This window comes from Tatumella sp. JGM94 (assembly GCF_018257595.1).
Classification (GTDB): domain Bacteria; phylum Pseudomonadota; class Gammaproteobacteria; order Enterobacterales; family Enterobacteriaceae; genus Tatumella; species Tatumella punctata.
Genome location: NZ_JAERJN010000013.1, coordinates 115,344 through 172,368 on the forward strand (window position 1 = coordinate 115,344; position 57,025 = coordinate 172,368).

The following is a 57,025-nucleotide window of genomic DNA, read 5'->3' on the forward strand; positions in this document are numbered from 1 at the left end:
CCAGGAACGATCAGGCGGGCCCGGGAGAAATCCTGGTTGCTGGGACGCGAATACTTGCACGTATCCCCGGAAGGAGCGCCGCTTGAAACAAGCGAGTGTATGTATAACACGGAGGCAATTGAAAAATGGATTGAGTCCCAGATAAGGAAGCAACCAAACGGATTTGGAACAAAAGTGAAATCAGCCTTTAAGGCTTAAGAGAGGAAATATGTCAGAGAGGAAATATCCGCCGGGAGTAGAAAGCCATGGCGGATATCTGCGTATCAGTTTTATGTACAAGGGAGTCAGAGTTCGGGAAAAGCTATCCGTTCCTGACAACGCCAAAAACAGAAATCAGGCAGCAAAGCTACGTGAAACAGTAATCTATGGAATAAAAACGGGGACGTTTGACTATGCCAGTATGTTCCCGGCATCGGTTAACCTGCATAAGTTCTTTTCTGTTCAGGCTCCGATCACCCTCAATGAAGCTCTGTCTAAGTGGCTGGCAATAAAAGAAACAGAAGTGGCCGCATCAACCCACTCTGTTTACCAGAACATTTGCAGAACCATTCTCAGTTATCTTTCCGGCTCAAGAATGCTTGATTCAGTCACAGTAGAGGACATTCTTACCCTTCGCTCACGACTGCTTAAAGGTAAATTCTTTTCCGGGAGATACTTAAACCACGAAAGAAACGGAAGGTCAGTACCCTTCGTGAACGGATGCATAACACTCCTGTCGTCAGTTATGAAGTTCGCACACGAAAGCGGGTACATATCCCGGAACGTTACATTGTCTGTATCCCCCCTGAAGAAAGACAAGGTAAAACCAGACCCGCTAACGAGGGATGAATTTTACCGAATGATAGATTCATTGCGCACCAGACAAATGAAAAACCTGTGGTCACTGGCCGTTTTCACAGGAATGCGTCATGGGGAGTTATGCGCACTTTCATGGGGGGATATCGATACAAAGAACAGGACTATCTCAGTAAGAAGGAATCTTACATCAAAGGGCTACTTTACGGTCCCGAAAACCAACGCCGGTATCAGGAAAATATTTCTGATAGATGCCGCGTGGGAATCTCTGCGTGACCAGATGGAGTTAACCCGAATGATGCCAGAAAGTACCGTTTCAGTAATAAAGAGAGAGTACGGGAAAAAGGAAACTGAAGTGCTGGCATTCGTTTTTAGCCCAAAGATTAATGCAACAAAATCAGAGTCTGCAAATCACTACAGTGTTAAGTCACTCCCACAGACATGGAGAGCCGCACTTAAACTGGCGGGAATAAAAGACAGAAAGGCATACCAGTCCAGACACACATATGCATGCTGGTCATTGGCTGCCGGAGCAAACCCAAACTTCATAGCATCCCAAATGGGCCACACAAATGCTCAGATGGTACACAATGTTTATGGGACATGGATGCCAGATAATGATGAGTCACAGAGAGCTATCCTGAATGAAAAATTAAATGATTTTGTCCCATCACTGCCCCATGGAGTAATAGCAATGAATAATTAATATTTAAAAACAATATATTAACCACATCACACAGACATATTCATAATGTCCGTATAAGCGTTAACCAGTTTATTCCTTACCTGAACGCCCATTTGCAGAGATATTGTGGCTTTTTGCATCTCCAGCATCAGGTCATTAAGGGAAATATGACTATCCCCGGCATCGAATTTTTCCGAGTCAGACTGTGAGCGATTATAGTGCTGGCTGATATTGCCTAATGCCGACCGCAGTAAACCGCTGAATGACTGGCCCTGTTCTGCAGCTTTTTCTTTTCCGCCCGCAATCCCTGCCATTACTGACATCTCTGCGGAGACTTGCTGAATTAATGATGACATATATCTTCCTGCGAATAACCTTCAGTCAATAAAATCTACAACAGACACAAAATAATAAAGCGGGAATATACCCCTTAAAAAGCCGATTATTTCCGCCATCATTCACCGTCAACCGGTAAATAATGCGGGATATTGCCCCCCTGCCCTCATCACGTAATACAGGAGAATGATGTGTTGTTAACAGAAATAAGGCCAGGCTCTGTGGCCGGGATATTCCAATGACAATAAACCCTGCAGATATTTCGACAACATTTTCCGCCAGAGCACAACACCTTCTGGAGAAGTTACGCACTTCCGCAGGTATCCCGCTGATTTTTGCTGCCGCAGTCTCTGTGGCAATCGTCGTCGGTTTAGTACTCTGGGCTAAAGCTCCGGATTATAAAATGCTGTACAACAATATTTCCGAACAGGACGGCGGAAATATTATCAGCAGCCTGGGGCAGATGAATGTGCCTTACCGGCTGGATGAAAATACCGGCAATATTCTGGTACCTGCCAGCCAGGTACGTGAACTGCGTCTGAAACTGGCTGAGCAGGGGTTGCCGCGCGGTGGCAGCACAGGATTTGAGCTGCTGGATCACGAAAAATTCGGTATCAGCCAGTTCAGTGAGCAAATCAATTATCAGCGGGCGCTTGAAGGTGAGCTGGCGCGGACTATCGAAAGCCTCGGGGCGGTCCGTACTGCCCGCGTTCACCTGGCCGTCCCTAAAGCCTCGGTCTTTGTCAGAGATAATGCGTTACCGACGGCATCGGTCACTTTACAGTTGCAGCCGGGACGGGCGCTGGATGATGGCCAGGTCAATGCTATTGTGCATATGGTGTCAAGCAGCGTCAGTCGTTTACCCCCGGCTAATGTGACCATCATTGACCAGAATGGTGCGTTGCTGACCAGTTCCGTCTCCGGCGGACAGTTACTGAATAGCGTACAGCTGAAATATACCGCCGAAGTCGAGCGTAATATGCGTCAGCGGATCGAAGATATTCTCGGACCGGTGGTCGGCCGTGGCAATGTCCGGGCCCAGGTCACAGCAGAAATCAATTTTGATAAACAGGAACAAACCGACGAACATTATACGCCAAATAATAAACCGGATAGCCAGGCGATACGCTCACAACAGTCCAGCGACAGTCAGCAAAATGGCGGAATATTACCAGGCGGTGTGCCCGGGGCGCTGACCAATCAGCCATCCCCGGCCCCTGTTGCGCCGGTGACCACGCCGCAAACTGCCCCGCCAGCGACTCCGGCGGCACAAAATGGCGCAGCCACCAGCACGGCGGCCGGTACAGCGGCCAGAGCCCGTGCCACAGTTCCCCAAAATCAGCAGTCACAGCATGACTCAACCACTAACTATGAACTTGACCGGACAGTCAGGCATACGCAACTCAATACCGGTGATATAAAACGGTTGTCCGTGGCCGTGGTAGTCAATTATCAGGCCGGCGAACAGGGAAAAGCCCGGGCTCTGCCGGAGCAACAGTTACAGCAGATCACCGCCCTGACGAAGGAAGCAATGGGGTTTTCTGCCAGCCGCGGTGACTCAGTCAGGCTGGTAAATACGCCCTTTAACCGTGTGACAGACGATAACAGTCCGCCTTTGTGGAAAACACCGCAGTTTGCTGACCTGCTGCTGTCTGGCGGCCGGTGGCTGATAGTGATTATTGCTGCCCTGCTGCTTTACCGTAAAGCCGTGAAGCCGCTTCTCGAACAACGCCGTGCTGCAGCCAGTCAGGAAAAAGATATCGCCCTGTCCTCGTCTGCGCCGGAAACTGAACCTGACAATAGCAGTGACGGCACCTTACAGGAAACGGCACGCAAGGCACAACAGCGTATCAATAGTGAAATTTTAAGCAGGCGTATCCGCGAGATGTCAGAAAACGACCCGCAGGTGGTCGCACTGGTAGTCCGTGACTGGATGGGGAATGAACTATGACACTGAACGGAACAACAAAAAGTGCCATTCTGATGATGGCACTGGGAGAAGAACGGGCTGCCGGGGTGTTCCGGCATCTTAACCAGCGAGAGGTCCAGCACCTCAGTGCAGCCATGGCTACCATGAAACAGGTGTCTCATCAACAGCTGACCAGCGTATTACAACAGTTTGAAAAAGAAGCCGGTCAGTATGCCGCCCTGAACCTGAATAATAATGAATATCTGCGGACCGTTCTGGTCAAAGCACTGGGAGAGGAACGGGCCAGTAGTCTGCTGGAGGATATTCTTGATACCCGCGATACAACGTCAGGAATGGATGCCCTGAACCTGATGGATCCGCCTTCCGCGGCCGACCTGATCCGTGAAGAGCACCCGCAAATTATTGCTACTATCCTGGTACACCTTAAACGGCCTCAGGCCGCGGATATTCTGGCACAGTTCGATGATAAATTGCGCCAGGATGTGATGCTGAGGATTGCCACTTTCGGCGGAGTGCAGCCTGCGGCTCTGGCCGAACTGACCGAAGTACTGAATAACCTGCTCGACGGACAAAACCTTAAACGCGCCAAAATGGGCGGGGTACGCACTGCGGCTGAAATCCTCAATCTGATGAAGTCCCAGCAGGAAGAGTCTGTCATTGAAGCGGTCCGTGAGTTTGATAACGAACTGGCGCAAAAAATTATTGATGAAATGTTCCTGTTTGAAAATCTGGTCGATGTGGATGACCGCAGTATTCAGCGCCTGCTGCAGGAAGTCGATTCAGAGCAGTTGCTGGTTGCTCTGAAAGGGGCTCAGCCACCGCTACGCGAAAAATTCCTAAACAATATGTCCACACGGGCTGCAGATATTTTGCGTGACGATTTAAGCAGCCGTGGCCCGGTAAGGATGTCAGCCGTGGAAAACGAACAAAAAGCGATACTGTTAATTGTCCGCCGCCTGGCCGAGTCAGGCGATATTGTGATCGGAGGGGCAGATGAAACCTACGTCTGAGTTACCGGAAAATATGCACTGGCGCAAATGGCAGCCCGAACATTTTGAACTGCCTGCTCCCGTGGCAGCAGAGCCGGAAACTCTGTCCGCCGCAGAGCCGGATACGGCTGAAGTCATTAACAGTGCACCGCTCACAACACCCTGCGCCCCCGCGGAACCCTTGCCGGAGCAGCAGCGGCAGCAGATATGGCAGCAAGGTTATCAGCAGGGATTTACCGCCGGTGAAACATCCGGACATCAGGCCGGATATCTCGAGGGGAAACTGGCTGCCGGACAGCTGCCGCCGCCACCTCAGCCGGCACCGGAACAACAACAGATCCGCCAACTGGCGGAAAGTTTTGCCCATTCGTTACAGATAATCGACGCGGTTATCACCAGCCGGTTATTACAGCTGGCACTGCAGATTGCCTTACAGATCACCGGTGACGCGGTTAAATGTGACAGCCAGCGGGTTGCCAGGCAGATCAGCCGCTTGCTGGAACAGGACCCGCTGTTCAGCGGAACGCCACAGTTACGGGTTCATCCGCAGGATTTGCCACTGGCGGAGAAAATATTCGCCGAACAAATCGCGGCCCGTGGCTGGAAGCTGGCCGGTGATACTGCTCTGCAGCCCGGCGATTGCCTGTTACAGGGGGAGGAAGGCCAACTGAATTGCAGCATCTCAGATCGCTGGCTGGCACTTTGTCAGAGAGCGCAAACAGGAGCCTGCTGATGCAATATCCTTTCGAACGCTGGCTGCAGCAACTGGATCGTTTTGAAACATCATTACTGTCTCTGCCAGAGGTCCGGCGCTACGGGCAACTGACCCGGGCCACGGGGCTGGTGCTGGAAGCCAGCGGACTGATATTACCGCTGGGGGCGGTCTGTCTGATTGAGCGCAGGAATGCACCTCCGGCCGAGACCGAAGTCGTCGGATTCAGTCACCATAAGCTGTTCCTGATGCCGCTGGAAAATACCGACGGACTGACACCCGGAGCCAGAGTGTTTGCTGCCGGACAGAGTCATACCGGTAATGGCGAAGGGAAACAACTGCCCCTCGGCCCGTCGCTGCTCGGCCGGGTGCTCGACAGTAATGGCCGCCCGCTGGATAACCTGCCCCCGCCGCGGGTGACTGATTACGGATCCCTGTGCAGTCGCCCGATAAACCCGCTGCAACGCACACCGATTCAGCAGGTGCTGGATACGGGGATCCGCGCGATTAACGGGTTGCTGACCGTTGGCCGTGGTCAGCGCATGGGGCTGTTTGCCGGATCCGGGGTCGGGAAAAGCGTGCTGCTGGGAATGATGGCCCGTTATACCCGCGCGGATGTGATTGTGGTCGGGTTGATTGGGGAGCGTGGACGGGAAGTCAAAGATTTTATTGACAATATTCTCGGTGCAGAAGGTCTGGCACGTTCGGTGGTGATTGCGGCTCCGGCCGACCTTTCGCCCTTACTGCGTATGCAGGGAGCTGCCTACGCGACACGGATTGCTGAAGATTTCCGTGATCGCGGTCAGCATGTGTTGTTAATTATGGACTCCCTGACTCGTTATGCGATGGCCCAGCGGGAAATAGCCCTGGCGATGGGTGAACCTCCGGCAACCCGCGGGTACCCTCCTTCAGTCTTTGCCCGTTTACCGGCTCTGGTCGAACGGGCGGGCAACGGTGATGATGGCAAGGGATCGGTTACTGCCTTTTATACGGTACTGACCGAAGGTGATGATCCCCAGGACCCGATTGCCGATGCGGCCAGGGCTATTCTCGACGGCCATATTGTCCTGTCACGGCAACTTGCCGAGGCAGGCCATTATCCGGCCATCGACATTGAAGCGTCAATAAGCCGTGTAATGTATGAATTAGTCAGTGGATCACAACTGCAACAGGCACGTTATTGTAAGCAACTGCTTTCAGCCTGGCAGCGCAACCATGATTTGATCAGTGTCGGTGCGTATGTCTCTGGCAGCGATCCGTTGCTGGATGAAGCGATCAGACTGCATCAGGTAATGACCGCTTATCTGCAACAGGGTATCCGGCAGTATTGCAGTTATGCGTCTGCCTGTGAGCAGCTGGAACATTTGTTTAGTCGTCCGGAGGAACAGTCATGAATAACCGCCCCGTACTTGTCACCCTTTGTGAGCTGGCCAGCAACCAGGCCGACAACGCAGCCCGGCAACTGGGTCAGCTGCAATCGGCACAGCAACAGGCCCTGAACCAGCAACAACTGCTGACCGGTTACTATCAGGATTACCAGCAATACCTGCACCAGAAGATACAACCGGGGATGCCTGTCGGCCACTGGGATGACTATCAGCAGTTTCTTCCTGCGGTGCAACAGGCGATCAGCCTGCAGCAGCAGGCAATACAACAGGGTGAGCAGTATATCGCCAGCGCACTGGCGTACTGGCAGAGCAAAAAACAACGACTGAATGCGTTGCAGACATTGCTGCACCGCCATCAGCAACGCCTGAATGCGCAGCAACAGCGACAACAGCAAAAACTGACTGATGAATTTTCTGCCCGCCGTTTTCACGGAGCACAATCATGTCGCAGCTGATTATCCTGGCGCAGGCGCTGAATAAAATCAGTAGCCACAGTAACAACCTGTCTGCGGGAAAACCCGTCGCGGCCTGGCCTTTCTCCGACCTGATTTCCTCGCCTAACGGGCTGATAACCGCTAAATCCGGCCGCCACCCGATCGCGAAAAAGGCGACAGTTCTGCCGTCCGGTAATAACATCACCGCCAGTCATATCACGCCATTGCTGGCCATGCTGACAACACCGGTTATCCCCGGCAGGCTGATGCCTCCAGCCGGGACAGAACTGCGGGAACGTCTGGCAGGCCCGCTGACAAGCACGGGTCTGCCAGACCACCGGTCTGCATCCCCGCGTCATCTTCCGCCCGCCGCCACAGATATCATGACGCAGTCGTCTGACCAACATCTCCCCCGACAGTCGCGGTTCCCTGTCCTGCCCAGCGGGGATTCCCGCCAGCACTTACCGGTAACCGGCAAACGGCCAGCACCGGCTGCGCCAGCGAGGGGGCAGCATCCGTTGACGGCAGAAACACCCCTTGCGGCCGGGCCCCGCCAGTCGGTGCCGCCCATACCATTGTTCAGGGTGCCGCAGGCCAGTCCGGCGCCGGTCAGTGACCATATCCGGCCGGCACCGGTCTCAGCGTCCACTGCACACACTCACTTGCCGTCGATCATCGCCTTATGCAGCGATAACGGGGGGCCTCTGGCTGCCGGGCGGGCGATGACCGCCAGCACACCGGTAAGTGTTCCCGCGGACAACCCGGCATGGCAACAACAACTGAGCCGTCAGGTGATTTTTATGCATCAGCAAGGCTTACACACGGCGGAACTGCGCTTACATCCGCAGGAACTCGGCAGTCTGAAAATTTCGCTGGTGATGAAAAGCGATCAGGCGTACCTGACGTTATTGTCCGGCCACAGCCAGGTCAGAACGGTACTGGAAGCGGCATTACCCGACCTGCGACATGCACTGGCCGGGAATGGTATCAGTCTGGGAGGAAGTTTCGTCGGTAACGAGGACCCCTCATCGTCGTCAATGTTTACCCCGCCGGATAGCCGACAATACCCGTCGGGCTCCCCTGCCGGCAGCTCGCTGGCCAGCGAAGATCCGCCGGTGATGCATAACACTGCCGGCGTCAGGATGCTGACACTGACCGACGGCCGGGTCGACCTCTTCGCCTGAAACGCTGTGTCATCACCCTGGCTGATGGTACCGGTATATCCGGAAGTATGCTGCTCTCTGTTCAGAAACAGGCTCTTTTCGGCCCATTGTCCGGTGATTAACCCGTGATAATCCCGGGCAGCAGCAAAGATTTACCTCTATCAAGGAACTGATTTAGCTAATGACTACACTCCCGAGAAAGAAAACAGCAAAGCGTCTGTTACTGTCGCTGATGGTTATTGTGATTCTGATCGCTGCCTGCACGATTGCCGGTTACAGTTTTCTGAAAATGAAACAATCCGATCCGGGAACGCAGAAAAAAACAGCGACTGTCGCTGCCCTTCCCCCGGCCAGCCCGGTATTCCTGGCGCTGGATGCCTTTACGGTGAATCTGCCAGCCAGTACCCCCGACGATGAAGACAAGGTTCTGTATGCCGGATTTACTCTGCGCCTGCCCGATGAGGCGACCCGCAACCGGCTTAACCAGTATTTACCGGAAGTCCGCAGCCGTCTGATTTTACTGCTGACCAGCCAGAATCAGCGGGATCTGGAAACAGAACAGGGTAAGCATGACCTGACCGGAAAAATTAAACAGGTACTGGCACCGTCATTTATACCCGGTCAGCCGCCACAGGTGATTAACGATGTACTTTTCACATCCTTTATTCTGAGATAATCCATGGCTGACAATATTCTTTCTCAGGCTGAAATTGACCAGCTCCTGAATGGCGATAACGGCAGTAACGACAGCACAGCAAGCCCGCTGCACGGCGAAGAAGCGGTTAAAGCTTATGACCCGGCGACCCAGCGCCGGATTGTGCGTGAGCGTCTGCAGGCGCTGGAAATTATTAATGAACGTTTTGCCCGCCAGTTCAGGATGGGATTATTTAATCTGTTGCGCCGCAGCCCTGATATCAGCGTCGGGCAGGTTAATATTCAGCCCTATCAGGAGTTTGCCCGTAATTTACCGGTGCCGACCAACCTGAACCTTATCCATCTGAAGCCCCTGCGTGGTACCGCACTGGTGGTGTTCTCACCCAGCCTGGTGTTTATCGCTGTGGATAATCTGTTTGGCGGCGATGGACGCTTTCCGACCAAAGTTGAAGGCCGGGAATTTACGTATACAGAACAGCGGGTGATCCACCGGATGCTGAAACTGGCACTGGATAGCTACAGTGAAGCATGGCAGGCGATTTATCCGTTATCAATAGAATTTGTCCGTTCAGAAATGCAGGTCAAATTTACTAATATCACTACGTCACCAAACGATATTGTGGTGAATACCCCGTTCCAGGTAGAAATTGGTAATCTGGTGGGTGAGTTTAATATCTGTATTCCATTTCCGATGATCGAACCATTACGCGAATTGCTGGTGAATCCTCCCCTGGAAAATTCCCGTCAGGAAGATAGCCAGTGGCGTGAAACCCTGGTCAGAGAAGTACAGCTTTCAGCACTGCAAGTCACCGCCCACTTCGCCGATATCGCCCTGCCCCTGTCGCGGATTTTAACCCTGAAAACAGGGGATATCCTGCCACTGGATAAGCCTCAGCATGTGACAGCACATGTCGATAATGTGCCGGTATTTACCGGACAGCATGGCATTTTAAACGACCAGTATGCCCTGCGTGTACTGACACTGATTAATCCGACATTACACTCTTTGCACGAGGATCAGCCTGATGAGTGATATACAGCATCCGTCAGAAAATAACGGGCCAGAGCAGGACCTGTGGGCCGAGGCTATGCAGCAACAGGCGGCTACAGTGACCGACACTGTCCCGCCGCAGACCGCCAGCGAGGATGCCCCGGACACGGCGGAAGCACAGGATGTCAGCCTGATTATGGATGTTCCGGTACGGCTGACGGTGGAGCTGGGCCGGACCCGGATGACCATTAAAGATCTGCTGCGTCTGACGCGGGGATCGATCGTCCCGCTGGAAGGGCTGGCCGGTGAACCTCTGGATATTCTGATCAATAGTTATCTGATAGCCCAGGGGGAAGTGGTGGTGGTTAACGATAAATATGGCGTCAGGATCACCGATATTATCACCCCGTCAGAACGTATGCGTCGTCTGAGCCGCTAATCATGCCACTGCAATCATTAACCGGTACGCCTGTTCCATCCGACAACCTGTTCGCGCTACAGGATATCGCCCACACCAGTGCTGTTTTACTGGTGTTACTGGCGGTGCTGTTTGCCCTGCGCTGGCTGCTTAAAAAACAGCGCATTACCCGCCATACGGGCCGTAGCGGGCTACAGATCAATGACAGCCTTGTCGTAGGTCAGCATGAGAAAATTGTGGTGGTAGCATTGTCTGACTGCCAGCTGGTACTGGGGGTAACAGCTCAGCAAATCACCCACCTTTACACATTACCTGCCACAGAGCCGCCCGCGGCGCCTGCTTCTCCGGCCACCGACAGCCAGACTTTTCTGCTGCGCTTACAGACGCTGCTGACACATAGAGGATACCGACAATGAAATTGTCACTGCCTTGTCTGTTATTACTTTGTCTGATCCCCGCCGCGGGATATGGGGCACCCGTGCCATTACAATCACTGACGGCTGACAGTCCGGACTGGCCCCTGCCGGTGCAAACTCTGGTGTTTATCGGGGCACTGACACTGCTACCGGCGGCCTTACTGATGATGACCAGCTTTACCCGAATAATTATTGTCTTTGGCCTGTTACGCAGTGCACTTGGCACGCCGTCGGCCCCGCCGAACCAGGTGATGCTCGGGCTGGCTCTGTTTCTGACTTTTTTTGTGATGTCACCGACCCTCGACCAGGTATACCAGCAGGCCTGGCTGCCTTTCAGTGAAAACCGGCTGCCTGCCGGAGAGGCACTGGCTGCAGGCAGCCGTCCGCTGGCCCGGTTTATGCTGAAACAAACCCGTGAATCAGATTTGGCCCTGTTTGTCCGGCTGGCGAAGCATCCGCCAATCCAGCGTCCCGAAGATGTTCCTATGCGTATTCTTGTTCCGGCCTATATCACCAGCGAATTAAAGACAGCCTTCAGGATTGGCTTTACAGTATTTATTCCTTTCCTGATTATCGATTTAGTGGTCGCCAGCATACTGATGGCGCTGGGAATGATGATGGTGCCCCCGGCAACGATTTCTTTACCCTTTAAGCTGATGTTATTTGTGCTGGCTAATGGCTGGCAGGTGCTGATTGGTTCACTGGCACAGAGTTTTATTCAATAACCCTGCGGATTACCGTTTAAACCTGATAAGGAATAGCTGATGTCTCCTGAAGCTGTGATGTCCGTAGGACAAAATGCGATGAAAGTCGCATTGTTGCTGGCATCCCCGCCATTGCTGGCGGCACTGGTCAGCGGATTAGTGATCAGTTTATTGCAGGCTGCCACCCAGATTAATGAACAAACGTTATCTTTTATCCCGAAAATTCTGGCTGTGGTGCTGACCCTGCTGATTGCCGGTCCGTGGATGCTGAATCTTTTACTGGAATATATGCGCAGTATTCTGACTTCCGTGGCTTTTGCGACGAGTTAGAGGCGATGAATTCTGCCAGTATCAGCCAGCTGTCAGCCATGGTCAGTGATTTTTTCTGGCCATTCTGCCGGATTCTGGCCCTGATCAGCGCCGCACCGTTGCTGAGCGAAAAACAGGTCAGTCCGCGGGTAAAAACAGGGCTGGCGCTGGCCATTTGCGGGCTGATTACCCCGTTACTGCCAGCCAGTGGTATTTCGTTATTTTCCCTGGCGGGGATACTGACCCTTGGTCAGCAATATATGATTGGTACCGCGCTTGGCTGGGGGATGACATTTGCCTTCGCCGCGGTCCGGCTGGCGGGTGAAGTCACAGGCCTGCAGATGGGACTGTCATTTGCCTCATTTTATGATCAGTCCAGTCACAGTACTGTATCGGTACTGGCCCGGATTTATTATATGCTGGCCCTGTTATTGTTCCTCAGTTTTAATGGTCATCTGTGGTTACTGGAAACAGTGACAGAGTCTTTTTCTGCTCTGCCCGTCGGCGTTCGCTCTCTGTCACCGGGGGGAGTCAACGCCCTGTGCCAGTTCGCGGCAATAATATTCAGCAGTGCCCTGCGGCTGGCCCTGCCATTGATTATGTTTCTGCTGACCCTGAACCTGACTCTTGGCTTGCTTAACCGCATGTCACCACAATTATCGGTATTCGTGGTCGGGTTCCCCCTGACACTGACCCTCGGTATTCTCAGCAGCAGGTTATTATTTCCATGGTTTATACCTTATACCAGTCAGTTATTTAGTCGAATATCAGAGCAACTGAGCGGAATATTATTACAATGACTGGTATTCACAGGAACTGGCTGATACTCTGTCCCGGCTAATGATTTGCTTGCGGGATTATAATAATACAATACGCTGGTGGGGCCATTCATCACCTGAGCCTGATGAACTATACCCTGGCATATAAATAAAAATCTTATAAAAACATTGCTGTACTTTTTTCAGACACCGGATGCTTTTGTGATACTTTTTGCTAATACTAAACCTTCCTGCCGGATGTGTTTTGTATTTCGCGTGTATGTGTGATTTTTTCATTCGGGCAGGAACATATTTATGTCAAGCGTTATTATCGATCCATGTCATTTCACCCGGACCGGATTAAAAGAGTATCTTAATTCGCAAGGAGTAATAAGCCACTGCTGTCAGGGTGTCATTAATCCGCAACAATTGAAATGCACACTGGATAGTTTAACACCTTCTCTGGTATTTATTTCTGAACAATGTCTGGATAACCATTGCCGGGAAAACTCAGAAATTAAAAAAGTCATCGCTCAATATCCCGATACTGTATTTTTTATTTTTATGGCATTGCCTAACAGTCATTTCAGCGATCACCTCTATCTGCGTGAGAATATTATTGTCACCACCAAGGCACTGGATAAACTTTCACTGGAACGTCTTATCTCCCCTTATCTGAGCAAAACAGGCAAAAAATTCTCACGCCGTAGCCGTCAGCCAGTCGCGAAACCGGTGGCTTTAAGCCGTGCAGAATCAGATATGCTGAAAATGTGGATGTCCGGCTACGACACCTTACAAATTGCCGGGCTGATGCAGATAAAAGCAAAAACTATCTCTTCCCATAAAGGCAATATTAAGAAAAAAATTAAGACGCAGAATAAACAGGTAATTTATCATCTGGTGAAACTGACTCAGACGCTGACCACTGGTCTTCATTCCGGACACTGACAGCCGTTTTTTACGCAGCAGAGCGGATATGCTCTGCTGCGGGCTGCCTGTGCAGGTTAATCGCCTTGCCCGGGTTCGACAAATATCCCGTCAGGATCGTTCTTTTCATTAAAGAACCAGACCCCCTTCGGGTAATCATCCAGAGCGACCAGAAACATAACACCTTCACTGAATGTTTCCACCGCCAGTACTTTACCCTTACGCCGTGGCCCGTCTGCGGTTTTTACCGTTACCCACTCACCTGTCTGCATGTGCTGTCCTCTGCTGGCTTTATCTGACTACCGGGTCAAAACAAAACAGGACAACCCGAAGGTTGTCCTGTTTTACTGTCTATAGATACCATTGCTCACAGACTCAGATTTTGCAGCCTTCGCAATCAGCCTCGTCACTGAGATCCGCCGGAATTTCAGTGGCTTTTTGCTGTGCTTTGGCTTCTGCATCGGCCAGTTGTGCATCAATGTCAAATTCAAAAATATCGTCGCTCATTCTCTGTTACTCCGCTATTCACATGCCGTGCCAGTTATACCTGTTCACGACGGATTTTTCCAAACAGTTTCACCAGACACAGCACAATCGACCCAATTATCGCTCCGGTAACCAGTGGGGCGGCCGTGCTGCTCAGTACTGATAACCACAGGCTCCCCGCCGGGCGGCTGAGTTGTTCAACCCAGTGGTGTAACCAGGGTATACCGTGTATCGCTATCCCGCCACCGACCAGTAACATTGCCAGTGTACCGACTACCGACAAAATCTTCATCAGCAACGGTGCCAGCACCAGTAATCCGTCCCCCGTACGCCGGGCGACAGATGATGTTTTCTGTTGCAGCCAGTAGCCAAAGTCATCAATTCTGACAATTAATGCCACGATACCGTAAACACCGACCGTCACCAGCAGTGCAATTCCGGACAGGATAAGGATTTGATTCAGCAGTGGTGCTTCTGAAACAATCCCCAGCGTCAGGGCCACAATTTCGGCCGAGAGAATAAAGTCGGTACGTATTGCACCTTTAATTTTATCTTTTTCATAACGTACAGCATCCTGCTGACTGAAATTTTCCAGTCGTTTCTGTCTGGCTTCCGGTGTTTTTCGTTGTTTATCCGCAGTCAGCCAGTGAATAATCTTTTCCATACCTTCATAACTGAGATAAGCGCCGCCAAGCATTAATAACGGCGTAATCAGCCAGGGAACAAACGCCGAAATCAGTAATGCCAGAGGCACCAGGATCACTTTATTCAGTAAAGATCCTTTAGCAACACCCCAGACTACCGGCAGTTCACGGTTTGCTTTTACCCCTGTGACCTGCTGAGCATTGAGGGACAAATCATCACCCAGTACTCCGGCGGTTTTTTTCGCCGCCACTTTTCCCATCACAGAAATATCGTCCAGCAAGGTCGCGATATCATCAAGCAGAGCAAGCAGACTGGTTCCGGCCAAAAATAATTCCTTACCTGTTATCAGGTGTAAACGTGCCGCGGGATAATGCGGCACTGAAGATTAAGCAGAGTGACGCGCTATATTTCCGTATCCGCCGGATGGCAGCACGGGCATATTTCCATTTCGGTGACGGTCATATCGGCAATCCCCGGGGTCTGCCACTCTACCCGCACCGGCTGGCCCGCGGTCAGCTGGTGATGAATATATTTACTCACCGGTGTTTCTGTCAGACCACTGATCTCTTCAGTAGCTACCGGTTGGTCTCCTACATAAACAGTGGCAGTCGCATGGGTTCTGACCATCCGTTCATTCTGCAGGGCATAAAGACGCTTTACTGTCAGTTTGATACTGGCCATAACTGAGTTCCTGATAACGGGGATATAAGGTCACCCCTCACTTTACTCAATAGACCGCATGACAGGCAACCTTAGCCGCAGCACTGAAACACTATTTACTGCCCGCCGCTTTACTGACAAATACTCCTGAACGTGACAGACCAGTTTAGGCCACCGGTCCGTCAGCCGGGGGTTACTCCGGGGATAATTTTTGCCATAAATTCCTGCTGAATATTCTGATCCGGCTGCGGCTGTCCCCCGGACAGTTCGCTGCTTAACCTGGCCATATATTCAACCAGGAATGACGCGTGATATTCGGCCAGCACCCTGCCGGTTTCCGTATGCATCGTCGCCGGTAAACCGAGCAGCTTTGTCTGAAAGTGATCCAGTGACCACTGCACATCATTTAACGGCCGCTGGCGGGCAAAGGGATCATCACTGTCAAAAAGTGCCCTGCCGAGGGCCCCGGAAGTATAAAACACTCTGGCAAGACCAATCGCCCCCAGTGATTCCAGCCGATCAGCATCCTGCACTATTTTCGCCTCCTGGCTTTGTGCCGGGATTCCGGCGCTGAAACTATGGGCTTCTACGGCGTGGCTGACCGCCGGGTAAAGTTCACCGGGAAAATCGGCAAAATCTGCCTGCAGTACACGCAGAGTCTCGCGGGCTGCATAACGTGAGGCAAGATGGCGTTCCGGATGATTTTTAGGCAGATTGACAATATCATGGAAATAACATGCCGTGAGTACAATCAACGGGCTGGCTTCAGTACCGGCCATTATTTTACGGGCACTGGCCCAGACGCGTTGCAGATGCGCCAGATCATGAGCTTTATCCTGATGGTCCCAGTTAGCTCTGAACCATTGGTCAAACAGGGACTGCCATTCAGCGACTGATTTCATATTTACACTCCCTTTGTCTGGCCTGAGTACACTGCTATCCTTGTTTATCATAAGCCCGCATTCTGACAGTAATACGAATCACAACCAAATTTAATGTAACAATCGTCGTGTCGCCGTGGAAATACTGTCCTCCTCCGGAAGATTACTCAGCAGTCAGCGCCGTAAATTCTTAACCTCCGCCGGAGTCATTCGTTTTACCCACACCGGTCGCTGTTGTCTGATTGCTGATATAACTCTTTTTTATATTTTATCTTCAAAACTGCAGTAAAACTGTTTTCACAGCCTCTCTGTCGCGCTAGTCTCTTACCCCTGAATGCCCCCCTGACGATAATAGCGCGGTGTCATTCCGAAAAGTGATAAAAAAAACTAATTACTGGCAGGACAACTATGGACTCAACACTTACATCAGACAGCCATGGATCAAATGGTGACACCCTTTCCCGGGCCAGACGTGCCGCCTGGGGAAGCTTCGCCGGCGCAGTCGTCGACTGGTATGACTTTCTGTTATATGGCATCACCGCGGCTCTGGTGTTCAATCATGAATTTTTCCCGCAAATCAGCCCGGCAATGGGTACGCTGGCCGCATTTGCCACCTTCGGTGTGGGCTTTTTATTCCGCCCGTTAGGCGGCATTATCTTTGGTCATTTCGGCGATCGACTGGGCAGGAAGCGAATGCTGATGATGACCGTATGGATCATGGGATGCGCAACTGCAGCTATCGGTCTGCTGCCTTCATTTACTCAGATTGGCTGGCTGGCGCCGGTACTGCTGGTAACCCTGCGGGCAATTCAGGGATTTGCCGTCGGTGGCGAATGGGGCGGGGCCGCTCTGCTGGCAGTAGAAAGCGCCCCTGAGAAGAAAAAATCGTTTTACAGCAGCGGTGTTCAGGTCGGTTACGGTGTCGGGCTGTTACTCTCTACCGGACTGGTATCACTGATCAGTCACTTTACTACTGACCAGCAGTTTTTGAGCTGGGGCTGGCGCATTCCTTTTATTTTCAGCCTGTTATTGGTTGCCGGTGCACTCTGGATCCGTAACGGCATGCAGGAGTCAGCCGCGTTCCGCCAACAGGCATTACCGGTAAACTCTTGCCCCCCGCGCAAAGGATTACCGGTATTGCAGGCATTGATCAGACACCCCGGTGCATTTCTGCAGATTATTGCGCTGCGGTTATGTGAGCTTCTGACAATGTATATCGTGACTACTTTTGCGCTTAATTATTCCACGCAGAATCTTGGACTTCCGCGCGAGCTATTCCTGAATATCGGGCTGCTGGTCGGTGCTATCAGTTGCCTGACTATTCCCTGTTTCGCCTGGCTGGCCGATACCTATGGGCGCAAGAAAGTTTATATTGGTGGTGCGTTAACAGGCACTGTGTGCGCTGTCCCGTTCTTTATGGCGCTGGAGTCTCAGTCGGTAGTATGGATCATCTTTTTTTCTCTGATGCTGGCCAATATTGCCCATGATATGGTGGTCTGTGTACAGCAGCCGATGTTTACCGAAATGTTCGGTACCGGATTCCGTTACAGTGGCGCCGGGGTTGGTTATCAGGTGGCCAGTGTGGTCGGTGGTGGTTTCACCCCGTTCATCGCTGCCGCGCTGGTCAGCTGGTCTGCCGGAGGATGGCACAGTGTTGCCGTTTACCTGGCCGCCGGATGCCTTATCTCGCTGGTAGTTGCTGCATTTATGAAGACCCCTTCCCGCTGACAATTTCAGTTGCGTATCCCGGGATCCTTACCGGGGTACGCCCTTTTCATCTCCCCGCCCTATTGACACTACAGCCAGAAAGTATAGGATTAGCATCGTATCATTTTGTTATGTTATAACATACTTAAAATAATCTATCGCATTATCACGGGGATGCTCATGCCAGAATTTAAACAATCAGTCGCTGATATTTCTTCACTTGCGGATTCCGCCGCAAGGATACGCAGGGCAAAAAAACCGTTTTTCGCCCTGATGACACTGTTTAGCGCACTGCTAACCACCAGCCCACAGAGCATAGCCGCCGGAACATCAGTCGTACATGCTATCGGTATTGAAAATCAGTATGCCGATGTCATCAGTCAGATTGGTGGAAAATATGTCGATGTCACCTCGATTATCTCAGACCCGAATACCGACCCGCATACCTTTGAAGCCAGCCCGGGGATTGCACGACAGATAGCGGACGCGACCCTGATTGTCGAAAACGGTGCCGGTTATGATGACTGGGCAGATAAACTGATGGCAGCGTCGCCGAATGCTGCACGTAAAGTAATCAATGTCCACTCCCTGTTAAATCTGCCACAAAATACGGCTAACCCGCACCTGTGGTATCAACCTCAGACCATGCCTGTGGTTGCAGAGGCGATTGCAACACAACTCGCCGAACAATTACCGGCCCATGCCGCCTGGTTCCGTAAAAATGCCGAAAAATTCCGTCAGTCAATGCAACCGGTTGATCAGGCAATCAGTGCCTTCAGGACTGACTTCCCTGATACGCCGGTTGCGGTTACCGAGCCGGTAGGCGACTATCTGCTGGAGGCTATGGGGGCGAAGATCCTTACGCCCAAAGCACTTGAATACGGCATTATGAATGATGTCGACCCGGCCCCTCAGTTAGTCAGCGAACAGAATGCTCTGTTGTCAGGTAATAAGGTGCGGGTTTTCGTGTATAACCAGCAAGTGACCGATCCTGTCACCAGCCATTTCCTCAGCCTGGCGAGGGAACATCATGTGCCGGTGGTGGGTGTCTATGAAACCATGCCTGAGCCCGGCTATCACTACCAGTCCTGGATGCTGGCGGAAGTAAAAGCATTACGCAAAGCATTAACTGATAAGGCCTCAACCGAATCTCTGATGGCCGGAAAACAGTAATATGTCTGACAGGTCTCAGGTTCTGAGCGTCCGCGGGCTGGGGGTCAGTTACCCCGGCCGGCAGGTACTGCATGATGTGAATTTCGATATTGGTCAGGGCGAATTCTGTGGGCTTATCGGGGCTAATGGCTCAGGAAAAACAACATTATTCCGTACATTACTGGGCCTGCAGACCTTGAGTGAAGGCAGAATACTGTTAAATGGCGGTCAGGTTCAACAGGGGTTAGCCGCTGCGGGCTATGTTCCGCAGAAAAACTTCCTTGATCCTGATATCCCTCTGACGGCACGGGATGTGGTTGCTCTGGGCCTCGACGGACATCGTCCCGGCTTCAGCCTGCGGCCCCGTCGTCACCGGCAAATTATTGATGAGATGCTGGCAGCAACAGATGCACTCTGCTTCGCCAGCCAGCGGATCGGACGTTTGTCGGGAGGACAACAGCAACGGGTGTTAATCGCTCATGCCCTGGCCCGTCGTCCGCGCCTGTTACTGCTTGATGAGCCACTGGCTAATCTGGATATGGCTGCAGCAGCGGACATTATCAGTTTGCTGAAACGTCTGGCCCGTGAACAGCAGGTATCGGTATTGTTATCTGCTCACGATATTAATCCCCTGCTCCCGGTCATGGATCGTGTGGTGTATCTGGCAAATGGCCGGGCTGCCAGCGGACCTGCCGGAGAGGTGATCCGCACCAGCGTACTTAGCCGTTTATACGGATATCATATTGATGTCATCCGTGTGCATGGCCGGATGCTGGTGGTCGCGACAGATCCCGCAACCGCGCTGGCCGCTCCCGCCGATGATCAGTTGCCCCATGTCACCTCTGTTCCTTAGGTCTCTGCGTATGTTTTCTGTTTTTCTCTGTCACGGTTTCTTCAGCAGCCAGCCGGTGCAAACAGCGTTGATCGTCGGTGGCGGTGCTGCAGTGGTATGCGGTATCACCGGCGTCTTTGCGTTAATCCGTGGTCATGCTTTTGCCGGGCATGCGTTATCGGATATCAGCAGTGCCGGAGGCGCCGCCGCTTTTCTGCTCGGAATAAATGCCCTGGCCGGATTTACTATTATGGCGCTGGCAGGAGCCGCTGGTATTGAACTCAGTGCTGCACGTCACAGCCGGGAGCGTAGCCTGTCAACCGGCATAGTACTCAGTGCCGGACTGGGTTTTTCGGCCCTGTTCCTTTATTTTGCGGTCAGAAAACATAATTCTTCCGGTGCAACCTTATCGGTCATGTTCGGTTCTGTCTGGACCCTGCCGGCCGCGATTGTCCCGTGGATTATCATTTGCGGCGGATGTGCTCTGCTGCTGCTGATCTTAATCTGGCGTCCGGTATTACTGTGTGCCATTGACCCGGACCTGGCGAGGATGCGCGGGATTAATGTACGGCTGGTCGGGGTAATGCAACTGGCAGCTCTCGCTCTGGCCGTCGCCCTGTCGTCAATGACCGTCGGCGCTATTCTGTCTACCGCATTACTGACCGGCCCGGCAGCTATCGCACTGCGCTTTAGCCGATCGCCCCTGACTGCTGTCTGTCTGGCAGCGCTCAGTGGACTATTATCGGTCTGGCTCGGTATCTGGATGGCTTATCAGAGTTTCTACTGGACCAATAGTCAGGGCTGGCCGGTCAGCTTCTTTATCGTCAGTATTATTTTTACCGGCTGGGCAGTCAGCGGCCTGTTCCCGCGGGGGATCGGTTTTTTCCGCCAACTTTTCAGGAAGAAGCGTCATGTTTAGCGGTTTTATGTTTACCAGCTGGATAGCCGCCAGTCTGGTGGCAATAGTCTGCGGGCTGGTGGGTTTTTTTGTGATTCTGCGTGGTGCCTCATTTACCGCCCATGCACTGCCGATGAGTGCTTTTCCGGGAGCCGCAGCCGCCGTTTTACTGGGGGTTAATCCGTTCTACGGAGTTTTGTTATTTTCTGTACTGGGCGCATTAGGTATTCATACCTTCGGCCGCCATCATCACCGGGAAGTGGCTACAGCTTTGTGTCTGGTCACTCTGCTGGCTATCGGCACACTGTTGCTCAGCCTGAGCGGCCGTTATGTGCAATCCGTATACTCGTTACTGTTTGGTGATTTACTGGGTATCAGCCGTTCACAGCTGTTACCGCTGGCCATCAGCGCACTGGTTGCCGTACTGATGATCGCAACACTTTTCCGCCGTCTGCTGCTCAGTTCGTTTTCACCGGAGCTGGCAGCAGTGAGAGGGATCCCATTGCGTAATACCGAGCTGTGGTTCCTTGCGATCCTGGCGTTAACCACCAGTATTGCATTACCAGTGGTGGGTTCCCTGCTGGTCTTCAGCCTGATGATTGCCCCGCCAGCAATTGCCCGCTCATTATGCAGCCGGCCAGCCAGCGCCCTGTTATTATCGGTGGTAATCTCCCTGACTGTAGTTTGGAGCGCGATTGCCCTGTCATGGTTGACTGACTGGCCGCCGGGTTTTTTTGTCGGGACGCTGGGGGCACTGTTCTGTCTGATGGAACGCGGGTATTCTCGGTTTCGTGAAACAGCGTGCTCAAAGGACAGCTAAATTTTACCCGTATTCCCGCCACGCACGGCTGAGGTACGGGTTCGGTACTCAGCTCAGCCGCTGATTACAGTGGCTGAGTACCTTCCCCATTACCCGTATCCGCTATTCCCGCCAGTCGGGCGCTGAAATATTCAGCACTCAGTGCCGGCAGCACTAAAATGGCTTTGACAACCCTGCCAGCCGCCGTTAATATTCGCCCCGTCTTCACGACAATTCCTCTGTAGTTCAGTCGGTAGAACGGCGGACTGTTAATCCGTATGTCACTGGTTCGAGTCCAGTCAGAGGAGCCATATTAAAGAAGCCCGCTTAAGGAAACTTACGCGGGCTTCTTGCTTTTCATACAGCTCGGCGACTCATTATGTGATTCTGATTCAATAAGCTGGCGTGAAAAATCTTCCCGGTGCATTTTCAATTTTTCCTCCGCAGCGGGAGAATTTGGTGGTCAGATTTGGGGTCAAGTTGGTTCGATGACGGAGTGACCCCCAAATGTCTCTTAACGACTCAAAAATCCGCAACTTAAAACCATCAGCAAAACCCTTCAAAGTTTCCGATTCTCATGGTCTGTACCTTTTAGTTAATCCAGGCGGTTCACGTCTCTGGTATCTCAAATATCGCATCAATAGAAAAGAATCCCGCCTCGGCTTAGGTGCCTACCCTGATGTATCTCTGGCCGACGCTCGTCAGCAACGTGACGGTATTCGAAAATTGCTGGCGCAGAATATCAACCCAGCACAACAGCGATCCGCTGAACGAACTACTTCCTCACCAGAAAAAACCTTCAAGACCGTGGCATTGAGCTGGCATAAAAGCAACCGAACCTGGTCAGAGAACCATGCCGCCCGTCTGCTCGCCAGCATGAATAACCATATTTTCCCGATCATTGGACACCAGCCAGTCACAGAACTGAAAACTCGCCACTTCATCGACCTGCTGAGAGGGATTGAGAAAAAAGGTTTGCTGGAAGTGGCGGCACGAACCCGACAGCATATGTGCAACATCATGCGTCATGCCGTGCATCAGGAGTTGATAGAGCACAACCCGGCGGCAAATCTGGATGGCATCATCGCTCCTCCCGTTAAACGTCACTACCCTGCCCTTCCGCTAGAGAAACTACCAGAACTGTTGACCCGCATTGAGAACTACAAGCAAGGGCGAGAATTAACCCGTTTGGCAGTATCGCTCACCCTGCACCTTTTCATCCGTTCCAGCGAATTGCGTTTCGCCCGTTGGTCTGAGATCGATTTCAGAAACAAAATTTGGCCTAGTGGGAGCGAAGCTGCAAAATGCGACATCTGACTTTTTTGAACTGGATCTGAGTAAAAATCAGTCACCTGTGAAATGGTTGCCATAGCGATTACTCATTGATGATTCAGGGAGTTGGGATGATGTCACAGGATCAGACTTTTGATGACAGGGATGAGTGGCGTTTGCTTGCTGACGAGCTTTCGCTGTTACCGGGAATGACCGATACGGGGCGTTTGGGATTTGCCATTCAACTAAAATTCCGACAGGTACAGGGCCATTACCCTGAATCAATAAACGATTTCCCTTCAGGTATCGTACATGCTATTGCTGAGCAGATCGGATGCGCTGCTGTATCCCTTGAAAACTATCCGTTTCATGGACGGCAGGCTCAGCGACACCGACAACATATTCGTCGCTATCTGGGTGTCAGACTCCCCAATAAAGCTGACATTGCACGACTTAGCACCTGGTTAACCGAGTTTATTCTCCCGTTAAATCCGCAGGCTGTACACGGCAGCGAACTTGTTACTGACTGGTGTCAGGAACAGCTGATTGAACGTCCGGCTGCCGAGCACCTGGAGCGGATTATTCGTTCAGCCGTACACCAGTTCGAAACAACGCAACAAAACACCATATTTACCCGACTTTCACTCGACAGCAAGGTTGCCATCAATCATCTACTGTCAGCCGAAGAACCGGGCACTGCCCGGGTAAACGAAGTCACATTCAGCGGCCTAAAAGCTGACCCGGGAAAGCCCAGCCTGGAGAATGTCCTTTCCGTCATCGCCCAGCTAAAATGCCTTGATGGTGTTGCGCTACAGCCGAATATTTTTCAGGGCATATCCCCTAAATTCATCGTGCAGTTTCAACAACGGTGTGCCAGTGAATCGATCAGGGAGCTTCGTCGCCACCCTTCAGCGATCCGTTACAGTATGGTGGCTATGTTTTGCTGGCGTCGCCGCCAGCAGCTGACCGATGCGTTGATTGAGATGTTGATGGTGCTAATCCATAACCTTGGCACCCGGGCTGAAAAAAAGGTCGATAAAAAGCAGTTTGCGGCGTTTAAAAAAGTCAGGGGCAAAGCGCGTTTGCTGTTCCGCATGGCCGAGGCCACAGTTGACCAGCCGGACGGCGTCATAAAGGAGGTTGTCTATCCCGTTGTCTCACAGAAAATGCTGCAAAATCTGGTCGATGAATTTAAAACGCTGGGGGTAAATACTGAGCAGGAAGTACAGGAATCCATGCGTTCTTCTTACGGTAGCCACTATCGCCGGATGTTGATGCCGGTACTGGATCGGCTTGAGTTTCAGTCCGGCAACGCCCTGTATCGGCCCGTTATTGATGCTATCCAGATTATTAAGGAAAACAGAACCAGCAATCAGAATTTCTATGCGGTGGGTGATGTGCCTGTTGACGGTATTATTCAGAAAAAATGGCGGGATGTTGTCATCGTACAGAGCCAGTCCGGTGAAGAACGCATTAATCGTATCAACTATGAAATTTGTGTTTTACGGGCTTTACGCAAAAGCCTGCGCAACAAAGAAATCTGGGTCACAGGCGCTGATCGCTATCGTGATCCGGCAGAAGATCTCCCTGCCGATTTTGCCACTAACCGCGCATATTATTATTCCCTGTTGCAGGCACCTACTGATGCGACAACCTTTATTAATCAGATCAAAGGCAGGATGCGCCAGTGGCTCGGTACCCTGAATAATGGCTTGCCAGATAATCCCAAACTTCGCATCAGGGAACAGGGGAAAAATCGTATCCACCTGACGCCGCTGGATAAACAAACTGAGCCACCCAACACCGCTGCGCTGAAGCAGGAGATTGGCCAGCGTTGGGCCGATCTGGAGTTGATAGACATACTCAAGGAGGTGGATTTACGGGAACATTTCTCGTCGTTATTTCGCACATCTGCCAGTCGGGAAGTTCTTGAGCCTGAGGTATTACAACGCCGCCTGTTATTATGTCTGTTTGGCCTCGGTACCAATGTAGGCCTGAAGCGTATCGCCAGCCAGCAACCCCGCGTTAACTATGATGAATTGCGCTACGTTAAACGGCGGTTTATTCAGAAAGATGCTTTACGCTCAGCGATTTCACATATTGTGAACGGTATTTTCCGTATTCGTCAGCCCGCTATCTGGGGAAATGCGACGACATCCTGTGCTGCGGACTCCCGAAAGTTTGGTGCGTATGATCAGAATCTGATGACAGAATGGCATGCCCGCTATGGCGGGCGCGGTGTGATGATTTACTGGCATGTCGATACGCACTCCACGTGTATTTATTCACAATTGCGCCGCTGTTCCTCATCGGAGGTGGCCGCGATGATGGAAGGAGTTCTGCGTCACTGTACCGATATGGAAATAAACCACCAGTATGTGGACAGCCACGGGCAAAGTGAGGTGGCCTTTGTGTTCAGTGATGTGCTGGGGTTCGATTTATTGCCGCGCCTGAAAGCGATCGCCCGACAGAAACTGTATGTGTGTGAAAAGGAAGATGCCTTGTTGTACCCGCATCTGACGCCGGTTTTAACCCAGGGGATCGACTGGGAGCTTATTGCACAACAGTATGACGAGATAATTAAATATACAGCGGCACTTAAAACCGGAACAGCCGAACCCGAGGCCATATTACGACGATTCACCCGCAATAACATTCAGCATCCAACCTATAAGGCACTCGCGGAGCTGGGCAAAGCGATTAAGACTATCTTCCTCTGCCGTTATTTGCAGAATGAGTCGCTGCGTTGCGAAATTAATGCGGGTCTCAACGTCGTGGAAAACTGGAACAGCGCCAATAATTTTATTTTTTATGGTGAACACGGAGAATTTACCAGCAACCGGCCTGCGGATCAGGAACTGTCGATGCTCTCTTTGCACCTATTGCAAATCAGCCTGGTCTATATCAATACCTTGTTGATTCAGAATGTGCTCGCTGAGCCAGTCTGGCAGCATCGAATGACAGAAGAAGACTGGCGTGGTCTGACGCCATTGATATACCACCATGTTAATCCATATGGTCGTATCGAACTGAACATGGATCAACGGCTGGCGCTGGCAGCCTGATAGTGTCCAGAACCGTTCGGTTTCGTACACTGGATCTCAATACTGTCCGAAAGTAAGTGAAATTTATTTCGGACATACATTATAATCCGTACATCCTTTTCGGACGGAAATTTCATTATGTCACGCGTTTTTGCTTACTGCCGCGTTTCCACACTGGAGCAGAACACGGAAAACCAGCGCAGGGAAATAGAAGCTGCCGGTTTTGCCGTCAAATCCCAAAGGCTTATTGAGGAGCACATCAGTGGCTCCGTTGCTGCCAGTGAGCGGCCGGGATTTACCCGTCTGCTCGACAGAATGGAAAATGGTGACGTGCTGATTGTCACCAAACTGGATCGTCTTGGACGAAATGCTATGGATGTCAGAAAAACAGTGGAACAGCTGGCTGCGTCAGATATTCGGGTTCACTGCCTGGCACTGGGTGGCGTGGATCTCACCAGCCCGGCCGGAAAAATGACCATGCAGGTGATTTCTGCCGTAGCGGAATTTGAGCGCGATCTGCTGCTTGAGCGCACACACTCGGGTATCGCCCGGGCCAGAGCATCAGGGAAACGCTTTGGACGCCCCTCTGCCCTGAATGATGAACAGAAAAAATCGGTACTGGAACGGCTCAGTACGGGAATGTCTGTGAGTGCAGTGGCCCGTGAATTTGGAACGACCCGACAGACTATTCTCAGGGTAAAGGCGGCTATTCCAGCAGCGTAAACCACCATGTCTGACAGAATCAGTCGTTTCTTTGTCCCGGAACAATGACGATAAAATATCGCCTGGTTACGATGGAATGTTATTTATAGATAAAAATGTGCAGGGAATCAGCATGGAAATTATTGGCGACAACACCTGTATTACCAGCATCAGGCCCAAAAGTAAGGTTGTTTACTGTCGCGGTGAGCCGCATAAATACTGGCTTGAGCTTCAATTCGTGGATGAGAACAACAATCCGGTTACCGGGCTGAATGTGCAGCTGGAATACCACCCGCTGGCCTCTGCAAAGGAGGTCGCTATGTGGAAAAAATATGGTAACCACGACTACAACCCCACGCCGCCGCCTAATCCGCCCGCCGGGGTGACCGACAGCCAGGGACTGGTTCGCTTCGACGACCTGTACTGGATAGCTGTTGACGTGAAGACCGACGCCCAGACACTGGCCGACGAGATGAAAAAGCGCCCGCTGGGCCTGCGGCGCAACCCGAACAGCCAGCCGGTGAGCAACAATATGTTCCGGCCGGAAACCCGCGATCCCAAATGGCGTTCAGACGTGCAGGAAAAGGCCGAGGCAGCCGGGTACATCCATCACTATGTGACCATCGGGGAGCTTTGCGACCGGCTGCCGGAAATCGAGGGCTGGACTGAGCCGGATCCGCCGAAGTTTCATTTTCCCCCCGGACGCTCTCTGAAAGGCACCGAGATAGTGCGGGAGGCTCTGGAGAAGCGGCACGTTATCGAGATCTGCCCGTTCCGGGCGTGGGTGCTGGATCTGCACGATACGAAAGAGTATGACCTCGCCAACGGGCTTAACCTCGGCATCATGGCCGACCTTGCCTATTCAGCCGAAAAAGAGAATAAAACAGTCGATTACTTCTTCCGGCAGAAATGTCTGGACCTGTCCTGCATCCCGCAGTTTGCCGAGTTTCCGTCTTATTTTCACACGCTGTCGGTGGACGTGCCGTTCCGCGATCGTTATCTGGCACCTGTATATCTGAATACAAAGGACAGTGAGCCATCGGAGGGTGATAGCCGCTTTTTTACGGCCGAGTGCGGTACTCATGTGCTGGTTGCGTGGTGCGGAACGGACAGCCTTCTGAATGCCCTGACGGATGCCTCATTCGGGCCGAAGAAGTGCCTGCCCGAGCTTGCCGGTGCGGGTAATATTTACGGCGGTTTTCTGGAAGCCTATGAGCTGGCTAAACGGAAATTTAAGGACGAATTTGATTCAATAAAAGCTGTGATAAAAAATCAGAAATCTTTATTTGTTTGCGGTCACAGTCTGGGGGGTTCCCTGGCACTGCTGTATGCCGCCGAAATGAAAGATAACCATCCGGTACTGTACACCTACGGGATGCCGCGCACGTTTACCCGCGCGGCAATGCCGTTTCTGGACAGCATCACTCACTACCGCCACGTCAATGATAACGACACCGTGCCACAGGTGCCGCTGGAAACCGATATGGACAATCTGTTCTATCAGACGCTGGGGCCGCTGGGCGACAAGCTGGGCTTTAACTGGCTGGCAACGTCGGTTGCCGGTCTGCCGGTCTCTCTCTGGCAGAAAGACATGGAGTTAAAAACGGGGATACGGCTGAAAAAAGACCCGTACTGGCATCACGGCAACACCGTCGTCTTTTTCCGGGCGCAGCAGTGTTCGATGAAGCTCACCAGCCCGAACAGGAAGAGTCTGGTTGATGGTGAGGTATATACCCGGCATTTTGTGGCCGTTAAGCTCTTTCTGGTGCCCTCCCTGAACGATGAGTGTCTGAAAGCAACCGGCGAGCATCAGGCGGCGTTTATCCAGTGCCTGAGCCCGGCCAGTCTGGCAAAGACCTTTCCCAAGAACACCAACCCCACGCTGGACGGCCTCGGCACCGATCCGCGCAGCCATTCGATGGCGCACCGCTACCTGTCCTATATCCATAATCAGGTGCTGGAGCTGGCCGATCCGGCGCGGGAGATGAGCAGGAAAGCGATGCGGGAAAAATTCCGGGAGGAAGTTGAGAAAAGCGAACCCTACAGCAATCCCGATGAGGTTGAGCGTAACCGGCAGTTCATTGCCCTTCAGAATATGCTGCCGGTTACGCTGCACCGGACACAGACAGAGGAAACGGGGAAGAATGCTCTGATCCGCTTTACGGCGGTAACGGAGGAAGAAGTTGAATTCTCTATCTAAAATCGCCGTATTTTTGCCTGCTGTCGTGTTGTTATCAGGGTGCGATGGGCATACTGATCAAACGCTGTTACCGCCGGATAATGCGCGGCGGGTGACGGTGGCCGTCAGGGTACCTGAGGGGATTACGCTGCTGCCGATGCAGATGCTTTACCGTTCGGAACGGTGTAAGAGCAAAGACTATAATTCGAGTAATAAAGCCTATGAAATTCGGGGGTTTAACGGTTTTAAGCAGGCGTTCAGCCCGCAGGGTAGCGGCGATCTCTGGCAGCAGAATATCGCCATTGACGGCGGCGGTCCATGCCAGTGGCAGCTTAATTCTCTGCGTGTCAGCTTTAAGATTTCTGACAGCAACCCTCTGGTGAAGGGGAAAAAGGTTATTGAAACCAGCTATATCTTTGATTTTGATGATTACGGGCTCAGTGACGGATACGGAACAGGAAGGGCAAAAGAAGTCAGTGGAGACCTTGATTTAAAGACGGATTTTTTCCCGATGGAGACCCATTTTTCTGATAACGATATTAGCCTGAAGTTTTTCGGAGGGGATACCAGACTTGAAAATTGGCGTAGACGTTTCCGACTTCATGATACTCAAAATATCCTCATTGAACCGATAGTTCACCTTGATAAAGTTGTGACGTTGGAACCACCTGATAAACCTGGTAATTGGATGGCAATGTACCCCGATGGTAGTCGTTCAGAAATTCCTCGCATCGCCCCGGATTATGACAGGTTACTGTCAATGAAATAGGAGATATATGTACTGAATAAAAAACCTCCGGCATAGCCGGAGGTTTTTCAGATGCGCCTATAAGGCTCTGTTACCAGCAGCGCCCTAACAGGCGCATACGATCTGACATTTGCATCATGAACCGTTACTTACTGCCCGTAAACGGGCTACCCGGATACGGCATCGACAATTGTTCTCCCAGCTTGTCCTGAGACAGTTGATGCCTTATGTATTCCTTTATCTTTGTCGTATTTTTTCCTACCGTGTCAACATAATACCCACGGCACCAAAACTCTCTGTTTCGGTATTTAAATTTCAAATCGCCGAACTGCTCATAAAGCATCAGACTGCTTTTACCCTTCAGATACCCCATGAAGCCCGATACGCTCATTTTTGGCGGGATCTCAAGAAGCATATGGATGTGATCTGCACAACATTCCGCTTCAAGGATATCCCTCAGTGTCAGCATAGTTGGGGGGGCTTACCAGGGAATATATCAATCATCAAATTCTTCCTTATAAAAATCACAAGTTAAATTTATTTGCCACGCATCCTGTTAATTTGAGGTTTCCGTTGATGTAATGAGAACTATTTCATCATCAGAGTTTCGGACTAACCTCTGCATCGCTGCATTAAAACGATAGTCCACCACCAGCACCTCTTGTTCTATCCAGCGCTGTTCCTGCCTTAATTGCCTGAGTTGAGGGCAATCCGGAGCGGTCTCCCAGGCATATTTTCTGGCCCCTATCATGTCATTAATCTGGTGTGCTGACGGCCAATAGTCCGGTAACCAGATCCGGCAGGGGCGGGCTAATGAGTGGGATAGTTGTCGGGCAATCGTCAGACCATTCGGATCAAGATCGGGAAAATGTACCCAGGGGATATCCTGTCCGTATTGAGAAATCCATCGGCAGGCAGGTTGATAATTCATACCGGGAGCCAAAATCAGTATTAAACCATCAACAAGCGGCATATCAACATACGCGCCTAAATTCTCAACGGTCATGATCAGTTGCGCCGATGTCATGTCCAAAGAGAGTAAATCAAGTAGCATTCGTTCTGGAAAACAACACTCCGAACGCCATCGACTCTCATCATCTGCAAATAAAACGTTTTCCCCGTTATTACAGGTAAACGTTAGCCGCAGTTCCGTCCCCTGACTACGAAGTCGCAGGACATCATCATAGGTAACGGTCTGCCCTTTGACTAAGGGCTGGCTCAGACCTGCCTTACTATTACCTCGCCATGCCGACGCTGATTTATGATGGATCCTTTGCAGGCGCCGGGGGATAGCCGGACGATGCTCTTTCCTGCCAACGATCTGTTGCTGAATCTGTTGCTGCACCTGCGCGAGCAGAATTTCCAGGCGTTCACTTTCCACCAGCCGCCAGCGGTTGCGCGTGGAAGGGATAATAATACCCAGTTCAGCCAGATAATTTCGCAGCGACTTTTCCTTAGCATTTTCGGACATCATTTTCCGTTCTTTCAGTTGCTGAAGAATATCGCCAAGTTCACTGACCGGGAAACCTAACTGAAACAGTTCCTGATGCATTAAATTACTTTCACCTCGTCACTTTCAGCATTCTCTGCTGTAGCCAGATAGCTATCAACGTCAAATGGCAGCTGCTGGGCGTCGCGGACACCGGTAATTTTCACCTGATGGCGCGTAACACTTTGCCCGCTGGCCCCCGTGTTCTCTGTCCTGACTATGCGCACCAACTGGTAGCCAGTTCCGGTAATTTTACCTAACGTTTCCGGGGCCGCAACCAACATCTGGCACCCAGTTCTTACCGCCAGTTCGTGGACTGTCGCCTGAGAGGCGGCATCCAGACGGGAAACCTCGTCCATCACCAGTGGCAAAGTGAAAGGCTCTTTATTGCCATGAGAGCTGCGTCCCCAGTGCCTGAGCACAGCAATCAGCACTGCCAGCCCGGAGCCGATTCGTTCCCCGGTTGACAGGCTGGAAGCGTTCAGTAGTTCAAATTGCTCTGCACCACGACGCTGGATTAGTGTTTTTACATCCAGGTAGTTACGGTGATCCAGCAAATGTGAACCCTCAATTTCATGTTGATTGATTTTTTTATACAGACCTGCCAGCGCTTCGGTAACGGTTCCTGCCGTGGAAAAGAGATCGTCCATGCCATAACCGCCTGATTTCAGCGCGTCCAGAGTATCCTGAAAATGTTTAACCGTCCTGGCTTCCAGACGCACACTGGCAACCTGCCCAAAACCAATCCCGGTAAGTTCAGCACTTAACCGGCTTATCGCCCTTTTTTCATCGTTGATCCGGCGCGATAGCGCGTCGGCCAGCTCATCTCTGCGCATCTGGAATGCAGCTTCGGTTTCAGCAAGCATCCGCTGTGCATCTTTCGCTGCCTGAGACAATGCCAGCAGCATTTCCCGGGGTTGCGTGGTGCGCTGGATATCCTGACGAGCTCGTCGGCGAAACAGCGCCACTGCGCGGCTATAAAGCGTGACACAGACTTCAGCAATGTCAGATGTCTCCTGACCGCAGAGCGTCAATTGCTGCATGAAGGGGTCGGCTGAAGAAATAGAATATTCAATAGTTAGCCGGGTCAGTTGAGTCAGTCGTGGTTGATCGACCAGCAAGGGCTCTCCTGGTGAGAGTACTTTGCCATTTATCAGCATCTCGCGCATTTCAGTTTCCAGCTCAGCATAAGAACCATCAGCTTTTAATGCGCTTATAATTCCGTTGCGCTGCTGAGTTATCTGTTCAATTTTTTCAGCCAGGGCAGTGAGTTTGTTATTTTGATTTGTCAGGTTTAATTCTTCTTTTGAGCGTTGCTGATGCATCTCAGCCGTTTTTGTATTGCACTCTCTTAAATTGTTATTCAGTTTTTCAAGTTGGCTCTGTAAATGTGTTAGCTGTGAGGCAAGGTTTGTTTCCAGACCAAGTGTGTAGGGAAATGGTAAATTATCCAGATCATTTTTAGCATCATCACGATTCTGGCGGTAGTGAGTGATCGCAGATACCATATCTGAATAAAATTTATCTTTTTCAGCTAACTCACTTTTTGCATTTGTAAGTTCTTGTTTAATCCGTTCGCCGTCCTGTTCCAGTCGTTTTTGATCGTCTGATAAGACGATTTGCGCTTGTGCTCCATCTTCCAGTATTTTCTGAGCATTAACATATTCCGGATTAAGGTGAGCACGCACACTGTCTAACGCTTTCACCCGTCGAGCGCGCATTGCAGAGGTTTGCCAGGTTTTCTCGCTCTGCTCAACCTGCTGGCGTACTTGCGCGATATTCTCCGGGTATTCTTCCCGTAGTAATGGGTACTCTTTTTCTATCTGATTAATTAACGGCTGATAGCGTTTAATATCACGCCCGGCAGCTTCAGCCCGTTTTATCTGATCAGCAATCCCGGCCAACTCCTGAGGAAAATCGCGAAACAGTATTTTTCTGTCTGGTTCACATTCCTGTAGCGCCAGTAAGAGACTCCGGCTTTTTTTCCACTGACCGGACACGCTTCTGTGTTTTTCTTCAATATCTGTCAGAGCGGTATGACGATGGCTTCGCTGCCGGCGAGTATCTTCCAGTGGCGGTTCATCATTCCAAATAAATGAGGGGGCCGCGCTAACGGCCTTAAGATGTTCGTTGTTACGTTCAGCGTCTTCAATCTCACGTTCCAGCGTCTCGATCTTTTTTTCTGCCCGTTGAATCTGTTGGTCCAATTGAAGGATAAGCGCCTCACGGGCTTTATCACCTAATACGGGCTTTGAGCGTATCTGGCTGATACGGCGGTATCGCGGTTCATCTATAACACACCAGGGCGGGAGGATACTCTCCGCTGTGTTATATTCGTCGGTGATATCTTTAAAAAATGATTCCGACTCGAACGACCCGTTGCGTAAAACGTCTATAGGCTGGGTTACACTGATCAACAAAATATCGGGAAGCGGCCATTGCTCATCGTATTGTGTAAGTAATTGTCTGACGGCATCATCGACATCGCCATTGACAAGTATGGCGAACATTAACGGTCCTAATGCCGCCTCGAAATACCCGGCATCCTGTACTTCAATATCTGCGTACAATTCAGCCACCGATATTCCTGATACGTCAGCGGCAAGAGTCCGTAAATATTCAAGACTCCCGGCTTCTCTTCCGCTCAGTTTGTCACGACGTCCACGGCATTGTTTGATTTCAGTTTCGTAGCCACCGACTATCTGCCGAAGTGATTTAACGTGTAACGCATGATCAAGAATAAGTTGTTCGCAGCGTTGTGGCGTCAAATCATCATCAGGATAAATAGTGCGTAAATAACTAACCGATGGCTGATATTGATGCCACTGCTGACTCTGTTGCTCATAGCGTGCAATATCGATGTCAAGCTGATTAATTTGTTCTTTCACTTCGATCTGACGTTGTGCTAATTGTTCCTTTTGTTCACTTAAGTACAATTCTTGCTCTTGTTGCATCGTCAGTTGCTGCACAAAATCTTCATCGTTCAATAGCAAGGATATAATGCCAGCATCACGAAGCCGCTGCTGAAGGTGTCGCTGTTTTTGATGAGCGCTCTGTAGTACCTTTTGATGCTGTTGTCGCCCCCCTAATTGAGCATCTTCGATATGCCATTTTTCCAGTTGAGCACCTTTTTCTCTAAACCAGTTCTGGGCGTCTGGAGGAGAAATATCATCCCCCAATTTTCGCGCGCTGTTTGCGGAAAAAGTATAAGCATCCAGGATATCCTGATGAGATCGTAATTGGCGCTCCACATGGTTGAGGGTCTTTTCCGCCTCTTTTTCCTGCTTCACGAGTTGTTCAATGAATGCGCTTAATCCAGACAGTGTAAAAACCATATTCCATTGGTTAATCTCATCATAGAGCTGTTTGGCGTGGTTATATTGCAATGCCATTTTCTGGGCAATGCTATAACGCGACACAACATTAGATAACTGTTTGGCTGTGCGTAGCTGGCTCTCTTCGTTCTCACTTTTTTTTCTTTCCAGCTCATCAACAATACCTTGCTGGAGTTTGCTTGCTTCTTTCGCACTCTCTAACTGCGGTTCAAGTTTATTCAGTTCACCAATTGCTTTTTGCTCATGATCAAAGTAAATCCTGCCATCACGAGCACATAACCGCCGTGGCTCAATATCACTCATCTGCTGTTGCGCTATTGATTGTTCCGATTTTATGACGTCTTCCTTGCGCCTTAGGGTACTCAGGGTTTCTTCAATTTTTTCCAGCTCACGTTCAATCCGATATTTTTCTCTCTGAATAGTCGTACGCTCTTCATCATTCATCGCCAGTGTTTTCTCAATAACTGACCACGTATTGGCTGAAAATGATAAACTCAGCGTCAGTAATGAATTAAAAAACTGATAATCCTTTTGATAATTTTGCAGATCTTGCTGCGTGAGCCTGACTTTAATCATCGACTCATGCACCATATTCACAACGGAATGTATATTCCCGCGAGTATGGGCCATTAAATAGGCGCTGAGATGTTTTTCTATCGATTTATCCAGACGCCCGGCCATTGCCGAATGAAGGATCTGGGCCAGACGGTATTTATCATCAGGTGACTGACAGGCTCGGGGTAAAATGCCATGCTGAAACAGTGCCAGCATGTAGGCATTTGGGTCTTTAAATGTCTGAATAGCGCATCCTAATAGTGCTGCTTTATCGCGTAGCTGATCGGTGGTGACCGGGTGAGCCACTTGTTCTTTACGATCAAGTAAACAATCCAGAGGGTTAACGCTATCGGGAAGTTTCAAACAAAATAGCTGGGTTTCTAATGTTGTTCCTGTCTTTTTTTCAGCCCTGACGACGTACAGATGCCGGTGGCCTGTCCCGCGGGCCTCAATCTCCAGAGCAACAATACTGGGCTGCCCTAAGCGTGGAAACATTTCGCTGTCTTTTATTGATGTTGAAACTTTGAAATCATCCTTAGTCCCTAAACTAATATAGCGAATATCAGGGATTTGGCTGAGCATAAACGCGCCCAACAAAGACGTTTTTCCCGCACCATTATTGCCCAACAATGAAATGGTACCGCCATACTGTCGCGATGTACTCAGTGCGTGAGGATTCACCAGATTTAACGTTCGGGCCATAATGCCATTAATGTTGACAATACTAAGGCTACGTATCAGAGGATAGTGGTTCACAATGGGCCCCCTTCATGAGTCCCGGAAGCAAATAAATCGCCCGTGGTATTCATTTCTTCTTCGGCAGAGAAACGATCTCTCTCTGCCAAATCTTCATCTACACTATCCCGCGCTGCCTCATCAATATTGACCAGATAACCTTCCTCGATCAGTTCTTCCAGGCGTTGTGGAATTTCTGACTCTTGCTGTAATCCTCGCAACGGTTCAATAAAACGATAGATCGCGGGTGTTGCCTGGAAGGATTGCCGATCCTTAGAGAGTTGAATGAAAGCATAGCGATCGAATACTATAAGCGACTTTCTGATTTCATCCTGGATTTTAGACAAATCGTATTGGGTCTGTTGGCCAGGACGACGGCGAAATAACTCCAGCATTCTGGTTTCGGATAACTGATTACTCATTCGCTCAAGTAGTTGGTTCGTGGTGAACCACTCTTTTTGGCTAAGTTGTTTTTCGAGTTCCATTGCAACCATAGTCAGGCCCGTGACCATCTGTAACTCATTAAATCGCTCTAAGGGTATTTTTCCACGGCGCCGGGGCAATAAGTAATAAACAGATTCATTGGAAAAGCATAAAGATAAAGACAAACAGTCGTAATATTCGCAAAGCGGATTAAATGCCTGATGAACAAATGAATACAGCATATAATCTGCAGGTAATATATTAACCCCTCTGCGTAATTTATAATCTGCAACTGGGAACAGAGGTGATTTCATTACATCCAGAAATGTATTAAATTGATCACCCTGTGTAGCTTTAAGCTCAGTCATTGAGATCACCTTGTGAAGTTAGCCATTGCTCTTCGATTTCGTAATTTGCTGACTCATCCATTAAAACCCATTCCGGGGAGATATCATCCTGAATATTATCACTCTGTGTCATCAGTTCTTTTATTGTGCACTGTGCCAAGCGAAAGCGATCTGTTTCATTAAATGGGAATTTACTTAAAATATTTCTGATAACAGAGACGTTACTCACCGGTTTATTATCACGTAATGCCTTTTCAACAAACTCCCTTGCGAAACTCTCTAACTGAAACGCAGGCATCTCCCGTACCAATTCTTCATCATCATTATCATCAAGGAACAACGCATTATCCGCCGGAGGTGGCGGTGTGTCCCATTCACGTAATTGCATTAGCTTAACGGTCGAAGGTAATGCTAACGACCATGATGACCGGCCAAATAACTCAATAGTACGATCGATTAAATATCCCAGATTAGCATTAGGATCTAACGCAATACGGATGCGTATACGATCCAGTACGCTGCTAAAGAATCCGGATAAATCCCTTAAGGAATGATTAGCGAATTCCCGAACATCCATTAGTGAACCAAACAAAGAGGATAATGTATTTTTTAATCGCTGAGCCCCGCCTTTTTGTACGACTGTATTTTGCAAAATTTCCAGCTGTATTAATACTGAATCGGCACGGTTCATTACCAACATTCTTAAATCGTTGATCTGACCAGCCAGCGTGCGTATTATTTCCAGAAGTTGCTGAATTTCCGTTTCCAGAGAAATACCAATTTCAGTTTGTATCTCGGAGCGCATTGAATGAAATTTAGAAATAAGGAATTCCTGATTTTTAAAAACCCCCGTCAGGAGATCCTTCAGGCTCGGTAAAAAAATGTCTACCTTTACCAACCATTCACTATCAGTAATTTTTTCTCCGTCGCTGGCAGCATTTAAACTGGACAGTTCCTGATCAATTCTCAGATAACGTTGACTTAATGTTTCTTTATCCTCTAATTCATCAGATTGTTGGAAAGGTTTTAACAAATCATATGCCAACTGAGTCAGGCGATATGTTCCACCCACATCTGCTACAGACATCCCGGCCAGTGACAACAATCCCTGTTCCAGCGCTCGTTTCAGAAAGTTATTAACCCGAACATCGGTGGTATTAGGATCTTCATTTATTCTTTCATCAATATAACGGATGATGCTGTGACATGTCGTTTCATCGTAGCCGGATTGTACAAAGTGATGCTCATTATTCGATTCGACACCTGACTCCTCCATACCCCACATAGCCATCGCTGCCAGATAGCTAAACTCATTAGGGGTAAGGTGCAAATTCGGCTGGTATTTACTGATTTTTAACAGTATGCAGCTTAGTGGGCTAGTAAACTGCTGCGGTGTAGGTGCGACATTGTCCATGATAAAGCTCACCTCGGCTTTTCTCGTTCAGTATCTACGCTATTATATCAGATTACCTTTTTTTCTCGCTGAGAACAGTGACATAAATTCAACCTCCGCCTCAAGATCATTATAGAAATCGATAATAACTTAAACTCCACTACTATCCCGACAAATCACTCCACACAAGCACAACTCCGGCGGCTTTGCCGGTGTAATAACCCCAATCCTGACTGGCAAAAAGCCATCTTTTTGACATTGTTTCTTGATAAGCTGCCAGTTCTCAGTTTCAGAGTCCATATGGGTAATCAGGGAATCAAAGGCTCCATCGGCAACTTCTATTTTTAGCTGTTTATCTTCTCCACTGTCAGCGAGATTAGGTTCAGTCCCCTTCGATACCTCGTTTTCCGGTCCAGAAAGATTATTTTTTAACTCTTTATAACTACCTTCAGCCGCTAGAGGAGAATGGAAGAACAAACCGCTAATAAAAATCGCTTCCATCACTTCATAGAAGGAAAAAGAGGTATCCCCATAAAAAAAACGACTACGATCGGTACTATTTACCCCAGAGGCACTTTCCCTTAGTAACTCATCCTTCTGCAAGGTCATCAGCGTTTGCTTATTGTAGAGGATCACTGGCAGATTTTTAATTTCGTGAACATTTTCACTAAGGCTCCAACGTTCTTTATCACCTTTGATAAAACCGGAAGCATCGCAGCTACTTTCTATATCAAATTCGTCAATTGGGGTCCGCTCACGATTGAGCCAGGTTGTAAAATCCTCACCGTCTCCCATATCCTGACTCTGGTATGCTCGGTAGACAGAGATTTGGCGATCAATGCCAATCCACTCAAGATCCCATGTAGTGGGTTTGGATGGTTTTCTTACTTCGTCAATATAGGCCCCAACGTCCCGATCTAAATAAGCGGTTATCAGTTCCTTCCAAGGCTCAATGGCAAAAAAAATATTCGCCAGCGTTGTTCCTTCTTCAATCATCACTGTATGACGGAAAAACCTGAGAAGAAAAAAGGGATCGGTATCAGAAATAGTTTTTTGGATTGATAGCAACGGAAGTGCTGTTGTTTCATCATAATCAGAGCGAAAGCGTAATATGGAGTCCGAGCAGAAAATTAGTTGGCCTTCTAACATTTATCTTGCTCCTGATGTTATATAGCAATCCTTGGCTTATCTACCGCACAGCTTCTTTGCGCTTTATCTGGTTTGAAGGAAAGTATAGATGAGATGGTGTACAAACTATAGTACTCAACTTACATGCAGAAGGGAAAACCAGAAAAAATCGGTGGTCATTCTGGTGGTCTTGACAGAAAAGTCATGCTGATTTAGCTTACTTATTAACCAGTCACTGGCAAAGGCGATCCCAGTCAGAGAAGCCATATTAAAGAATCCCGCTTAAGGGAAATTAAGCGGGATTTTTGCTTTCTATACAGCTCTGAAAATTATTATGTGATTATAATTCAATAAGTTATAGTAAAAAATCTTCCCGGTGCATTTTCAATTTTTCCTCCGCATCGGGAAAAAATTGCTGGTCAAATCCGCGGGCAGGTTAGCTCGATAATGGCAGGCAAAACGACTACTGATTTGCCGAAGCCGGACCGCTTCTTGTGCCATCAGCTTCCGATGCGATGGCCTTACCACTGTTTTGCCATGGCTTCCTGAATGATTTCAGATTTCAGCCGTTATCCGGCATACCTCTTTTTGAGACGACGGTTTTCCTGTTCCGGCTCTTTCAGACGGGACATGAGGGCAGCATCCATCCCGCCAAACTTCGAACACCAGTTATAAAAACTGGCACTGCTGATGCCATGTTCCCGGCACAGTTCCGGAACCGGGGTACCCTCTTCAGCCTGCTTAACAATGGCAATGATCTCGCTGTCTGTAAACGTAACCGGTGAGCTTCGCTGCCCTTCGGGTCATAGACATCCCCCTGAATTCAGGTGAGTAAAAAATTTTGTTTATAAACACCCCGGTTTTTCGGGGGGGATTACCGGATGTGGACAGAATGATGGCGCAACTGTAGCCGGGAGATGTGAGGGCAATGTTTGATGAAAAACCTTTCCTCACTCTCAGCGAGCCTGCCTGTGGTGCCGGTTGCATGGTACTGGCTTTTGCCGACGTTCTTAATCAGGCAGATTACGCCTCACACCGCTATCTGTGGTTTTCCGCGACGGATATTGATCCACTGGCCGCTGACATGGCCTATATCCAGCTGTCGCTCTGCGGCGTGGCCGGAGAGAGCGTCATTGGCAACGTATTGAGTGACGAACAGCGGTGGGGACTGCTGACGCCGGGCCACTATCCCGGTAACTGGTCGCTTCGTCTGTATTCACTGCGAAACAAGGTCGCATAATTACACCATAGCGCTCCCGCCCGGGAGCGTTTTTTATATTCTGTATCATCGTAGCGTTGACAATATGCCTCAGTCTGTATAGTTATAAACTCCTTCCATCGGACAAAAAGCGAACAAATGGATTTAATGAAAATTAGCAAGGAGCGGTTATGTACAACAACAATGAAGTCATCAGTTACCTACAGGCCAGCAAGATTCTTGCACTGAAGCTCGATCATGCTGTTTCTGCTGTCGGCGAACAGATCAGAAACCAGGTTGATACATTAGGGAAGGGGGCGACCCGCCTGCTGTATTACACGTCCTGTTTTACCGATGAATATAACGATGTTTGCCAGCAGCAAAAGACGGAAGACCTGCGCTTCAGGAATGCTGTTATTCGTATTATCCAGCATGGTGACGTTGTCTATGAAATGCTTCGGATCTACTTTGAAAAAATATTTAAATACAAAACCAGTGAACAATTAGAACATATTAAAAAAGCGCTTATGGCCGTGAATGTCCATATAGCTGCCAGCACCCTTACAGGTGCAGGGTACGCTTTAGCGGTCGCTACCAGCGTCCGTATTGGACTGAATCTAAGTATGCAACTCAGTGCCCTTACGGGACGAACAGCAGGTACGGCTGCAGGAATAGTGGCTACATATGGCTTGGTTCAGAAAGCGGCGGATAGTGCCCGCCGTCTGCTCGTCCAGTACCCAGCCTATTACTCTGCACTTTACATGCAACAACTGGAAATGATGTATTTCCTGATTGAACCAGTCTTCGAGCGCGCGGGCGCACTTGAAGCACAATGGTCGTCTGATTCCGGTATAGCAAACATCATCACCCGGATGGTCAGATAACCATGATTCAATCACTAAAGAAATTCCTACTGTGGCAACTCAGGTTTTTATCATCACTGTACGGGCCTGTGATCCTCACGATTATTTTCGCACTGCTTCAGGGATATTTTTTTCCTGACAGCCCTGTCTGGCCTATAGGCGTATTCGCCATAGTTATGATTGTTATTTTTACACGTTACTGTAAATGGTGACAGCGCGAATATCGCAGCTATTTAAATCATCACTGATAAGGAAATTATATGTCTGCTCCCGCTCATTTATGGCTTGAAGATGAAAACGGATCGCCGATTGTTGGCAGTTGTCTAATGCCACTGCGTCCGGGCTCAATTGAGTTAAAATCATTTTCGCATGGTGTAACCATTCCAGTAGATCCCATCCGGGGAAAGCTTACCGGAACGCGCGTTCATAGTCCGATCACGATAGTGAAAGAATTTGACCAGACGACACCTGCTCTGTATCGCGCCGTATGTGAAGGTCGCACGCTGAAAAAAGCCATAATCAGGATGTACCGAATACTTGAATCGGGCATTGAGTCGGAATATTTCAATATCATTCTGGACAACGTCAAAATCACGACTATTTCCCCTTATCTTGCCCCTAATGGCACGAGCAGCACTCATCTTGAAATACTTGAATTGCGTTATGAGACGATAGCCTGGAAGTATACGGAGGGTAATATTATCTATCGTGATTCATGGAACGATCGTTGCTGTGCCTGATGACAATTGATCTCTTCCCTTTGTTCAGTACCGGTGTAAAGTAGAGCTTCCGGCTCTTTCAGACGGGACATGAGGGCAGCATCCATCCCGCCAAACTTCGAACACCAGTTATAAAAACTGGCACTGCTGATGCCATGTTCCCGGCACAGTTCCGGAACCGGGGTACCCTCTTCAGCCTGCTTAACAATGGCATGATCTGGCTGTCTGTAAAGCGTGACCGGTGAGCTTAGCTGCCTTTCGGATCATAGAAATCCCCCTGAATTCAGGTGAGTAGAAAATTCTGTTTATAAACACACCGGTTTTACGGGGGGATTACCAGAGAGTTACTCACTGAATCCTTAGGCAAACTCCCCCACCCAAAATGACAGTATTTTGGGGTCAAAAAGTAAAAAATGTTGATGAAATACAGACCACATGCCGAGGGTTTTTGGGGAAAGGTTTTCGGGCATAAAAAAACGGGCTCTTTTCAGAACCCGTTCTAATGTATCAGCGGTTATCTGTGATTACATATGGCTGATGATCGCATCACCAAACTCTGAGGATTTCAGCAGCTTAGCGCCATCCATCAGGCGTTCGAAATCGTAGGTGACGGTTTTAGCGGCGATAGCGCCTTCCATACCTTTAATGATTAAATCAGCTGCTTCGGTCCAGCCCATATGACGCAGCATTACGGAGACAGGAATAAAATAAGTTACTGTTTTAAAGAGTAAAACATTAGTTCAGAATTGAATTTTTGGTGTTATCTGACGATGTACATTAATTCATGATGATCAACAAGTTAGAAATAGTTTTGCAGAACACTCTGAGTTAGATTATCACCAGGTCAAACCCGCTTCGGCGGGTTTAATTGTGTAACTAATACTATGCGCTACTAGATAGAGACAGCCCGTAAATCTGATAACTGCACTTTGATAGCCTACTTGACTACAAGAATAATCTTTACTTCTATTTGATTGTCATATATACAACCTCTATTACGTCCTATACAGAAAAAGGAAACCATTATTTAAAAAGACAAATCCCATAACACCTGAGTAATTAATTTAAAATATATTGATTTTTATTCCACATGAGGTTTAATAAAATTAATGATTATAACAGAAATAAAGTTTGATAAGTCCGTAGACTTGCTCAACTATCTTTGCAGTTGGAATAATGGGCTAAAAGGGTATGTTTTCAGGGGGCACTCGGACGAAAAATATGAACTCATCCCTAGTGTACTAAGGGATAATTATAGATTTCTCTCTGACAACGCATACCCTAGGGGAAAACAAAATAGCCAGTATGAATACTATCAAATACAGCATGAGTTTAAGTTAATAAGGGAATTCTATAAGTTATCAGATAAACACGGACTTAAAGTCCCCTTGTCGGATGAGATAAGGAAGTCCCTGGTGGCCGCCTATGACCTCAGCTTTGCAATAAAAACTGATAATAATTCAGAATGGATTCCCTCAGAATTATTAGAAACAACCGCACTAGCTCAGCATTATGGTATTCCGACAAGACTATTAGACTGGACTTATGACCCATTTATATCTGCTTATTTTGCTGCGAGCGGAGTAAGTGCAACGAATGGCAACATTGTTATATGGTGTCTAAATGCTGAGTTAATATCCTTTCTATCAAACTTCAACGCCAATTTTCCAGTAAAAATTGTCACCCCACCATACTCTGATAACAATAACTTATATGCGCAAAGTGGATTATTTACGCACATGACAACAAAGTTTAACTTTAATTCTCCCAATAGTAATTTAATACCCGTCAACAGAACCTCTCTTGAAAAAAGGCTTGAACATTTCATACAATTAGAAACTCAAGATAGAGATAAAGTTTTTATTAAACTAATACTCCCACAATCTGAAGCTAGAGATCTCCACCTTAAATTAATCAATCATGGATATGGGGAGGCTCGTATTTATCCTGGTTATAAAGGAATCGCGAATCAAGTAATGAGCCTACACAAAAAAGAGTAACCTATTAAAGCATCTCAGTCAGTAATAAACCGGCCAGCGCCGACTGTCGCAAACAGTTTTTGCTGGCCGGATCGATGAATGGTGGATTAGTGATGCTCATAAGGCTATTAGACGATAGTCAGACCACGCTTTGATGCATAATTTTTTAACCAGATACCGACTGATTTGAGTTCAGCATCAGTCAGTAGTCTGTCAAAAATTAGATGAGCGTAATGCACGCCGTCATATACCCATGTATCAGTTGAGCGTTTGTAATCTCCGTACCGGCCAAGTTTAATAGTGCTCCTCCGGTTCTGCAGCATAGAGTAAGTGTTACTGCTGTCGTTATTCAGCGTTTTTGTGTCTGATTTTAATGACAGCATATCCTCAACCGTATTGATAATGCCCGTCGCTGTCACGCCACAGTTAGCAGAGAACAACTTGACCTGACCGGCACTGACCGGCTGAGTCGATACGCCCATGGCAGCATTGAATGATCCGGACTGACTGCCATTCACATTATTTTTGGCGGCACCCGCCAGTGAGTAAATCTGACTGTCAGCCAGCGCCAGGCCATTACCCAGAATATCGTTACCGCTTAAATCATACTCTCCCCAGGTTCCGACCATCTGCCATGCATCACCGGTAACAAATGATGCCGGTACTTTTACCAGGCTGATGATACAAAGCCCGTTCGCGCCGGGAGTTATTTGTGTATCAATAAAGTTGGTTTCATCAATTGCTGCCCCGAAGTCTTCTTTCTGCGTAAGTGTGCCATTCACGACAGGCAGAGGGCCGGCACCGTAGTTTTTCCCGATAGCACCGGCACTAAAGAAATAAGCCCCGGCCAGTGCATCATTTGCGGCAGGTAATGTAACTGAATTTGCAGAGTCCATAATCGACGACTGAGAGATAACCTGAAGTCCTGACATTATATTTTCCTTACATTAATAAAATAGTTAGCTGAGCGGTTAAACATCGGGTACGGCTGATTAAGAAGCGCCGGAATGTTTTCTTCCTCTCTTTGTCCGGAGTCGCCGTAATACTTCCAGGTGAACAGAGATAACTGGTCATCACTGTCAGCGATACTGTTACAGCCTGAGTGTGTTTTATCGCCGACTGACACAGATATATCGCCGCTCAGGCTTCTCGCGGGGATAATTTTTAGTACGTATGGCGAATGAATGGAAACCGTCAGGTCATTTCCTGAGAGGCTCCCGTTTTCATCAGTCACAGTGATCCCCATGTCACCGGTATTTGTTGCCTGGTTCAGTATGTAGAAATCACGGGAAGTGACAGGAGGTGACGGAACACGAAAGCTCAGATAAACCGCATCTCCGGAGTACACTGCGTCATCCGGACGGAATTCACGGTGACGAAAGCCTGTCAGGGTACCAAAAACCACTTTAGCCGCACGACTGGCAAACCAGCGGTATGAATTGGCGTACATATGCGCCCCTACATTGGGGTAGCCGAATTCATTGCCCACAAAAAATACGTCAGGGTTTTCCCTTACGATATTCATGTACGCCATAGGTGCACCTGACGTCAGACTCATTTCGTCAGGCTGGTATGTGCCGCCGATCTGATAAAGGAAGAACGCCGGAGTGTCTGCCTGCCCGGTGGCAGTCATTGCATCAGTCTGAAGGTTGCCTTTAAGTGTTAACAGCTTAGCTTGATAGTCTGCGGTATCACTCCATGCATTGTTTTCACCCTGGATGTACATGATGCCGGCTACCTGGACATCGGTATAACCCGCGGCCTTTGCTGCCTCCATATGCCCGGCAAGACATGTCAGATACCTGTTGTAATAATTTTCTGCTGCCCCTTTACTCAGCTTCTCAATGCTTGACCCCGCTGCACCTACGCAAGAACCAGCGAGTACAACTGACTCGTCATTAATTTCCCCGACGGACCGGTTATGCAGCCATTTAACTGACTCCAGCAGACCGGAAAGCATCGTCTCGCCAAAGAACTCACCACTCCCCGCATCTGTCGAATCAGTAATGATTGTCCCGTCATTCGCCTGCCGGCACTCGATCAAAGGGTTATAAACATTGCCGCCCAGAGCATCAAAGTTTATATCAGTAGTCATTTCACTGTGCTGGCCACGCGGAGAATTACCCAGCATTAAATTTCCCTGAGTACTGGCAGCCCGTGTCACGGCAGTATAAGACTGGGCTCCAACAGACAGGGACTGGCCAAAGATAATAAATATATTCAGCCCTTTTCGCATCTGTGTCACCAGGGGGTTAAATCTGCCGAAGTTATCCTGCATAGCGGCCTGAGCAGCGCTTTCAAGTTGCAGGGGAATAAATGCGGCAGCATTGCCGTCAGACTCTAATGCCGCTATTCTCTGATTTGACTGTTCAACAGATTTCTTCTGATTATCATCAGACTTCCTGACGCTGAATTCGAATCCTTCTGAGTCGCCGATTTTAATGTCAGCATCCTGTGTTTTGCTGAATGTGACCCCCTGAGGGTTCATTCTCTCCAGATCGGCTACCTGACTCAACAGTACTGTAAAATCCACACTGAACCCTTCGCTGTCCCTGAAGGCCAGGAGATTTTTACCGGACACCAGCAGCCTGATATCATCCAGCCCCACTTCATTAATTCCACTCAGTTTCGGGCCGTTTTCCCCGATAGTCAGAGCTCCGTACTGAAACCCTTCAGTATCTGTAAAATGGAAACCCTGACCATCAATAAACTGAAGACTGCTGGCACTGACCGTTTTTGCCACTTCATCCGCAGCACCAGAATTGTTGGCGTAATAGATAAAAGCAGCCTCCCCTGCAGGGTCAGGCGTTCTGAAATACTGCCCGTCAGTCGTGCCTGCCAGGCCTGCTATGGTATCCGCGAATGTGAAGCTGCCAACATCGAGAGATGTCAGTACACCCTGCAGATAGGCAATACTTTTCAGTTCCTTTCCCGTGCGGCCAGTGACTTCAGTTGCATCACCGTTTATCAGGCTATCGAGCACCTGAGCATTGTCGAATATGTCGCGCATGTCAGTAGACGGAACAGAGTTCCGCGTTAAATAAAAAGGCATAAGGTTTTACCTCAAAATTAAATCAGGCAGGAATTTCTGGCCAGTCAATATCTGGCGCTGTGATTATGTTGATTCGGCTAAGAAGGACGCGGTATTTTTTCCATTCCGTCAACTGAGTGGCTTCTTCAGCAGTCTGAATACCCAACTCAGCAGCATCGTTAAGAATCGTTATTTTTTCATTAGCCTGGGCCATCAAGGCTGACAGTTTCGATGTTGCACTACTCACTTCCGCCTGGTGTTTTGTGTCCGGATCATCAATCCACGCAGACCCATCCCATTTTTGATAGTTGTTGGCCGGTGCGATGGTCGTTACGCCATCAGGCAATGGACCCAGGCCGGTAATTTCCTGCGCATCACCGTTAACAGTGCTGTAAACAGTTTTTCCCCGATGGTCTTCAGTCAGTGACCAGATTTCGGTAGTAACGTCATATATGGCAGCATTCCCGGCTGAGTCATCCCCGGGAGATATAACCGTACTTCCTGCCGGCAGTCCGGTATGAGGCGGCACGGTAATATCTTCATGCCCCAGTAGCTCGCCTGTCTCCTGGTGGAAATGGTATACAGTGACTGATTGTTTTTCTTCTGACAGTTCAAAGGCCATTATGCGAGTCTCACTAAGAAGTTAAAGGCGACGTTTTTAACAGTGGTTTCACTGTTCCCCTGAGAGGCAACGGTAATGGTGTGCCCATGAGGTCCCATGACCATTGTGTGGGCATGACTTCCACCGGTTGAGGTTGTGGCATTACGGTAAACTCCATTGGTGTTTCCTCCTGAATCCGACGTACCCGAGGCTATCCAGTTATTTCCGAGGTTAGTCGTTCCATTGCCGTAAGTGCCAGTATTAAGGTCTTCATCTCTGAATGCATCATAGACATCCTGAAACGGGTGGGTATGCCCGGCATCGGTACTGGTTGTTTTCGTTCCCAGATCTGTTGAAGACGCCGTTGCTGTATGGATGTGTGCCTGGTTTCCGTCAGCTTCTGTAGACAATACAGCACGGCCGCTGGCGGGCTTACCTTTAACAGTCTGCCCGCGCATGTCAGGGATAACACCGCTGGGATAGGCAATAGCCAGCAATGGATATGCCGTTGTTGAGAACGTTTGCCCCTGCATAAAAGCAAATCCGGACGATGGCAACGTGTCAGATGGCCACTGAATTGGCGTACCTACCGGTATTTCACTCTGCGCTACCCCCTTCAGTGCCGTTTTAAGTAACGTAAGCAGACCTGAAGTATCTCCGTTGTCAAGAATGTCAGAACCTGTGGTATCAGCCATAAACTGCGCCAGAATGCTCGACATCACCGAACTTTGTCGCAACGCTTTATTGACCTGCGCAGAACTGGCCACGCCTGCGGTAAAGCCGGTTGAAAGAGCAATCAGACCTTCCCATTCGCTTTGTGTTGTAACGTTAGAACCGGCGGCTATTGCGAATGCCTTGAAATCATTTTCTGCCATCAGAAATCTTCTCCCCATGCACCGAATTCAAATCCGGCGATATATTCGTTATCAATATCAAAGCCAAAAAATTTATAGCCATTGGATGGTGTAACTGTCCCGCGGATCCTCACACCGGCAGCCTTCACTGTCAGAAGACCTGCACGGATGACGAATACGAACTCTGCAGGGAGTTTGTCGATAGGATTTATGTCGTATCGCGAGGGGGTATAATCATCAGGAAGAACAACGAAAGGCCCCCTGTTCATCCCTGAGTCGAATATCAGCCTGTCCGTTTCCTGCATCAGATAATCAGGGTCGATAACAATAAGAACTGTGATAGTCATGTCCTGGTTGTCCACGACAATCATTTTTATTCCGGTTCCAGCCAGTGCAGTATCAAGAATTGCCGGGAGTGTCCCGTTTTGGCCGTTCCAGTTGTTAATTCCTACCCTGGCTTTCAAGACTATTCGGTATATATCATCACTTAGGTTGGTAATAGCATCAGGGGACTGATATGGCCCAAGCCACACCCCCTGGTCCCACCCGACGCGCTCTGTATCCCACTCAAGGAAAATGCCTGATATCGGGGCCGCTACTGCACGGTCCACACCTATCCATTCACCGAGGATATCCAGCTGATCACCCACGGCTTCATCAATATCAAAGGCTGAAACAAGGTCAGAAGTGGCGGTTGATACATCAATGAGGGGTCGGGTGGAAAGGTCAACATGGTTAAAAAACTTTGGCTTACCTGCGTGATAGTTCGTTATCAGGTCGGTGTATTTGCTCATGTTGCCACCGTTATTTCGATGTTATCAACTGAACAGGATGCCGATTCATCATAAGCAATTATCAGGTTTGCCTCGGCAACACCAGCTGCTGAAGTGCCGATCATCAGCTCCAGAATGTCGTAATACTTTGCGTTTCCACCACTCACAACGCCGAGGTTTGCAGGCGAGTAAACACGACTCAGCAGAATACTGTTACCGATTGCCAGATCGTTGATGTATGCAGCGACCGCAGTTTTTATCTCATCGCCAATATCAGATGTGTAACCGGTCAGAGCCTGCAGAGTGATTGATACATAAACAGGAACATCAATTGGCCGGGAGAAACGGATGGTATAGGGGTTTCCGTAGGCATCTGTCACGACAACGCTGGTAGTTCCGTACGTAGTGACACCCTGCCCCTTTACGCTCCGGAGAGTGGTCGCAATCTCTGTGGCATCGCCGCCCTCAACAATGGCCGAAATGGAATGTGCCGGCAGACCATTGGCATCCGTTGATTCTGTATCGTTTTCAAACAGTTTGTGTCGCGTTACTCCAGACACATTAGCGATTGCACCATCAACAGCATCAAATGGCGTCAGCGATGCCAGAGCAACACTCTGTGACTGTCTGACGCGCAATTGCGTATCGGTTTCAGCATCAGCGCCTACAGTGGCCGCCAGCGGGTTAGTCACAGAAACCCAGCCCCTGGTCGGCGTGTTTATTATCGTCACGCTGTTTGCCAGCGCCGCTACTGCCCCCGAACTGGCACATGTTGCCGTGGCTACCACGGTACCGTCAGTGCCGATCACCACGGAATCAGGAAGATTCCAGATAATACTGTTGGTGTCCCGGACGGTACCGCTTGTGATTGTGGCTCCGACAGTGCCGGTTAGCGTCAGATCAACGGTTGAGCTTGTTGCTGCCTGTCGGGAAATTCCGTTTATTTTAACGTTACTCGTCAGAGCATCTGATAAGGCCGTGGACGGAGAAAACGACCTATACACAGCAATAGCTGTATTGTTCGCGTCGTGGATAGCCAGCGCCACAAGAGCAACCATCTGCCCGTCTTTGCTGTCCGGTTCCAGATAAGCATCACTGCCATAAATCTGCTGAAAATAATCAGTGATAGTGTCCAGTATGGTCTGATAATCGGGCGCACTAATCCCCTCAGCGGTTACCGTTGCCGATAAGCCGAGTGTGTCTAAATCTAAGGCCATTACGCCTCCGAGGTTACTGTCGTCGTTCCGTAGATAGTTTCAACCGTTGCGGTAAACGTTACCCGCCGCGTACGGCCATCAACTGTGGTATTGAAGTCGGTAACAGCAATGACGCCCTGTGTACCGAGAATGCGCTGGCGAATTGCCAGGCTGTAGGTTTCTGGCCTTTGCTTTCCCAGAACAGACTGAATCCATGGTGTGCCTTCTGTCGTATCGAGAAACCACTGCCCGTACCAGAGCATAAAGCGGGTTTTAATAGCCTGGGCCACTGTTTCGGGTGAGTTAATCAGCCAGGTATCATCACCCTGGCCGAACGTATAATCCCCGTCGTCATCTTCGCGTCTGTATCTCATGGTGATAACGGCTCCGTATCAACGCCACCTTTCTCGACCCCGCCGTGTGTGTGGCCATCAACTACAGAACCATCCACCAGCGTTAACTGGCCGTTTCCGGAGATTTTCAGACCATTAAGGTTAAAACCACCAGGAGCAACTCCGGAGATAGCGCCAGTGGTCGGATTGAGGCTTAGTGATGTAGCTCCATCATCGCTACGTAACTGAGTTGCTGTAGTGCTGATACCACTGATTTTCTTTGACTGAGACTGTGGCCCGACAATGGCAAAAGCGTCAGACAAATCGTGCATGCGCCCGTCAGCAGGTTCCTGAACCCCGCCACTCTGCCACCAGAAATCAATACATCGGTCGGCAAAGATCACCAGACACTCATCACCTTCTTTGACAGGGAAAGTAAGAGTACAGCCGCCGCCCCGGGGGAATACCACCGGAACATCCACCAGCAAAGGGTAATCACTTGTAGTTTGATTACCGTTATTATCACGCTCGATATATCGGATAGCAGGCTGAATAACTGCGGTCACCGCTTCAGCATCAAATGACTGAATGATCCCCGGCATAGCTACGCGCAGTTTTTCGTTAATCTTCTTTCGTTCGGATACGAGAACCTCAGCCAAAGCGCCGCTTTTGGTCTTATCAGATACAGCCATTGGTTTACTCCAGGCAATAAAAAACCCGCCGGAGCGGGTTTCTATTAAATTAAATATCGTAAATATTGGTTTATGGGACCATAGCCTTTATCGCTTTAGCACCATCTATAGCAGTGTCTTTGTTTGACTGATCCACTGTTTCCGATAATTTGTAATCAGATTTTGTCCGCAGCTGTTTCGCAAGCGATAAGGCACCAGCTAACTCATATTGCTCCACTGGTTTCATACCTCCGTTCAATGCATTGCAAAGGTTGGAATTTAGAGAATGTATCAACTTCTCATGCATGCCGGAAGGTGCATTCGTAAGCAAAATACCAGCAGCTTTTACCCTTTCAATAACATGTAAATATGCCGAATAGTATGCCCTGCTGACAGAATTTCTAAGTTGCATTTCATCAGCAGCAGAGTTGAAGTCACAAGCTAGATCAAGAAAGTCATCAGGCGTTACTGGCATGTGCGTTGTCTTCCTCTGGTTTGCTCACAAAAATAGCACCAACATCCCAGTCAACTAGCCCTTCCTGGGCTCGATTAGCGATTAAACTCAGGTTCATGTCAGAACAAGCTTTGGATTCAAGTCCATGAACGTGCAATTCGTATAGCAATGAGGTTTCATCCGGATCAATAGAAACATCGATTAAATGGGTTACAGCAGAAAGCTTCTGCCCCAGATTGAGTTTATCATACATGAGAGTAGCTAACTGCTTGATTGTATCAGTCTTACCTGTTCTTTTAGCTAGTTCCAGATAGTTCATGCCATTTTCCATGTCATGCCTCTCACGTTCAAACCCCTTAGGGAAAACTTCATTGACCTTATTGGACTTTTCAAGACGAGAGTACATTTCTTCCATAAAAATGAAATCGCCACTACTCAAGGCGTAAAATAAACCATCACGTGCGATTGAAGAACTAAAAACATGATCGACAGAGCGTCTCGCAATCTCACGAGCCTCTATTGGTCCCTTGCGCCAAAATGCACAAAGAGAATACTGACGCCAAGTCACACCGTCATCAGGACGTAACTTAAGTGCCTCTTCCATGAACTCAGACCCACGATCAGGGTTGTTCAGTGAGTAGTACAGGCTTCCTAAAGTAACGTACCTCAACCCTTCAGTGCGGATTTCCTCAGCTTGAGCCAACATCCTTTGAGCAACGAAATCACTAATTTCCTGCTCGAAAAATAGATATGGTTGTAAGTTAGCCAGTATACGATTAGTTGTATCAATATCCCTTTGTACTTGCGTCTTTACCTGTGTCACAAAGTCTCACTATTCGGTTTGATGCCTGAAAGTTCCCCATGGTATGGGGCGATGGATTGTCTTACTAAACACACATCGAGTCAATGAGCAGCTACGACTTCAATAGTACTGTATGTTCACTTTAGCCTTGTGGATAGAAAATCGTCAAGGGTTTGGGGTGATATTTAGAGCTACTTCAAGGACACTTTCCTGCAAGGAAACGAGCCGATAACTTTCGGAGCATCCATACCGTTCTGCAGAAGCTGGACATTTAGAAAGCGTTTATCGCTGCCGGGATGATGGATATAGTCAAATCCGTAGTTATTGCCGTCACGTGCCGGCATTAGACCCATATCAATTCGCATACCGTTACCCTCATCACCAAGAACTTTTATCTTTTGCGATGTAACAGTTTGTCCGTTAATTTGAAAAAGTGAATCAGGTATCAGGTCAAGGAGATACGGTCCGCACTGAAGCATGTTAGAACTAGCAAAGCCAGCCATCGGAAAAGACAAAGCTATCAGTAATGCTAATTTTTTCACGGCTACGCACCTTTTTGAATTGCTGCCTGGCTAACAAGATCCTGAGCGCCACGCGCCTCACACATCATATCCATGTACCACGCCTGGCCCCTTGTATCACCAGTGTACATAATGCCGCGTACAATATAAACGCCATCTGTCGCGATGCTGGCGGGCTGTGCTGTCGTTCCGGTAACCGACACATTGCCGTTGACTGTCTGGTCGGTGATCCTTCCACCAGCCATAGAGATATCGTTATTGGCCAGTGCCGTGCGATAAACAGATGACTGGTCCAGTTCAATCAGACCATTAACCCGGATATTCGGGTTAATCAGTGCCCGGACGTTTACGCCATTGCCGATAGTCTGCTGAGGCATTCCGATCAGGCCGGTCGCGCTGTTTAGTGTAATAGCATCGTGCACAACTTCATCTTTGGCCACCATCTCACGCTTACCGTCAACAAACATCCAGTCAGCATTACACTGCTCTGCGACGTTGTCCATGAGGTCACGAGTCATACCGAAAAGCACACGCCCCCGGGGGTAAACAATCGCTGGCATCGTCGGGGTTTTACCCTCAGTGGCACCTTTCGCATTAAAGTCTTTCATCAGTGCGGTATTCATGTCGGCAACGGTGTAGCCGGCGGCCAGTGTTTGCGCAGTGATACTGGTTGAGAATGCCTGATCCGAATCAGCAGCCTGGATGAGTACAAACGAATCAACCGGGTTATCTTTTCCGGTGATGGTATAACGGATTTCACCGTCAAAAAGTAATCCGTAATTACGCCCTCCGGTCTGCCCGACATCTGCAGAGTTGACAGAGCTGGCCACACCAACCTGATCAGCAGTTACATCAGAGGCGATACCGTCATACCCGGCAATAATTCTTATCCGGGTAAATTCCTCTCCGCAGATCCTGCTGACTGTATTCGCAGAGAGATTGTAAATTTTAAATGTGCCCACGCGGGTTTCACTGCTGAGATTAAACCAGTCGATATTAAAGGTGACTTTAAAATCGGCAAAGTCTATTGCGTTCCCCTTCGAGTCAACGAGTAGCAACTCGAAATGCCGCATCCAGTTCTGAGACATAATTACTCCGTCACCACATAAAGATGGCTGTTTGTTCCGAGGTCGGTTTCTGTAGGGTTTTCATTGGCAGGATCATCACAACCGACGTACAGAGAAAACCCCAGTCCGAGATAGTTATACTGCGCCAGAAGGTCTGCACCGGTGATTAACGGAATACCCATAATCAAATCTGTGCCACTGCTGTCCATAATATCAAGACACCAGAATGCCGCTCGCCAGGTGACCGCCATCTGGTAGGTAACACCTGCCAGTGATATAGAAAACTGCTGGTTTTCTGCAGTCAGAGGGATTTCACTGATTGCCATTTATCCTCCGGACACGACGCCGCTTAACTGGCTTAACAGGGATTCATTTTTCTGCACCGGCGTTTTCACCCCGGAATTTTGAACTGCTGAGGTGTTAGCACCCTGAGTCATGTCAGCCTTAGCGGCAACCTGAGTCGCTGTTGTGCTGGTAATAATGACTTCACGCAGTGTAACCACGGCTGACAGAACATTTTCCGTGGTACTGTCTGTTTCCACCTCCAGCCCGCGGAGCAGCATATTGCTGTATATCCGCTTACCGGTCACAACATCAAAAGGCACCCGCGTGCTCTGTAAATCCAGGAGGTTCTGGTAAACCTCTTTCGGACTCAGACCGGCAGTCAGACCAATGGATGAGGTATCCAGTAGATCCAGCAATGAACCACCACCAGCAAATCCAACCTGCATAACAACCTCAGAAGGTCGCTTATAGGCATGATCTGAAACAGCAGCACCTATCTCTACCGGGTGCTCAGTAATTTCAAGCGTGTCAGAATGCTTCTCTGAGATGACAACACTGGGCACTATGATGCCTATCTTACGGCTTTGCTGCTGAAACAGAGTTGAGAGGATATCCATTATCCGACCCCGCTTTGATTAGTTCGTAATACTTTCGCATTTGCGTCAATCTGCCGCCGGCCGACTTCTTGCCCGATCTCCTGAGCATTGCCGCCATATATGTGGTATGTGTTCTGCTGCTGTACCTGCGCGCCGGCCACCTGACGCGCAACGGGGCTATTCCACTGGCTGTAACCTTCCTGCCGTGCCATCGACTGCATCAGGTTTGCCATGGTGTCAGGGTTGTTAAGGTTCAGAGCAGCATTGGGGCTGACATTCATCCACTTCGACACTGCGGCGATGTACGCGGGGGTGTTGTTCTCACCAGGTGGTGCCCAGGTGCTGACAATATCGCTGATGGTCTGCAGATGGCGTCCTGTCGTTTTGCCGGTAAAGTAACGCATCAACTGGTTTCGCATTGCATCCCACCCACTGGCTGCATCACTGAACACACGAAAGCCACCGGACCCCGTCAGGTTTCCGGGATTATTATTACGGTCCGGACGGTTACCGGTGAAAAACCTGCCGATACTCCGGGGGTCAAATCCTGTTTTACTCTGGATCCAGTCTGCGGCTGAGTCTGCACTGGAAGAAACACCAGGAAGAGCATCAGTAGTGGTATCACTATGCTGGTTCAGCAGAGCCTTACCGGCAGCATAGGCGTCCCCCCAGCGACCATCTTTTATCGCATTAAGCATTTCAGCAATGTAGTTCAGCATTTTCCCGAAATCGCCCAGGTTCTGAGTGAGATTTGAAAAGTCCCATTCCCCTGTCCATTTTTTCGGATCAATACCGAACAGCTTCAGAATGCTGCTTTCAAGAGTCTTAATGCCTTTGACAGCGCTGTCGATTTGCGGCTTCCACTTCTGCCAGTCAATCAGCGACTGACCGCCCTCTTTCCAGGTTTTATAGTCTTCGAAAAGTAGCGCAATGGCAGAACCAAGAGCAATAATCCGGCCGATAGGTGATGCCAGGAACGCGCTGTTTAGCGCCCTCCATGCCACGGCAAGAGCTGCCACAGCTTCGATAACACGCCTGGTTCCCGAATCCAGACTGTTCCACCATCGCAGGACGGCTCCAACGCTTTCAATCAACCGAAAAACAACCCTGGTCAGGATGTTTGCCAGCCATAGAATCCCGTTTGCGCCGGTAGTTATTGCCCCCTCAATTTTCGGGAAGTTATCGACCACCTGGCGCCGCAGGTGATCTATTGACCCAGCCAGGCCACCAGCCAGCGTCGAGCCTATTTTATCCCTCGCCATGCCCGCCATCAGTCCGAATGACCTGAGACTGGTCATAAACACGTTTGACTGGCGGGCAGCTGTATCCGCGTTATAGCCGATAGCCTTCGCCATCTGCGAATACTGCGCTGAAAACGTTCCCATGCCACGTCGCATGGCCATCAGCGTGTTTTCATCAATTCCCAGCATCTGGGCAAACTGATTAGCCCGGTAATACGGCATCTGGCTGAGCCGCTGGCCTACGCCGGTAAAGATGGATGACATATCCATCATGTGCCCGCGGGCGTCACGCGTTTGTACCCCCAGGCGGTTCAGGAAACCTTCAGAGCCCGGATTGTTTCGCATGAATCTGGCCAGAGATTCCAGAGAACTCCTGGCACCTTCAACGCTCCCGCCGACCTGAGACGCGGCATAACCTATAGCCTGTATGCCCGCCACGGTCGCACCGGTTCGCTGTGATGCCCAGTACAGATTATCCAGACCTGAAGCAATCTTTGCTGTGAATGCGACTACTGACAGCGCGGTAGCTTCGACCGCAGTAGCCATAGCCGCAGCTTTCAGCGTGACGCTGGCCAGTGTCTGCTCAAACTTGTGCTGGCCGGACTGATCAACCTGGAACCCCAGAGATACCAGGAAGTCTTTAATTGTTTCAGCGTTCATTTGCCTGTTCCCATCGCCTTATCCGCGCCTCGTTATCAGATTTCAAATCCAGCCAGTCATTCATCAGGGCAATATCGAAAAGGTCCAGGGAGCCATCTTTCAACGCCCCATAATGACAAAGCCCCGAATCAACGGGGCGCATCAGGTAATCAAGGCCATCAGG

General features: G+C 49.5%; 57 protein-coding genes, 1 tRNA gene and 6 pseudogenes (1 of these 64 running past the window's edge). 31 read left to right on the top strand and 33 right to left on the bottom strand.

From position 1 onward, the window contains the following. Both xisR and JK216_RS10785 read left to right on the top strand, forming a co-directional pair. Positions 1–198, top strand: partial view of an excisionase family protein gene (gene xisR, locus JK216_RS10780; protein WP_212709287.1) — the 3' portion only. 75 nt of this gene lie to the left of the window's left edge; 198 of the gene's 273 nt are visible here — the last part of the coding sequence; its start codon lies off the left edge, out of view; it ends in the stop codon at positions 196–198. 10 nt (positions 199–208) lie between these two features. Continuing rightward, entirely contained in the window at positions 209–1,501 is a 1,293-nt protein-coding gene (locus JK216_RS10785) for a DUF3596 domain-containing protein (RefSeq protein WP_212711791.1), read from the top strand. A 26-nt stretch (positions 1,502–1,527) separates the two neighbouring features. Here the strand turns inward: JK216_RS10785 and fliE are convergent, their stop codons facing one another. After that, positions 1,528–1,836 (bottom strand): flagellar hook-basal body complex protein FliE, encoded by a 309-nt coding sequence (fliE, locus tag JK216_RS10790; protein ID WP_212711792.1) that lies wholly within the window; start codon positions 1,834–1,836, stop codon positions 1,528–1,530. Between the two features lie 218 nt (positions 1,837–2,054). Between fliE and fliF the strand changes: the two genes are divergently transcribed. From fliF to rcsA, 14 genes are all read left to right on the top strand, one after another. Further along, positions 2,055–3,767, top strand: coding sequence for a flagellar basal-body MS-ring/collar protein FliF (gene fliF, locus JK216_RS10795; RefSeq protein ID WP_212710649.1), 1,713 nt, complete (start codon positions 2,055–2,057; stop codon positions 3,765–3,767). Then, a complete protein-coding gene (fliG, locus tag JK216_RS10800) occupies positions 3,764–4,756 on the top strand; it encodes a flagellar motor switch protein FliG (RefSeq protein ID WP_212711793.1) in 993 nt (330 codons plus the stop codon). Before fliF ends, fliG begins: the two co-directional genes overlap by 4 nt. Further along, positions 4,740–5,468, top strand: a complete 729-nt coding sequence (locus tag JK216_RS10805; RefSeq protein ID WP_212711794.1) for a FliH/SctL family protein — start codon at positions 4,740–4,742, stop codon at positions 5,466–5,468. The genes fliG and JK216_RS10805 overlap by 17 nt, the downstream gene beginning before the upstream one ends. Further along, on the top strand, positions 5,468–6,841 hold the full coding sequence (gene fliI / locus JK216_RS10810) for a flagellar protein export ATPase FliI (RefSeq protein WP_212710646.1): 1,374 nt from the start codon (positions 5,468–5,470) through the stop codon (positions 6,839–6,841). The genes JK216_RS10805 and fliI overlap by 1 nt, the downstream gene beginning before the upstream one ends. Beyond that, the gene (gene fliJ / locus JK216_RS10815; protein ID WP_212710645.1) at positions 6,838–7,290 is read left to right on the top strand and encodes a flagellar export protein FliJ; all 453 of its coding nucleotides are present in this window, start codon (positions 6,838–6,840) and stop codon (positions 7,288–7,290) included. Before fliI ends, fliJ begins: the two co-directional genes overlap by 4 nt. After that, the gene (locus JK216_RS10820; RefSeq protein WP_212711795.1) at positions 7,278–8,453 is read left to right on the top strand and encodes a flagellar hook-length control protein FliK; all 1,176 of its coding nucleotides are present in this window, start codon (positions 7,278–7,280) and stop codon (positions 8,451–8,453) included. The genes fliJ and JK216_RS10820 overlap by 13 nt, the downstream gene beginning before the upstream one ends. A 160-nt stretch (positions 8,454–8,613) precedes the next feature. After that, positions 8,614–9,108: a flagellar basal body-associated protein FliL gene (fliL, locus tag JK216_RS10825; RefSeq protein WP_212710643.1), complete on the top strand. Its 495-nt coding sequence runs from the start codon at positions 8,614–8,616 to the stop codon at positions 9,106–9,108. A gap of 3 nt (positions 9,109–9,111) precedes the next feature. After that, the gene (fliM, locus tag JK216_RS10830) at positions 9,112–10,119 is read left to right on the top strand and encodes a flagellar motor switch protein FliM (protein ID WP_212710642.1); all 1,008 of its coding nucleotides are present in this window, start codon (positions 9,112–9,114) and stop codon (positions 10,117–10,119) included. Further along, positions 10,112–10,516, top strand: coding sequence for a flagellar motor switch protein FliN (fliN, locus tag JK216_RS10835; RefSeq protein ID WP_212709298.1), 405 nt, complete (start codon positions 10,112–10,114; stop codon positions 10,514–10,516). The genes fliM and fliN overlap by 8 nt, the downstream gene beginning before the upstream one ends. Positions 10,517–10,518: 2 nt before the next feature. Beyond that, positions 10,519–10,911, top strand: coding sequence for a flagellar biosynthetic protein FliO (gene fliO / locus JK216_RS10840; protein WP_212711796.1), 393 nt, complete (start codon positions 10,519–10,521; stop codon positions 10,909–10,911). After that, entirely contained in the window at positions 10,908–11,636 is a 729-nt protein-coding gene (gene fliP / locus JK216_RS10845; protein ID WP_212709300.1) for a flagellar type III secretion system pore protein FliP, read from the top strand. Before fliO ends, fliP begins: the two co-directional genes overlap by 4 nt. A gap of 39 nt (positions 11,637–11,675) precedes the next feature. Further along, a complete protein-coding gene (gene fliQ / locus JK216_RS10850; protein WP_212709301.1) occupies positions 11,676–11,945 on the top strand; it encodes a flagellar biosynthesis protein FliQ in 270 nt (89 codons plus the stop codon). 5 nt (positions 11,946–11,950) lie between these two features. Further along, a complete protein-coding gene (gene fliR, locus JK216_RS10855) occupies positions 11,951–12,724 on the top strand; it encodes a flagellar biosynthetic protein FliR (RefSeq protein ID WP_212711797.1) in 774 nt (257 codons plus the stop codon). Positions 12,725–12,997: 273 nt separating this feature from the next. Further along, positions 12,998–13,630 (top strand): transcriptional regulator RcsA, encoded by a 633-nt coding sequence (rcsA, locus tag JK216_RS10860; RefSeq protein ID WP_212711798.1) that lies wholly within the window; start codon positions 12,998–13,000, stop codon positions 13,628–13,630. Between the two features lie 56 nt (positions 13,631–13,686). Here the strand turns inward: rcsA and dsrB are convergent, their stop codons facing one another. The 5 genes from dsrB to JK216_RS10880 form a co-directional block, all read right to left on the bottom strand. Continuing rightward, complete coding sequence (dsrB, locus tag JK216_RS10865; RefSeq protein WP_212709304.1) at positions 13,687–13,881, bottom strand: protein DsrB; 195 nt, start codon at positions 13,879–13,881, stop codon at positions 13,687–13,689. Positions 13,882–13,984: 103 nt separating this feature from the next. Then, positions 13,985–14,116: a hypothetical protein gene (locus JK216_RS17145; protein ID WP_256441190.1), complete on the bottom strand. Its 132-nt coding sequence runs from the start codon at positions 14,114–14,116 to the stop codon at positions 13,985–13,987. A 34-nt stretch (positions 14,117–14,150) separates the two neighbouring features. Continuing rightward, positions 14,151–15,065, bottom strand: a complete 915-nt coding sequence (locus JK216_RS10870) for a DUF808 family protein (RefSeq protein ID WP_212709305.1) — start codon at positions 15,063–15,065, stop codon at positions 14,151–14,153. Between the two features lie 77 nt (positions 15,066–15,142). Continuing rightward, positions 15,143–15,421 (bottom strand): hypothetical protein, encoded by a 279-nt coding sequence (locus tag JK216_RS10875; protein ID WP_212709306.1) that lies wholly within the window; start codon positions 15,419–15,421, stop codon positions 15,143–15,145. A gap of 161 nt (positions 15,422–15,582) precedes the next feature. Next, positions 15,583–16,302 (bottom strand): phosphohydrolase, encoded by a 720-nt coding sequence (locus tag JK216_RS10880; RefSeq protein WP_212709307.1) that lies wholly within the window; start codon positions 16,300–16,302, stop codon positions 15,583–15,585. A 387-nt stretch (positions 16,303–16,689) separates the two neighbouring features. Between JK216_RS10880 and shiA the strand changes: the two genes are divergently transcribed. The 5 genes from shiA (at position 16,690) to JK216_RS10905 (ending at position 21,690) form a co-directional block, all read left to right on the top strand. Next, positions 16,690–18,009, top strand: coding sequence for a shikimate transporter (gene shiA, locus JK216_RS10885; RefSeq protein ID WP_212710638.1), 1,320 nt, complete (start codon positions 16,690–16,692; stop codon positions 18,007–18,009). 159 nt (positions 18,010–18,168) lie between these two features. Further along, a complete protein-coding gene (locus JK216_RS10890) occupies positions 18,169–19,161 on the top strand; it encodes a zinc ABC transporter substrate-binding protein (RefSeq protein WP_249213126.1) in 993 nt (330 codons plus the stop codon). A gap of 1 nt (position 19,162) precedes the next feature. Then, positions 19,163–19,993, top strand: a complete 831-nt coding sequence (locus JK216_RS10895) for a metal ABC transporter ATP-binding protein (protein WP_212709309.1) — start codon at positions 19,163–19,165, stop codon at positions 19,991–19,993. A gap of 55 nt (positions 19,994–20,048) precedes the next feature. Beyond that, a complete protein-coding gene (locus JK216_RS10900) occupies positions 20,049–20,891 on the top strand; it encodes a metal ABC transporter permease (RefSeq protein ID WP_343876842.1) in 843 nt (280 codons plus the stop codon). Further along, on the top strand, positions 20,884–21,690 hold the full coding sequence (locus JK216_RS10905; RefSeq protein WP_212710636.1) for a metal ABC transporter permease: 807 nt from the start codon (positions 20,884–20,886) through the stop codon (positions 21,688–21,690). Before JK216_RS10900 ends, JK216_RS10905 begins: the two co-directional genes overlap by 8 nt. Positions 21,691–21,754: 64 nt before the next feature. Here JK216_RS10905 and JK216_RS10910 read toward each other — a convergent pair whose 3' ends face one another. Beyond that, the gene (locus tag JK216_RS10910; protein WP_212709312.1) at positions 21,755–21,898 is read right to left on the bottom strand and encodes a hypothetical protein; all 144 of its coding nucleotides are present in this window, start codon (positions 21,896–21,898) and stop codon (positions 21,755–21,757) included. Between the two features lie 6 nt (positions 21,899–21,904). Between JK216_RS10910 and JK216_RS10915 the strand changes: the two genes are divergently transcribed. The 6 genes and pseudogenes from JK216_RS10915 (at position 21,905) to JK216_RS10940 (ending at position 29,635) form a co-directional block, all read left to right on the top strand. Next, a tRNA-Asn gene (locus tag JK216_RS10915) sits at positions 21,905–21,980 on the top strand. A gap of 196 nt (positions 21,981–22,176) precedes the next feature. Further along, positions 22,177–22,950 (top strand): annotated as a pseudogene (locus JK216_RS10920) (integrase arm-type DNA-binding domain-containing protein); the annotation flags it as partial. 104 nt (positions 22,951–23,054) lie between these two features. After that, positions 23,055–26,006: a Tn3 family transposase gene (locus tag JK216_RS10925; protein ID WP_212711799.1), complete on the top strand. Its 2,952-nt coding sequence runs from the start codon at positions 23,055–23,057 to the stop codon at positions 26,004–26,006. A 117-nt stretch (positions 26,007–26,123) separates the two neighbouring features. Next, entirely contained in the window at positions 26,124–26,708 is a 585-nt protein-coding gene (locus tag JK216_RS10930; RefSeq protein ID WP_212710635.1) for a recombinase family protein, read from the top strand. Between the two features lie 112 nt (positions 26,709–26,820). Beyond that, entirely contained in the window at positions 26,821–28,887 is a 2,067-nt protein-coding gene (locus JK216_RS10935; RefSeq protein ID WP_212711800.1) for a lipase family protein, read from the top strand. Next, positions 28,871–29,635 carry a hypothetical protein gene (locus JK216_RS10940; protein WP_249213125.1) on the top strand — a complete coding sequence of 255 codons (765 nt, stop codon included), beginning with the start codon at positions 28,871–28,873 and terminating at the stop codon, positions 29,633–29,635. The genes JK216_RS10935 and JK216_RS10940 overlap by 17 nt, the downstream gene beginning before the upstream one ends. Before the next feature lie 124 nt (positions 29,636–29,759). Here JK216_RS10940 and tnpA read toward each other — a convergent pair. The 8 genes and pseudogenes from tnpA to JK216_RS10975 form a co-directional block, all read right to left on the bottom strand. After that, positions 29,760–30,065: pseudogene (tnpA, locus tag JK216_RS10945) on the bottom strand (IS200/IS605 family transposase); the annotation flags it as partial. Positions 30,066–30,170: 105 nt separating this feature from the next. Further along, on the bottom strand, positions 30,171–31,166 hold the full coding sequence (locus JK216_RS10950) for a Wadjet anti-phage system protein JetD domain-containing protein (RefSeq protein WP_212710633.1): 996 nt from the start codon (positions 31,164–31,166) through the stop codon (positions 30,171–30,173). After that, a complete protein-coding gene (mukB, locus tag JK216_RS10955) occupies positions 31,166–35,749 on the bottom strand; it encodes a chromosome partition protein MukB (protein ID WP_212711801.1) in 4,584 nt (1,527 codons plus the stop codon). The genes JK216_RS10950 and mukB overlap by 1 nt, the downstream gene beginning before the upstream one ends. Beyond that, positions 35,746–36,519 carry a chromosome partition protein MukE gene (locus tag JK216_RS10960; protein WP_212711802.1) on the bottom strand — a complete coding sequence of 258 codons (774 nt, stop codon included), beginning with the start codon at positions 36,517–36,519 and terminating at the stop codon, positions 35,746–35,748. The genes mukB and JK216_RS10960 overlap by 4 nt, the downstream gene beginning before the upstream one ends. Then, complete coding sequence (locus JK216_RS10965; protein ID WP_212710630.1) at positions 36,512–37,912, bottom strand: hypothetical protein; 1,401 nt, start codon at positions 37,910–37,912, stop codon at positions 36,512–36,514. The genes JK216_RS10960 and JK216_RS10965 overlap by 8 nt, the downstream gene beginning before the upstream one ends. A gap of 129 nt (positions 37,913–38,041) precedes the next feature. Further along, positions 38,042–39,040 (bottom strand): hypothetical protein, encoded by a 999-nt coding sequence (locus JK216_RS10970; protein ID WP_212711803.1) that lies wholly within the window; start codon positions 39,038–39,040, stop codon positions 38,042–38,044. A gap of 114 nt (positions 39,041–39,154) precedes the next feature. Further along, positions 39,155–39,286: a hypothetical protein gene (locus JK216_RS17150; protein ID WP_283092858.1), complete on the bottom strand. Its 132-nt coding sequence runs from the start codon at positions 39,284–39,286 to the stop codon at positions 39,155–39,157. 216 nt (positions 39,287–39,502) lie between these two features. Next, a pseudogene (locus tag JK216_RS10975) lies at positions 39,503–39,777 on the bottom strand (transposase); the annotation flags it as partial. 134 nt (positions 39,778–39,911) lie between these two features. Between JK216_RS10975 and JK216_RS10980 the strand changes: the two are divergent. The 3 genes and pseudogenes from JK216_RS10980 to tssD form a co-directional block, all read left to right on the top strand. Then, a pseudogene (locus tag JK216_RS10980) lies at positions 39,912–40,259 on the top strand (SAM-dependent DNA methyltransferase); the annotation flags it as partial. Between the two features lie 149 nt (positions 40,260–40,408). Continuing rightward, positions 40,409–41,101 carry a hypothetical protein gene (locus JK216_RS10985; RefSeq protein ID WP_212710628.1) on the top strand — a complete coding sequence of 231 codons (693 nt, stop codon included), beginning with the start codon at positions 40,409–40,411 and terminating at the stop codon, positions 41,099–41,101. Positions 41,102–41,340: 239 nt separating this feature from the next. Then, positions 41,341–41,820, top strand: coding sequence for a type VI secretion system tube protein TssD (gene tssD / locus JK216_RS10990; RefSeq protein ID WP_212711804.1), 480 nt, complete (start codon positions 41,341–41,343; stop codon positions 41,818–41,820). A 53-nt stretch (positions 41,821–41,873) separates the two neighbouring features. Here the strand turns inward: tssD and JK216_RS10995 are convergent. Beyond that, a pseudogene (locus JK216_RS10995) lies at positions 41,874–42,013 on the bottom strand (transposase); the annotation flags it as partial. A 310-nt stretch (positions 42,014–42,323) separates the two neighbouring features. Then, positions 42,324–42,491, bottom strand: a pseudogene (locus tag JK216_RS11000) (NADP-dependent isocitrate dehydrogenase); the annotation flags it as partial. Between the two features lie 417 nt (positions 42,492–42,908). Here JK216_RS11000 and JK216_RS11005 point away from each other — a divergent pair. Next, complete coding sequence (locus tag JK216_RS11005; RefSeq protein ID WP_212711805.1) at positions 42,909–43,799, top strand: FRG domain-containing protein; 891 nt, start codon at positions 42,909–42,911, stop codon at positions 43,797–43,799. Positions 43,800–43,906: 107 nt separating this feature from the next. Here JK216_RS11005 and JK216_RS11010 read toward each other — a convergent pair whose 3' ends face one another. From JK216_RS11010 to JK216_RS17035, 16 genes are all read right to left on the bottom strand, one after another. Further along, positions 43,907–44,710, bottom strand: coding sequence for a hypothetical protein (locus tag JK216_RS11010; RefSeq protein ID WP_212711806.1), 804 nt, complete (start codon positions 44,708–44,710; stop codon positions 43,907–43,909). Then, a complete protein-coding gene (locus JK216_RS11015; protein ID WP_212711807.1) occupies positions 44,710–46,788 on the bottom strand; it encodes a hypothetical protein in 2,079 nt (692 codons plus the stop codon). The genes JK216_RS11010 and JK216_RS11015 overlap by 1 nt, the downstream gene beginning before the upstream one ends. A gap of 64 nt (positions 46,789–46,852) precedes the next feature. Further along, positions 46,853–47,431 carry a tail fiber assembly protein gene (locus JK216_RS11020; protein WP_212711808.1) on the bottom strand — a complete coding sequence of 193 codons (579 nt, stop codon included), beginning with the start codon at positions 47,429–47,431 and terminating at the stop codon, positions 46,853–46,855. Continuing rightward, entirely contained in the window at positions 47,431–48,285 is an 855-nt protein-coding gene (locus JK216_RS11025) for a phage tail protein (protein WP_212711809.1), read from the bottom strand. Before JK216_RS11025 ends, JK216_RS11020 begins: the two co-directional genes overlap by 1 nt. After that, on the bottom strand, positions 48,285–49,058 hold the full coding sequence (locus tag JK216_RS11030; RefSeq protein ID WP_212711810.1) for a DUF2612 domain-containing protein: 774 nt from the start codon (positions 49,056–49,058) through the stop codon (positions 48,285–48,287). Before JK216_RS11030 ends, JK216_RS11025 begins: the two co-directional genes overlap by 1 nt. Next, positions 49,055–50,254: a baseplate J/gp47 family protein gene (locus JK216_RS11035; protein ID WP_212711811.1), complete on the bottom strand. Its 1,200-nt coding sequence runs from the start codon at positions 50,252–50,254 to the stop codon at positions 49,055–49,057. Before JK216_RS11035 ends, JK216_RS11030 begins: the two co-directional genes overlap by 4 nt. Beyond that, the gene (locus tag JK216_RS11040; protein WP_212711812.1) at positions 50,254–50,607 is read right to left on the bottom strand and encodes a hypothetical protein; all 354 of its coding nucleotides are present in this window, start codon (positions 50,605–50,607) and stop codon (positions 50,254–50,256) included. The genes JK216_RS11035 and JK216_RS11040 overlap by 1 nt, the downstream gene beginning before the upstream one ends. Further along, a complete protein-coding gene (locus JK216_RS11045; RefSeq protein WP_212711813.1) occupies positions 50,604–51,257 on the bottom strand; it encodes a Gp138 family membrane-puncturing spike protein in 654 nt (217 codons plus the stop codon). Before JK216_RS11045 ends, JK216_RS11040 begins: the two co-directional genes overlap by 4 nt. Positions 51,258–51,327: 70 nt before the next feature. Further along, entirely contained in the window at positions 51,328–51,711 is a 384-nt protein-coding gene (locus JK216_RS11050; protein ID WP_212711814.1) for a hypothetical protein, read from the bottom strand. After that, positions 51,695–52,513, bottom strand: coding sequence for a tetratricopeptide repeat protein (locus tag JK216_RS11055; RefSeq protein ID WP_212711815.1), 819 nt, complete (start codon positions 52,511–52,513; stop codon positions 51,695–51,697). The genes JK216_RS11050 and JK216_RS11055 overlap by 17 nt, the downstream gene beginning before the upstream one ends. 170 nt (positions 52,514–52,683) lie before the next feature. Further along, positions 52,684–52,995: a hypothetical protein gene (locus JK216_RS11060; RefSeq protein ID WP_212711848.1), complete on the bottom strand. Its 312-nt coding sequence runs from the start codon at positions 52,993–52,995 to the stop codon at positions 52,684–52,686. A 41-nt stretch (positions 52,996–53,036) separates the two neighbouring features. Further along, positions 53,037–54,101 carry a hypothetical protein gene (locus JK216_RS11065; protein WP_212711816.1) on the bottom strand — a complete coding sequence of 355 codons (1,065 nt, stop codon included), beginning with the start codon at positions 54,099–54,101 and terminating at the stop codon, positions 53,037–53,039. Between the two features lie 2 nt (positions 54,102–54,103). Then, the gene (locus tag JK216_RS11070) at positions 54,104–54,331 is read right to left on the bottom strand and encodes a hypothetical protein (protein WP_212711849.1); all 228 of its coding nucleotides are present in this window, start codon (positions 54,329–54,331) and stop codon (positions 54,104–54,106) included. Positions 54,332–54,406: 75 nt separating this feature from the next. Further along, on the bottom strand, positions 54,407–54,982 hold the full coding sequence (locus JK216_RS11075; RefSeq protein WP_212711817.1) for a phage baseplate protein: 576 nt from the start codon (positions 54,980–54,982) through the stop codon (positions 54,407–54,409). Next, positions 54,982–56,862 (bottom strand): hypothetical protein, encoded by a 1,881-nt coding sequence (locus JK216_RS11080; protein WP_212711818.1) that lies wholly within the window; start codon positions 56,860–56,862, stop codon positions 54,982–54,984. The genes JK216_RS11075 and JK216_RS11080 overlap by 1 nt, the downstream gene beginning before the upstream one ends. Then, on the bottom strand, positions 56,852–57,004 hold the full coding sequence (locus tag JK216_RS17035) for an NTP pyrophosphohydrolase (RefSeq protein WP_249213124.1): 153 nt from the start codon (positions 57,002–57,004) through the stop codon (positions 56,852–56,854). Before JK216_RS17035 ends, JK216_RS11080 begins: the two co-directional genes overlap by 11 nt. Positions 57,005–57,025: the final 21 nt, after the last annotated feature.

What these genes read in the sequence shown, in the direction of transcription:
- shiA (WP_212710638.1), top strand. Translation starts at nt 16,690, where the DNA reads ATGGACTCAACACTTACATCAGACAGCCATGGATCAAATGGTGACACC.
- JK216_RS11035 (WP_212711811.1), bottom strand. Translation starts at nt 50,254, where the DNA reads ATGGCCTTAGATTTAGACACACTCGGCTTATCGGCAACGGTAACCGCT.
- JK216_RS17145 (WP_256441190.1), bottom strand. Translation starts at nt 14,116, where the DNA reads ATGAGCGACGATATTTTTGAATTTGACATTGATGCACAACTGGCCGAT.
- JK216_RS10820 (WP_212711795.1), top strand. Translation starts at nt 7,278, where the DNA reads ATGTCGCAGCTGATTATCCTGGCGCAGGCGCTGAATAAAATCAGTAGC.
- JK216_RS10880 (WP_212709307.1), bottom strand. Translation starts at nt 16,302, where the DNA reads ATGAAATCAGTCGCTGAATGGCAGTCCCTGTTTGACCAATGGTTCAGA.
- fliJ (WP_212710645.1), top strand. Translation starts at nt 6,838, where the DNA reads ATGAATAACCGCCCCGTACTTGTCACCCTTTGTGAGCTGGCCAGCAAC.
- fliQ (WP_212709301.1), top strand. Translation starts at nt 11,676, where the DNA reads ATGTCTCCTGAAGCTGTGATGTCCGTAGGACAAAATGCGATGAAAGTC.
- JK216_RS10930 (WP_212710635.1), top strand. Translation starts at nt 26,124, where the DNA reads ATGTCACGCGTTTTTGCTTACTGCCGCGTTTCCACACTGGAGCAGAAC.
- JK216_RS11050 (WP_212711814.1), bottom strand. Translation starts at nt 51,711, where the DNA reads ATGCCAGTAACGCCTGATGACTTTCTTGATCTAGCTTGTGACTTCAAC.
- JK216_RS10895 (WP_212709309.1), top strand. Translation starts at nt 19,163, where the DNA reads ATGTCTGACAGGTCTCAGGTTCTGAGCGTCCGCGGGCTGGGGGTCAGT.
- JK216_RS11075 (WP_212711817.1), bottom strand. Translation starts at nt 54,982, where the DNA reads ATGGATATCCTCTCAACTCTGTTTCAGCAGCAAAGCCGTAAGATAGGC.
- JK216_RS11005 (WP_212711805.1), top strand. Translation starts at nt 42,909, where the DNA reads ATGATTATAACAGAAATAAAGTTTGATAAGTCCGTAGACTTGCTCAAC.
- tssD (WP_212711804.1), top strand. Translation starts at nt 41,341, where the DNA reads ATGTCTGCTCCCGCTCATTTATGGCTTGAAGATGAAAACGGATCGCCG.
- JK216_RS10875 (WP_212709306.1), bottom strand. Translation starts at nt 15,421, where the DNA reads ATGGCCAGTATCAAACTGACAGTAAAGCGTCTTTATGCCCTGCAGAAT.
- JK216_RS10890 (WP_249213126.1), top strand. Translation starts at nt 18,169, where the DNA reads ATGCCAGAATTTAAACAATCAGTCGCTGATATTTCTTCACTTGCGGAT.
- JK216_RS10950 (WP_212710633.1), bottom strand. Translation starts at nt 31,166, where the DNA reads ATGCATCAGGAACTGTTTCAGTTAGGTTTCCCGGTCAGTGAACTTGGC.
- JK216_RS17150 (WP_283092858.1), bottom strand. Translation starts at nt 39,286, where the DNA reads ATGGCTTCTCTGACTGGGATCGCCTTTGCCAGTGACTGGTTAATAAGT.
- JK216_RS11010 (WP_212711806.1), bottom strand. Translation starts at nt 44,710, where the DNA reads ATGTCAGGACTTCAGGTTATCTCTCAGTCGTCGATTATGGACTCTGCA.
- JK216_RS11065 (WP_212711816.1), bottom strand. Translation starts at nt 54,101, where the DNA reads ATGTCTCAGAACTGGATGCGGCATTTCGAGTTGCTACTCGTTGACTCG.
- fliP (WP_212709300.1), top strand. Translation starts at nt 10,908, where the DNA reads ATGAAATTGTCACTGCCTTGTCTGTTATTACTTTGTCTGATCCCCGCC.
- fliG (WP_212711793.1), top strand. Translation starts at nt 3,764, where the DNA reads ATGACACTGAACGGAACAACAAAAAGTGCCATTCTGATGATGGCACTG.
- JK216_RS10925 (WP_212711799.1), top strand. Translation starts at nt 23,055, where the DNA reads ATGATTCAGGGAGTTGGGATGATGTCACAGGATCAGACTTTTGATGAC.
- fliF (WP_212710649.1), top strand. Translation starts at nt 2,055, where the DNA reads ATGACAATAAACCCTGCAGATATTTCGACAACATTTTCCGCCAGAGCA.
- JK216_RS11015 (WP_212711807.1), bottom strand. Translation starts at nt 46,788, where the DNA reads ATGCGCGACATATTCGACAATGCTCAGGTGCTCGATAGCCTGATAAAC.
- JK216_RS11025 (WP_212711809.1), bottom strand. Translation starts at nt 48,285, where the DNA reads ATGGCAGAAAATGATTTCAAGGCATTCGCAATAGCCGCCGGTTCTAAC.
- JK216_RS10960 (WP_212711802.1), bottom strand. Translation starts at nt 36,519, where the DNA reads ATGACTGAGCTTAAAGCTACACAGGGTGATCAATTTAATACATTTCTG.
- fliI (WP_212710646.1), top strand. Translation starts at nt 5,468, where the DNA reads ATGCAATATCCTTTCGAACGCTGGCTGCAGCAACTGGATCGTTTTGAA.
- JK216_RS17035 (WP_249213124.1), bottom strand. Translation starts at nt 57,004, where the DNA reads ATGCGCCCCGTTGATTCGGGGCTTTGTCATTATGGGGCGTTGAAAGAT.
- JK216_RS10935 (WP_212711800.1), top strand. Translation starts at nt 26,821, where the DNA reads ATGGAAATTATTGGCGACAACACCTGTATTACCAGCATCAGGCCCAAA.
- JK216_RS10785 (WP_212711791.1), top strand. Translation starts at nt 209, where the DNA reads ATGTCAGAGAGGAAATATCCGCCGGGAGTAGAAAGCCATGGCGGATAT.
- fliO (WP_212711796.1), top strand. Translation starts at nt 10,519, where the DNA reads ATGCCACTGCAATCATTAACCGGTACGCCTGTTCCATCCGACAACCTG.
- JK216_RS10970 (WP_212711803.1), bottom strand. Translation starts at nt 39,040, where the DNA reads ATGTTAGAAGGCCAACTAATTTTCTGCTCGGACTCCATATTACGCTTT.
- JK216_RS10985 (WP_212710628.1), top strand. Translation starts at nt 40,409, where the DNA reads ATGTACAACAACAATGAAGTCATCAGTTACCTACAGGCCAGCAAGATT.
- JK216_RS11045 (WP_212711813.1), bottom strand. Translation starts at nt 51,257, where the DNA reads ATGGCTGTATCTGATAAGACCAAAAGCGGCGCTTTGGCTGAGGTTCTC.
- rcsA (WP_212711798.1), top strand. Translation starts at nt 12,998, where the DNA reads ATGTCAAGCGTTATTATCGATCCATGTCATTTCACCCGGACCGGATTA.
- fliN (WP_212709298.1), top strand. Translation starts at nt 10,112, where the DNA reads ATGAGTGATATACAGCATCCGTCAGAAAATAACGGGCCAGAGCAGGAC.
- JK216_RS10965 (WP_212710630.1), bottom strand. Translation starts at nt 37,912, where the DNA reads ATGGACAATGTCGCACCTACACCGCAGCAGTTTACTAGCCCACTAAGC.
- fliM (WP_212710642.1), top strand. Translation starts at nt 9,112, where the DNA reads ATGGCTGACAATATTCTTTCTCAGGCTGAAATTGACCAGCTCCTGAAT.
- dsrB (WP_212709304.1), bottom strand. Translation starts at nt 13,881, where the DNA reads ATGCAGACAGGTGAGTGGGTAACGGTAAAAACCGCAGACGGGCCACGG.
- JK216_RS11030 (WP_212711810.1), bottom strand. Translation starts at nt 49,058, where the DNA reads ATGAGCAAATACACCGACCTGATAACGAACTATCACGCAGGTAAGCCA.
- JK216_RS10805 (WP_212711794.1), top strand. Translation starts at nt 4,740, where the DNA reads ATGAAACCTACGTCTGAGTTACCGGAAAATATGCACTGGCGCAAATGG.
- JK216_RS11080 (WP_212711818.1), bottom strand. Translation starts at nt 56,862, where the DNA reads ATGAACGCTGAAACAATTAAAGACTTCCTGGTATCTCTGGGGTTCCAG.
- JK216_RS10905 (WP_212710636.1), top strand. Translation starts at nt 20,884, where the DNA reads ATGTTTAGCGGTTTTATGTTTACCAGCTGGATAGCCGCCAGTCTGGTG.
- JK216_RS11020 (WP_212711808.1), bottom strand. Translation starts at nt 47,431, where the DNA reads ATGGCCTTTGAACTGTCAGAAGAAAAACAATCAGTCACTGTATACCAT.
- JK216_RS11040 (WP_212711812.1), bottom strand. Translation starts at nt 50,607, where the DNA reads ATGAGATACAGACGCGAAGATGACGACGGGGATTATACGTTCGGCCAG.
- fliL (WP_212710643.1), top strand. Translation starts at nt 8,614, where the DNA reads ATGACTACACTCCCGAGAAAGAAAACAGCAAAGCGTCTGTTACTGTCG.
- JK216_RS11060 (WP_212711848.1), bottom strand. Translation starts at nt 52,995, where the DNA reads ATGGCTGGCTTTGCTAGTTCTAACATGCTTCAGTGCGGACCGTATCTC.
- JK216_RS11070 (WP_212711849.1), bottom strand. Translation starts at nt 54,331, where the DNA reads ATGGCGGTCACCTGGCGAGCGGCATTCTGGTGTCTTGATATTATGGAC.
- fliE (WP_212711792.1), bottom strand. Translation starts at nt 1,836, where the DNA reads ATGTCATCATTAATTCAGCAAGTCTCCGCAGAGATGTCAGTAATGGCA.
- fliR (WP_212711797.1), top strand. Translation starts at nt 11,951, where the DNA reads ATGAATTCTGCCAGTATCAGCCAGCTGTCAGCCATGGTCAGTGATTTT.